46 protein-coding genes (1 of these 46 running past the window's edge) are annotated in these 57,671 nt (G+C 33.5%); 11 read left to right on the top strand and 35 right to left on the bottom strand.

The window, feature by feature from the left end; all coding sequences use genetic code 11:
• Positions 1-1,027 carry the 3' portion of a Fic family protein gene (locus ACXYMZ_RS15115; protein WP_458949239.1) on the top strand. It extends 17 nt beyond the left edge of the window, so the window shows 1,027 of its 1,044 coding nt (coding positions 18-1,044); the start codon falls outside the window, past its left edge; the stop codon is at positions 1,025-1,027.
• Between the two features lie 206 nt (positions 1,028-1,233).
• Here ACXYMZ_RS15115 and ACXYMZ_RS15110 read toward each other — a convergent pair whose 3' ends face one another.
• Together ACXYMZ_RS15110 and ACXYMZ_RS15105 are read right to left on the bottom strand one after the other, a co-directional pair.
• On the bottom strand, positions 1,234-2,391 hold the full coding sequence (locus ACXYMZ_RS15110; RefSeq protein WP_458949238.1) for a pyridoxal-phosphate-dependent aminotransferase family protein: 1,158 nt from the start codon (positions 2,389-2,391) through the stop codon (positions 1,234-1,236).
• 293 nt (positions 2,392-2,684) lie between these two features.
• A complete protein-coding gene (locus ACXYMZ_RS15105; protein WP_458949237.1) occupies positions 2,685-3,893 on the bottom strand; it encodes a saccharopine dehydrogenase family protein in 1,209 nt (402 codons plus the stop codon).
• Between the two features lie 209 nt (positions 3,894-4,102).
• Between ACXYMZ_RS15105 and ACXYMZ_RS15100 the strand changes: the two genes are divergently transcribed.
• Positions 4,103-4,621 carry a TetR/AcrR family transcriptional regulator gene (locus tag ACXYMZ_RS15100; RefSeq protein WP_458949236.1) on the top strand — a complete coding sequence of 173 codons (519 nt, stop codon included), beginning with the start codon at positions 4,103-4,105 and terminating at the stop codon, positions 4,619-4,621.
• Positions 4,622-5,201: 580 nt separating this feature from the next.
• On the opposite strand, the gene ACXYMZ_RS15095 is transcribed toward ACXYMZ_RS15100, so the two are convergent.
• On the bottom strand, positions 5,202-5,945 hold the full coding sequence (locus ACXYMZ_RS15095) for a hypothetical protein (RefSeq protein WP_458949235.1): 744 nt from the start codon (positions 5,943-5,945) through the stop codon (positions 5,202-5,204).
• Positions 5,946-6,202: 257 nt separating this feature from the next.
• On the opposite strand from ACXYMZ_RS15095, the gene ACXYMZ_RS15090 reads away from it, so the two are divergent.
• On the top strand, positions 6,203-6,757 hold the full coding sequence (locus ACXYMZ_RS15090; protein WP_458949234.1) for a CueP family metal-binding protein: 555 nt from the start codon (positions 6,203-6,205) through the stop codon (positions 6,755-6,757).
• Between the two features lie 122 nt (positions 6,758-6,879).
• On the opposite strand, the gene copZ is transcribed toward ACXYMZ_RS15090, so the two are convergent.
• From copZ to ACXYMZ_RS15070, 4 genes are all read right to left on the bottom strand, one after another.
• Complete coding sequence (gene copZ, locus ACXYMZ_RS15085) at positions 6,880-7,086, bottom strand: copper chaperone CopZ (protein ID WP_458949233.1); 207 nt, start codon at positions 7,084-7,086, stop codon at positions 6,880-6,882.
• Positions 7,087-7,124: 38 nt separating this feature from the next.
• Positions 7,125-8,129, bottom strand: a complete 1,005-nt coding sequence (gene gap, locus ACXYMZ_RS15080) for a type I glyceraldehyde-3-phosphate dehydrogenase (protein ID WP_458949232.1) — start codon at positions 8,127-8,129, stop codon at positions 7,125-7,127.
• Between the two features lie 36 nt (positions 8,130-8,165).
• Entirely contained in the window at positions 8,166-8,798 is a 633-nt protein-coding gene (locus tag ACXYMZ_RS15075; RefSeq protein WP_458949231.1) for a nitrite reductase, read from the bottom strand.
• A gap of 145 nt (positions 8,799-8,943) precedes the next feature.
• The gene (locus ACXYMZ_RS15070) at positions 8,944-11,052 is read right to left on the bottom strand and encodes a copper-translocating P-type ATPase (RefSeq protein ID WP_458949230.1); all 2,109 of its coding nucleotides are present in this window, start codon (positions 11,050-11,052) and stop codon (positions 8,944-8,946) included.
• Between the two features lie 231 nt (positions 11,053-11,283).
• On the opposite strand from ACXYMZ_RS15070, the gene ACXYMZ_RS15065 reads away from it, so the two are divergent.
• The gene (locus ACXYMZ_RS15065; protein WP_458949229.1) at positions 11,284-11,610 is read left to right on the top strand and encodes a four-helix bundle copper-binding protein; all 327 of its coding nucleotides are present in this window, start codon (positions 11,284-11,286) and stop codon (positions 11,608-11,610) included.
• A gap of 75 nt (positions 11,611-11,685) precedes the next feature.
• Here the strand turns inward: ACXYMZ_RS15065 and ACXYMZ_RS15060 are convergent, their stop codons facing one another.
• The 22 genes from ACXYMZ_RS15060 to ACXYMZ_RS14955 form a co-directional block, all read right to left on the bottom strand.
• Positions 11,686-12,357, bottom strand: coding sequence for a response regulator transcription factor (locus tag ACXYMZ_RS15060; protein ID WP_458949228.1), 672 nt, complete (start codon positions 12,355-12,357; stop codon positions 11,686-11,688).
• A complete protein-coding gene (locus ACXYMZ_RS15055) occupies positions 12,350-13,735 on the bottom strand; it encodes a sensor histidine kinase (RefSeq protein WP_458949227.1) in 1,386 nt (461 codons plus the stop codon). Before ACXYMZ_RS15055 ends, ACXYMZ_RS15060 begins: the two co-directional genes overlap by 8 nt.
• Positions 13,736-13,749: 14 nt before the next feature.
• Complete coding sequence (locus ACXYMZ_RS15050) at positions 13,750-14,478, bottom strand: cytochrome c biogenesis CcdA family protein (protein ID WP_458949226.1); 729 nt, start codon at positions 14,476-14,478, stop codon at positions 13,750-13,752.
• A 53-nt stretch (positions 14,479-14,531) separates the two neighbouring features.
• Positions 14,532-15,104 carry a thiol-disulfide oxidoreductase ResA gene (gene resA, locus ACXYMZ_RS15045; RefSeq protein WP_458949225.1) on the bottom strand — a complete coding sequence of 191 codons (573 nt, stop codon included), beginning with the start codon at positions 15,102-15,104 and terminating at the stop codon, positions 14,532-14,534.
• 42 nt (positions 15,105-15,146) lie between these two features.
• Positions 15,147-15,854: a cytochrome c biogenesis CcdA family protein gene (locus ACXYMZ_RS15040; protein WP_458949275.1), complete on the bottom strand. Its 708-nt coding sequence runs from the start codon at positions 15,852-15,854 to the stop codon at positions 15,147-15,149.
• Positions 15,855-16,685: 831 nt separating this feature from the next.
• Positions 16,686-17,408 (bottom strand): gamma-glutamyl-gamma-aminobutyrate hydrolase family protein, encoded by a 723-nt coding sequence (locus tag ACXYMZ_RS15035; RefSeq protein WP_458949224.1) that lies wholly within the window; start codon positions 17,406-17,408, stop codon positions 16,686-16,688.
• Positions 17,409-17,654: 246 nt separating this feature from the next.
• Positions 17,655-19,007 (bottom strand): APC family permease, encoded by a 1,353-nt coding sequence (locus ACXYMZ_RS15030; RefSeq protein WP_458949223.1) that lies wholly within the window; start codon positions 19,005-19,007, stop codon positions 17,655-17,657.
• A gap of 246 nt (positions 19,008-19,253) precedes the next feature.
• A complete protein-coding gene (locus tag ACXYMZ_RS15025) occupies positions 19,254-20,708 on the bottom strand; it encodes an NAD-dependent succinate-semialdehyde dehydrogenase (protein ID WP_458949222.1) in 1,455 nt (484 codons plus the stop codon).
• Between the two features lie 19 nt (positions 20,709-20,727).
• Positions 20,728-22,122, bottom strand: coding sequence for a glutamine synthetase family protein (locus ACXYMZ_RS15020; protein ID WP_458949221.1), 1,395 nt, complete (start codon positions 22,120-22,122; stop codon positions 20,728-20,730).
• Positions 22,123-22,151: 29 nt separating this feature from the next.
• On the bottom strand, positions 22,152-22,910 hold the full coding sequence (locus ACXYMZ_RS15015; protein ID WP_458949220.1) for an SDR family NAD(P)-dependent oxidoreductase: 759 nt from the start codon (positions 22,908-22,910) through the stop codon (positions 22,152-22,154).
• Complete coding sequence (locus ACXYMZ_RS15010; protein ID WP_458949219.1) at positions 22,894-23,988, bottom strand: M20 family metallopeptidase; 1,095 nt, start codon at positions 23,986-23,988, stop codon at positions 22,894-22,896. The genes ACXYMZ_RS15015 and ACXYMZ_RS15010 overlap by 17 nt, the downstream gene beginning before the upstream one ends.
• Before the next feature lie 213 nt (positions 23,989-24,201).
• Entirely contained in the window at positions 24,202-26,253 is a 2,052-nt protein-coding gene (locus ACXYMZ_RS15005) for a sigma-54 interaction domain-containing protein (RefSeq protein WP_458949218.1), read from the bottom strand.
• 662 nt (positions 26,254-26,915) lie between these two features.
• Positions 26,916-27,734 (bottom strand): hypothetical protein, encoded by an 819-nt coding sequence (locus ACXYMZ_RS15000; protein ID WP_458949217.1) that lies wholly within the window; start codon positions 27,732-27,734, stop codon positions 26,916-26,918.
• 13 nt (positions 27,735-27,747) lie between these two features.
• The gene (locus tag ACXYMZ_RS14995) at positions 27,748-28,266 is read right to left on the bottom strand and encodes a hypothetical protein (protein WP_458949216.1); all 519 of its coding nucleotides are present in this window, start codon (positions 28,264-28,266) and stop codon (positions 27,748-27,750) included.
• A 504-nt stretch (positions 28,267-28,770) separates the two neighbouring features.
• On the bottom strand, positions 28,771-29,733 hold the full coding sequence (locus ACXYMZ_RS14990; RefSeq protein ID WP_458949215.1) for a DUF4062 domain-containing protein: 963 nt from the start codon (positions 29,731-29,733) through the stop codon (positions 28,771-28,773).
• A 75-nt stretch (positions 29,734-29,808) separates the two neighbouring features.
• Positions 29,809-30,618, bottom strand: coding sequence for a DUF5677 domain-containing protein (locus ACXYMZ_RS14985; RefSeq protein WP_458949214.1), 810 nt, complete (start codon positions 30,616-30,618; stop codon positions 29,809-29,811).
• 993 nt (positions 30,619-31,611) lie between these two features.
• Positions 31,612-32,208 carry a hypothetical protein gene (locus tag ACXYMZ_RS14980; protein WP_458949213.1) on the bottom strand — a complete coding sequence of 199 codons (597 nt, stop codon included), beginning with the start codon at positions 32,206-32,208 and terminating at the stop codon, positions 31,612-31,614.
• A 181-nt stretch (positions 32,209-32,389) separates the two neighbouring features.
• Positions 32,390-32,518: a hypothetical protein gene (locus ACXYMZ_RS14975; protein WP_458949212.1), complete on the bottom strand. Its 129-nt coding sequence runs from the start codon at positions 32,516-32,518 to the stop codon at positions 32,390-32,392.
• A 93-nt stretch (positions 32,519-32,611) separates the two neighbouring features.
• Entirely contained in the window at positions 32,612-35,131 is a 2,520-nt protein-coding gene (locus ACXYMZ_RS14970; protein WP_458949211.1) for a DEAD/DEAH box helicase, read from the bottom strand.
• An 800-nt stretch (positions 35,132-35,931) separates the two neighbouring features.
• A complete protein-coding gene (locus ACXYMZ_RS14965) occupies positions 35,932-36,897 on the bottom strand; it encodes a tyrosine-type recombinase/integrase (protein ID WP_458949210.1) in 966 nt (321 codons plus the stop codon).
• A gap of 4 nt (positions 36,898-36,901) precedes the next feature.
• Positions 36,902-37,849: a tyrosine-type recombinase/integrase gene (locus ACXYMZ_RS14960; protein ID WP_458949209.1), complete on the bottom strand. Its 948-nt coding sequence runs from the start codon at positions 37,847-37,849 to the stop codon at positions 36,902-36,904.
• Positions 37,850-37,991: 142 nt separating this feature from the next.
• On the bottom strand, positions 37,992-39,326 hold the full coding sequence (locus ACXYMZ_RS14955; protein WP_458949208.1) for a tyrosine-type recombinase/integrase: 1,335 nt from the start codon (positions 39,324-39,326) through the stop codon (positions 37,992-37,994).
• Positions 39,327-39,808: 482 nt separating this feature from the next.
• Between ACXYMZ_RS14955 and ACXYMZ_RS14950 the strand changes: the two genes are divergently transcribed.
• Positions 39,809-40,663, top strand: a complete 855-nt coding sequence (locus tag ACXYMZ_RS14950) for a hypothetical protein (protein WP_458949207.1) — start codon at positions 39,809-39,811, stop codon at positions 40,661-40,663.
• An 88-nt stretch (positions 40,664-40,751) separates the two neighbouring features.
• Positions 40,752-41,108 carry a helix-turn-helix domain-containing protein gene (locus ACXYMZ_RS14945; protein WP_458949206.1) on the top strand — a complete coding sequence of 119 codons (357 nt, stop codon included), beginning with the start codon at positions 40,752-40,754 and terminating at the stop codon, positions 41,106-41,108.
• 523 nt (positions 41,109-41,631) lie between these two features.
• Here ACXYMZ_RS14945 and ACXYMZ_RS14940 read toward each other — a convergent pair.
• From ACXYMZ_RS14940 to ACXYMZ_RS14930, 3 genes are read right to left on the bottom strand one after another with little or no spacing between them, the layout of a single operon-like run.
• Positions 41,632-44,793 (bottom strand): type I restriction endonuclease subunit R, encoded by a 3,162-nt coding sequence (locus ACXYMZ_RS14940; RefSeq protein WP_458949205.1) that lies wholly within the window; start codon positions 44,791-44,793, stop codon positions 41,632-41,634.
• A gap of 29 nt (positions 44,794-44,822) precedes the next feature.
• Complete coding sequence (locus ACXYMZ_RS14935; RefSeq protein WP_458949204.1) at positions 44,823-46,043, bottom strand: restriction endonuclease subunit S; 1,221 nt, start codon at positions 46,041-46,043, stop codon at positions 44,823-44,825.
• Positions 46,033-47,625, bottom strand: coding sequence for a type I restriction-modification system subunit M (locus ACXYMZ_RS14930; RefSeq protein ID WP_458949203.1), 1,593 nt, complete (start codon positions 47,623-47,625; stop codon positions 46,033-46,035). Before ACXYMZ_RS14930 ends, ACXYMZ_RS14935 begins: the two co-directional genes overlap by 11 nt.
• Positions 47,626-47,980: 355 nt before the next feature.
• On the opposite strand from ACXYMZ_RS14930, the gene ACXYMZ_RS14925 reads away from it, so the two are divergent.
• Complete coding sequence (locus ACXYMZ_RS14925) at positions 47,981-48,766, top strand: tyrosine-type recombinase/integrase (protein WP_458949202.1); 786 nt, start codon at positions 47,981-47,983, stop codon at positions 48,764-48,766.
• A 312-nt stretch (positions 48,767-49,078) separates the two neighbouring features.
• Positions 49,079-50,287 (top strand): site-specific integrase, encoded by a 1,209-nt coding sequence (locus tag ACXYMZ_RS14920; protein WP_458949201.1) that lies wholly within the window; start codon positions 49,079-49,081, stop codon positions 50,285-50,287.
• 82 nt (positions 50,288-50,369) lie between these two features.
• Here the strand turns inward: ACXYMZ_RS14920 and groL are convergent, their stop codons facing one another.
• Positions 50,370-52,001 carry a chaperonin GroEL gene (groL, locus tag ACXYMZ_RS14915; RefSeq protein WP_458949200.1) on the bottom strand — a complete coding sequence of 544 codons (1,632 nt, stop codon included), beginning with the start codon at positions 51,999-52,001 and terminating at the stop codon, positions 50,370-50,372.
• A gap of 52 nt (positions 52,002-52,053) precedes the next feature.
• Positions 52,054-52,338: a co-chaperone GroES gene (gene groES / locus ACXYMZ_RS14910; RefSeq protein WP_458949199.1), complete on the bottom strand. Its 285-nt coding sequence runs from the start codon at positions 52,336-52,338 to the stop codon at positions 52,054-52,056.
• A 362-nt stretch (positions 52,339-52,700) separates the two neighbouring features.
• On the opposite strand from groES, the gene ACXYMZ_RS14905 reads away from it, so the two are divergent.
• Positions 52,701-53,408, top strand: coding sequence for a CPBP family intramembrane glutamic endopeptidase (locus tag ACXYMZ_RS14905; protein WP_458949198.1), 708 nt, complete (start codon positions 52,701-52,703; stop codon positions 53,406-53,408).
• Between the two features lie 57 nt (positions 53,409-53,465).
• Here ACXYMZ_RS14905 and ACXYMZ_RS14900 read toward each other — a convergent pair whose 3' ends face one another.
• Positions 53,466-54,101, bottom strand: coding sequence for a redox-sensing transcriptional repressor Rex (locus ACXYMZ_RS14900; RefSeq protein WP_458949197.1), 636 nt, complete (start codon positions 54,099-54,101; stop codon positions 53,466-53,468).
• A gap of 214 nt (positions 54,102-54,315) precedes the next feature.
• Here ACXYMZ_RS14900 and ACXYMZ_RS14895 point away from each other — a divergent pair, with 214 nt between their 5' ends.
• On the top strand, positions 54,316-56,235 hold the full coding sequence (locus tag ACXYMZ_RS14895) for an ABC-F family ATP-binding cassette domain-containing protein (RefSeq protein WP_458949196.1): 1,920 nt from the start codon (positions 54,316-54,318) through the stop codon (positions 56,233-56,235).
• 12 nt (positions 56,236-56,247) lie between these two features.
• Positions 56,248-57,567 (top strand): hemolysin family protein, encoded by a 1,320-nt coding sequence (locus tag ACXYMZ_RS14890; RefSeq protein ID WP_458949195.1) that lies wholly within the window; start codon positions 56,248-56,250, stop codon positions 57,565-57,567.
• The last annotated feature ends 104 nt before the right edge of the window (positions 57,568-57,671 follow it).

Raw genomic sequence — 57,671 nt, 5'->3', positions numbered from 1 at the left:
TGGAGCACTCAAAAACATAATGTTACCAATGGAAACCGTTCAACTGATTTCCAAAATTAATGAATATAAAGGAAAAGAAGATTTATATATGCAACAAGCACCAAAAATGTTAAACACACTCAAAGATATTGCCATTATACAATCTACGAAGGCATCTAATGCTATTGAAGGTATTATCATTAAAGATAAGCGTCTAAAAGCATTGATGGAAGAAGGATCTGCCCCATTTGATCGTTCAGAAGGAGAAATAGTAGGATACCGAGACGTGTTAAAACTTGTCCACGCTTCTCATGAGGCTATTCCAATCAATTCTAACGTCATCTTACAGCTACACCGACAGCTTTACAATTATATTTCTACTGAAGGTGGAAAGTGGAAAAATGTTGATAATGTTATTAGCGAAACACTTTCAAGCGGAGAAAAGTTCTTCCGTTTTGCACCTCTTTCATCATTCGAAACTCCAGGTGCTATGGAAAATCTTTGTAACGAATTGAATCAAAGAATGACTAAAGAAGATGTAGAACCACTTGTTTTGATTAGTGTGTTCATTTTGGACTTTTTATCGATTCATCCATTCAATGATGGAAACGGAAGAATGGCTCGAATTTTAACTTTGCTTCTCTTATATAAGTTTGACTTTGAAGTTGGACGCTATGTTAGTCTAGAAAAAGTTATTGAAAATACGAAAGAACGTTATTATGAAACATTACGCCAATCATCTCAAGGCTGGCACGAAAATGATAATGATATTTTCCCTTGGGTAAATTATATATTAAGTACTTTTGTTGCAGCATATAAAGAATTGGAATCAAGAGTTGGATTAGTCAAAACTGGTAAAGGAAATAAATCGGCACGAATTAAAGATTTTATTGACAATAAATTAGGTTTCTTCACAAAAGAAGATATACGTAGAGCTTGTCCTGATGTAAGTGAATCAACGATCAACAGAGTGCTTAATCAACTGAAAGAAGCTGGAGATATTGAACCAACTGGATTAGGAAGAAACGCAAAGTGGAAAAAGATTTGAAGTTAACAAAAGACGTATCTCACTATGTTAAATAACTTAATGAAATACGTCAGTTTTTTTATATAAAGAATGAACAAGAATATAATTTAGGTTCGTAAACCTAAATTGGTACGTCAATACTAAACTAAACAATCTTTTTAATGGATATAAACTTTTTCTGATATGAAATTTAACGTTCCTTAACGAAGATATTTGTTTCTGTTTATTTATTTTGATAACGAAGCTAAGTAAACATTCTGCGCTGCCTGTACTCCAGCTCCTGCTTCAAAATCATAAGAAAAGTCTTGTAATCCTGCTTCTATTAAAGAAACTGCTTGAAGCACATCACTTGGGAAGCAATAGCCCATATGACCAAATCGGAAGACTTTCCCTTGAAGATCGCCAAGTGCACCAGCGAAGTCAAGATGATATTTCTTCTTTAAGTGAGCTAAGAATTCTCCAAGATCCAGTCCTTTAGGAGTACGGATTGCCGTAATAGTTGGGGATGCAACAGCATCACTCGTTAACAAGTCGATAGATAGAGCTTTCATTGATGCACGAACCATATCTTTCATAACTTCATGTCTTTCAACTGCTTTTGAAATGCCGCCTTCTTCCTCAATTAAATCACACACAGCAGATAACCCCATAATGAGTGAAACTGCCGGCGTGTTAGGCGTCATACCTTTTTCTGCCCAATCACGATACGTTAATAAATTTAAATAATAAGCAGTAGGATTGTTATCCTCGATAACTTTCCAAGCCTTCTCACTTACAACAGCAAACGAAAGTCCTGGTGGAAGCATCATTGCTTTTTGTGAACCTGTTACTAAAATGTCGATTTTCCATGCATCCATTTCTACATTTGCCCCACCAACACCACTGACGCTATCCACAATAAAGATTGCATCTGAATGTTCTTGTACTGCTTCCGATAATTGTTTAATAGGATTTATGACTCCAGTTGATGTTTCATTATGTGTTGCAAATACAGCTTTAATATCTGTTAATGGTTTTATGAAGTCTGCTAACTCATCTTTTGAACAAGCTTCTCCCCATTCCTTTTCAAGTTTATGTACTTTCAAACCATACTTCTCGCAAATAGAAACAAAATAATCGCCGAACGCACCAATTGTGACTACAACTACTTCGTCTCCCGGAGAAACACTATTTACAACTGCTGCTTCCAGAGCTGCTGTCCCGCCTGACGGTAAAAGTAGAACTTCTTGCTTTGTCCCAAAGATTGGTTTCACACGCTCCATCGTTTCTCGATATAACTTGATAAACTCTTCTGAACGGTGACTGATCATATCCTGCGCCATTGCCAGCTCAACTCTTTTCGGAATTGGAGTCGGACCTGGGTGTCTTAAAATATTTGAATACATATCTTTTCTCTCCTTCAAGATTTTCTTTATACAGTAGTGATTATCAATCATGATATCATATATCATTAGCATTAGATGAATTAAAACTAAAGATTTAGATATTATTCGTGTTATTCTAGTTATGGATTTCACACTTTATCAACCAACATCAAGATATTTAACTTATTATTAGAAGCATTCGATGGTTACATTTCAGAAATCAATTTGTCTGAAAAAATAAAACTGGCAAAGATGGCAGAAGAAGCAAAAAAGACCTCCCACAAATTTTGTGAGAGACCTCTTATAATTGGATATTATGAATTTAAATCATATGTCACACGTGCAAATCTTCTTAAGAAATGTTCTGTTTTCTTAATAGAATCGAACACTTCATTTACTAGTTTGCCAGGGTTTGAAATCGCAATTTCTGGAATCATAATTCCTGTTTCTTCAATTTCTCCTTCAGCAAGCATACGAGCACCTACTGCCATTGGATAACCTGTTACAGGACCCATTGGTGTTGAGAATCCACTGATGTACATCACCGGCTTACCATCTTTGGTCCCGTGTACTTCAATAATAGAACCAGTTACAACTTCATTTGGTCCACGGTAGCTGTCGTGCAAACCACCTTTATAATCTGGGTTTAACTGAGTTTCTTTTGTTAACTCAAGTAGAACATTACGTGGGGAAACCTTTTTCCCATCTACTTCAATTTCTTCTGTGTTAAGCAACCCTTGTGCGTTAAAGTCTTTGATTAAATCCATTGCTTCAATTGGATAAATTGTTACTTTAATAGGGATGTTTTTGATGTTTGGTAGGGCTTGCGGTAATGTGTGAACTTCTGGGTGTCCTAAATCATATACTTTCACTCGTCCTAAATCACCAAAGATCTCTTCAGGATAATCGTAGTATTCTTCACGAGTTAATCCTTCTACTTCTTTTAGTTCACCATCTTCAAATACTTCGATTGTTCCGTTAAAGTTTTCATACATATGATCCCATACAGCCGGACCACCTTCAACAAGTTCGTCCATAACCATATAAAGACCTGCTGTGTGCACATCATCCATCATAGATGCCGCATGCATAACTTCAACTGGGATTAATCCAGGACTTCCTCCTAGACCAATAATAATTCGCATGCCTTGCTCTTTCGCACGCTTTTGATTTTCCTCTGTCATCACTTCATTAATTGCAGATATATCATCACAAATATCAACATAGTTCTTACATGTTGAATCGAATAAAGCTTCAATTACTGGATTTAGTAAACGATAGAATGGACCTGCTCCACTTGCGACTACATCAACTTGGTTCATTAATCCTACAAGTTGTTCTTTGTTGAAAACGTCAACTTGAGCTGCTCGATACTTTTTATTGCCAATTTCAGCTACTTTTTTCTCAGCCGCTTCAAGATTGTAATCGGCTACAATTACTTCATCAAAGTAATCATCCGCAACAATTTTCTCCAAAGCTGCGCCTGCCATATGACCTGCTCCACCAATAACTAATAATTTCATAAAGTTATTCCCTCCTAATATTTTTACCTTCTGAATTCATTATATCGCTAAATCACTGTACAGTCCAGTCGGTACACTTATCTTTAGTTTTATCCACTCTAAAACGGTGCTTTTAAGATGTGGTAGAATAAACAAAAGAGGAAACCCGATGATTTTTAGATTTGGGAAAGTTATCGTATATTTTTGAGATGAAGGAGCACGAGTTGATTATGGTGAAAGGTAAGGATACAAAAAACGTTATCCATAAAGCTGCTGTGAAAGTCATAGCTCAGCAAGGAATTAATAACTTTTCAATAAACAAGGTTGCTGAAGTAGCCAAAATAAGTAAGGGTGGATTTTTGTATCACTTCCCTTCAAAAGATGCTCTTTTAGAAAGCTTGCAACAATATATCGTAGATTTCGCAAGTGAAATCATTATTGCAGAAAAAGAAAAAAGAGATTCCTATACAGAAGCATTTATTTATGGATGTTATAAAGTTTCGAAGAGTGAGGAAGTAAAAGCATATACTTCGCTATTGAATTATGGTGCAAGCAATCGCGTTGATGAAATGTGGAGTGACTTCTATAATAGAGTATTTTCAAAATTATCAACAGAACTCTCACCTGCCTGGATAAGCCTACTTAGTATCGTAGCTGATGGGGTTTGGATAAAGGGTGCATATCATAAAAATGAAGAGATTGAGTCTGCGTTGGAATTGTTGGTAGAGTTGGCGGGGAAAGTAGAGTGATTAAATAAAACGAGTTTAAAAAAATTTGGGGGTTACGCATCTGAATATTAATAGCAGTTGTATTTCCATGTCTACTATCATCTAAATCTTAATAAGTAAGTTTTATAATTACAAAAGAACTACCTCCTGTAATAGGAGGTAGTTCTTTTCAATTTCAACTATTTATACATTAAAATCTCATAAAACAGGTGTAAAACAAGGAGAGAAATAGGCTTAATTATTTCCCTGGTTGCAAGGCAAAAGGCCTTACATCATGCCGCCCATAAGGTGAGAGGGTGTACTATCTATAACCATATATGCGAGAAGTGCGGTATATCAAATTTTAACTCAATCAAAAGTGTAACATCTTTAACTACATTGTACAGCTTTTCATGAGATTGCGTTAGCCAAATGTTAGCATTTATGCAATATGTTTTTAAGTAAGAAATAGTCTTCTAAATTAATACAACAGAACCTAAAATATGGTGTCATCCCCCCCGTTCATTAACGCTTTAATATAATGGGGGCAGGCACCAAATTGAAGGGTCATAGTAGTAAATGAAATCCCCAGGAAAGCTATTCAGATATAATTAATCATTTCTCAGCCCATGAGCATATGATAAAGATTGTTTCTCAATTTTGCTTCCCTGCCTATGATTTCGATATCATATTCCACTTCTCCGATATTATCCATAGTAATTATCATCATATCGCCAGCTATTATCTCAGTATGGCTTGAGGAAATGGATTGCTCGTTAGTCTGTAATTCTGATTTATTCGTATCCATACCGTGGTGATGATTACTGCTATTCGGTGTATGTGAATTTGGCATCAATGGTCCCACATGATTATACCCAATAGCAAAAAGAACAAATAATACAATCGTGGTGACAGGATGACTGATTATTGCCTTACTATTTATAAACTCCTGTTGCATCATGCGATATAAAATTACAACTATTCCTACGAATAATAGAAACATAACTCTAATTATTGTTTCTTGGTATTCAGCTGCAATCATTTCCCCAAGCATCGCCCCCATCATACCACCCATTATACCCGCTAATGTTCCATCTAGAACTGGCATTATACCTATAGGTAATCCCGCCAAAAATCCAGCTATTATTCCAACTAACATTGCTAGTATAGTAGAGGTAAACAAATCACCTAAAAGTAAAACACCAAATATTACACCGACTGTTAGGCCACCAATCATTCCAATCACCATAGAAATCATCATTCCAGCCATATTCGATATTTTTTTTCTATGACGAGTTGTTTCCCATATAATGAATATCATCAATAGAAAGATGAGCGCAAAAGTTATACCTAAAGCAACTGTCATTTATATTCCCCTTTCAATACTTGTCCCTCAGGCTATTTATATGAAATTTTAAAGTCATTCATTCATATAGATTTTCTTATAAAAAATTTTTTTCACACTTTAGACATAATTTCTTGATAAGTTCTGCATTATTTTTAAGTAAATTATATGTGAAAGCAGTTTTTTACTAAGAAGGTTATTCTGCTAGTGATGAATTTCTATTCAAATAAAAATATTTTATAAGCAATTATTATAAACTCAACGAGGAGAAATTAAAAATGAAGAAAAGTATAATCTTTACAATAATTGGAGTTATCATATTAGGAGTAGCTGTAGTTGTATATCTTGGAAATAGTAGTGATAACACTCCCCAAGCGAGTGAAACGGAGGATATTAAGGAATTAGTTCAAGATTATAGTGTAGGTAATATTAGCAACGAAATGGCTTCGATTACTTCACATGAACTTATTGTTACCGATAGTGAGGAGAAACAAACTACCTATAAATTACCGGAAGATGAATTCTTTGTTTCTATCGCTCCATTTATCAGTCAGACACATCCATGTGATATTCATAGCTTAACTGGGTGTCAAGGTGAAATGGTAGATGAAGAATTTGATGTATATATAGAAGATTCACAGGGGAACGTGGTAGTTGAACAAACAATGAGAACACCTGCAAACGGGTTTATTGACTTATGGGTTCCTCGTGACGAAACCTACCAGGTAACTATTTCACATGAAGGTAAAGTCGCAGAATCGGAATTCTCAACCTTTGAAAATGATAATACTTGTATTACAACCATGCAATTAACAGAAAAAAATGATGCTTAGATTCTTAGGTAAATAGATAAATTAAATTAAAATAATGTAGAGCAGCCAGTAGTCAGTCTTGGTTGCTTTTTCTATTTTAAAAAGCTGGTTTTCAACCTAGAAAACCAGCTTACATTATATTATTATGCTACATCATAACCTTGATCTTCAACAGCTTCTTTCACATTTTCTAATGTAACCTTTCCTTCATCGTAGGTGACTTTCACATGACCACTTTTCAGATCAACTTCTACCGTAGAAACTCCATCTAAACCTTCAAGTGCGCCTTCTACGGACATTTTACAATGCCCACATGTCATGCCCCTAACATCTAAAGTTTTGGTTTGCATATTCTCACCTCCCTTCAAGTAATCTCTTTATTAAAAAATCATTTATTAATTTTAGCTACATATTCAGTCAAACGAACAAGATTAGATGAAAATCCGTATTCGCTGTCGTACCAAGAAACAGTCTTAACAAGCTGATTATCTCCATTTTCAACAATATCAGTTAATGTTGCATCGTAAATAGCACCAGCTGAATTTCCAACAACGTCTGAGGACACGATTAGTTTTTCAGAGTATTCTAATGAGGGGTTTGAAGCTTTTTTCATCGCTTCATTTACTTCTTCAATTGTTACTTTTCTTTCTAAATTTGTATAAAACTCGACGATTGCCCCACCTAAAAGTGGCACTCTCACTGTTGTTCCATCAACAATCCCGTTTAATTCGGGAATGACTCTTCCTACAGCTCTTGCTGCTCCAGTAGATGTAGGAATTGCATTCATCGCTCCTGAACGTCCACGTCTCATATCCTTATTAGGGCTATCATGTAATTTTTGTGATGGTGTATAGGCTTTAATTGTGGTCATATAACCAGTTATAATTCCAAAGTTATCATTTAAAACTTTCGCAATTGGAGCTAAGTCATTGGTTGTACAAGAAGCCGAAGAGATTATCTTATCCTCTTTTGTAATAATGGCCTCGTTAACTCCGTAAACAATCATTTTCGTTTCCTCATCTGCTGGAGCAGTAATAATTACTCTTTTAGCGCCAGCATCTAGATGTGCTCGAGCCTTATCAGCGGTTGTATAAAGACCGGTTGCTTCTATGACAATATCAATTTTTAATTCATCCCATGGAAGATTCTTGGCATCAGTTTCTTGGAAAAGCTTTATTTCCTTGCCATCAACAACCAAGATATCTTCAAGAACTTCAATGTTATGTTTTAATCGACCATAAGTTGTGTCAAATTCTAATAAATAAGCTAAGTTCTCAATATTAACTAAATCATTAATTGCAACCAGTTCTAGTTCTGAATTCGTGTCTAATAATCTTCTCAACGTTGTTCTTCCTACACGTCCAAATCCATTAATAGCTATTTTTGTAGTCATTTATTTTTCTCCTTTAAAGTTAAAGATTAGTATCTTCTAGAAAATATGAAGCTTATCTTTTATGTTATCTAATCCAAAACGGTCTAGGAAACGATGAAACTTTTCCCTCTTTTTCCCGTATTCACGATAAATATCTAGGATTTTATCTACAAGTATATACAACTCTTCTGGCTGTAAACTATCCTGAACTAGCTCACCACCTTTGATATCACGCCCTTTTGAATATCCCCCGATATACAACTCGTAAAAATCTCCATCTTTCATTACACCGATATCATTTATTAACGGCTCTCCACAACCAATTGGACAACCCGTGTATGCAGGTCTTAGGGTAAATGGAACCTCCTGTCCAGCGATACGGCGATTTAACTCCTTGGCTACTGGCATTCCCTCTTCTTTTTCACCTTTACAGAAATTACATGTTCGTAAACTTTTCACAAACTTACCAACTTTATAATAATGTAAACCTACGTCGTCAAACTTTCTTTTTGCATTTTCTAAATCTTCCTTTGGAACTTGAACAATCAATTGTTGTAGCGTGGTGAGTTCGATTTCAGTGTCTTCATCTAAATACTCGCCTAATATAGCTAATTGTTTGGGTTTGAGTTTCGCTCCAAATCCTATTCCACCATTAACTGCTAATGCTACATAGTTTTTATCGTTTATCATTTATCTCTTATCCCCTTTTTATCGAATTTCTGTTTTTCTCTAAGTCTAAACATAACCTTATAAGGTATGTTAATTATTATTTGGAACTAGGATATTCTGAAAATAAAAGACTAAGCTACAATCTAGCCTAGTCCCATATTTCTAGTTAATCTATTTTCAACATTTGCGCATTGATTGCACATATAATCGTGCTTAATGACATAACAACCGCAGCTATTGCTGGAGTGATCACTACACCTACACTATTAAGAACACCAGCAGCAAGTGGTATGGCGATTATATTATAACCAGCAGCCCAGAATAGGTTTTGCACCATTTTTCGACTACTTGCTTTTGACAATTTAATGATATTTAAGATATCTACTGGGTTACTGTTCACTAATACGACATCAGCCGTTTCAAGTGCAACATCTGTCCCTGCTCCAATAGCAATCCCTAAATCTGATTCAGCCAAGGCTGGGGCATCATTAATGCCATCACCAATCATGGCCACTTTATTGCCATTACTTTTTAAATTCTTTACATTATTTGATTTTTCATGTGGTAATACTTCTGCAATAACATTTGTCATTCCAAGTTTTTCACCAACATAATTTGCTACTTTACTATTATCACCAGTCATCATGATTGTTTCTATTCCACGGTCATTTAATTCCTTTATTACTTTATATGAAGATTCCCTAATAATATCAGCTAAAGCGATCATTCCTTGCAACTCATTTTCTTTTAGTACGAAAACAACAGTTTTACCCTGTCCTGCAAGTGTTTCATAAGTGCTCTCATCAAATGGGATGTTATTTGCTCTCATTGCACCTGGACTTATAACAGATATCTCTGCACCATTAACTTTAGCTACCAGACCCTTTCCGGTCAGATTTTGATAATCCTTTACATCATATAATTCTAAATTACGTTCTTTACCTTCTTTTACAATCCCTTTAGCAATTGGATGATCCGACTGTGTTTCTACAGAATAAGCTAACGTCAACAATTCCTCTTCATTAATTCCATCACTTGGATGAACGTCCGTTACACCGAAATTACCTTCCGTTAGTGTACCAGTTTTATCAAAAACAATTTGATCTACTTTCCAACCACTTTCAAATTGCGTTCGGTTACGGATTAGCAATCCTTTCCTAGCAGCAATCGAAGAAGACCTTGCTGTTACTAAGGGACCTGCTAAGCCAAGTGCATGTGGACAAGCGATAATCAAGACTGTAACCATTCTTGCTAATGCGAATTCGTAATCACCTGTCGTTGCCCAGTAGGCAAAGGTAATTATTCCTACAATTACTGCAACATAGAATAACCATTTTGCAGCAGTATCTGCATACCCTTGAGCTTTTGATTTAGTCTTTTCCGCATCACTAACTAATTGGATTACTTGAGAAAGATAAGTTTCATCACCCGTTTTATTAACTTTAATTTTTAATACACCTTCACCATTAATAGCACCAGCAATGGCATTCATGCCTGGTCCTTTTTCCACTGGAACGGATTCCCCAGTTAACATCGATTCATCAACAGTCGATTCTCCTTCAAAAATCTCTCCGTCAAGTGGAATTTTTTCACCCGATTTCACTAAAATGCGGTCACCTGGTACCAAGTATTCAATAGAAACTTCAACAGTATTTCCTGAGTCATCTAGTTTATGAGCTTCCTTTGGCATCAGTTTAATTAGTTCTTCCAATGCTTTTGAAGCGCCCATAATCGATCTCATTTCAATCCAATGGCCAAGTAACATAATAGCAATTAAAGTTGCTAATTCAAAGAAAAAGTCGCTTCCTTCGATAAAGAAGACAGTCAATGAACTATAGACGTAAGCAGCAACAATAGCTAAAGAAATAAGCATCATCATAGCTGGAGTTTTGGATTTTAATTCTTCCCATGCTCCTACTAAAAACGGTTTTCCTCCATAGAAAAAGATGATTGTAGAAAGCAAGAATAACAGCAATGTATCACCAGTGAAATTAACTTCATATCCAAGTAACATCTGGGTCATTTCTGATAAATAGGAAATTGGTAATGCTAGCCCTAAAGAGACCCAAAACCTTTTCTTAAAGTCTTCTATCATGTGTTCATGGTGATTACCATGGCCACCATGCCCTTCATGGTCGTGATCATGGTCCTTATGATTATGATTTCCGTGATCTTCATGCATGCTATCATGACTATGATTGTGTTCATTTTGAAGATGGGAATGGCTTTGCTCGTTATGTCCATCATGCTCATTAGTGTGTTTGTTCTTTTTCATCGTTTTCACTCCTCTTATAACTTTTTTCTTCGTTTGATTGGAATTATTTAGTCTCATCTATTTGTTACTTCAACTATAACACAATATACCCCCTACAGGTATTTATAATGCTGAATACTTTGTTAAGAAACGGTGCAGTTTATGTGCAGTTAGTGTTTTTTAGTTTAATCAAATAAATAATGGGAATTTTATATGGTGTACAGTATATTAATAAAATAGGAGGGTAGGAAAATGTCACATCAGCAACATCAAGAACTAATCCAAGCGCTACATGAATGTATGGAAGCTTGTAATCATTGTTATGATGCATGTCTCAAAGAAGATGATGTAAAGATGGTGGCCGAATGTATCCGGTTGGACAGAGAGTGTGCGGATATTTGTTCTTATTTAGAACAGGCATTATCTAGAAACAGCCCTTTCGTCTCTCAATTAGCGTCGGTTTGTGCGGAAATTTGTGAGGCATGTGGAAGTGAATGTGAGAAGCATAGTCATGAACATTGCCAAAAATGTGCGGAAGCATGTTTCAAGTGTGCGGAGGCATGTAGAAAAGTTGCCTAAAATTATTAATCACAAAAAAGTTGCCTAAGTGAGTTATACTACTCTCAAGGCAACTTTTTATTCATGCATGAAGAGTTATCCTTGAACCCATTTATAGCCAATGCCCCAAACAGTTATCATGTACTCATCAATTGGAAAACCAGCCTTACGGATTTTTTCTCTTACATTTCTTACATGAGAATCAATCGTTCTTCCTTCCGTTTCAGACTCATAGCCCCAAATTAAGTCAATTAATTGGTCTCTAGCAAAAACACGATTCGGCTTCCTCATTAAATGTCCGATTATAGCAAATTCTTTTGGTGTCAATCTTATAGGTACTTTATTATAAGAAAGTTCAAACTGGTCACCGTCCCATAATAAACCATCTATATTAATCTGGTTTGAAGGTGTAATTCTGCGTAACAACGCCTCCATTCTAGCTAATAGTTCATCCTCATTAATAGGTTTCGTAATATAATCATCTGCCCCAAGCTTTAACCCCTTCACTATATCTTCTTTTTGTTCCCGAGCTGTAACCATTATAATTGGAATTTCTGTAAATCGTCTTATTTCCGTGCATAGTTCCCATCCGTCCATTTCTGGCATCATAATATCTAGCAGAATAATATCAAATGCATCCTTTTTTATATAAGCTAAAGCCTCTTTTGCCCCCAACGCTTTCGTACACACATAATTATGAGGCTTTAGATAAAGCGCCAGTAAGTCTAACATTCTTTTTTCATCGTCTACTAACAAAACTTTATTCAATGTCTTCACCCCTTGGCAATGTTATAACTACTGTAGTCCCTTTCCCTAATTGACTTTTAACTTTAATACTCCCCCCGTGGAACTCTACTATTTCCTTTGCGATTGATAATCCTAATCCAGTTCCACCACTAAGTCTGGACCTAGACTTTTCCACACGGTAAAGACGTTCAAATATATAAGGGAGGTCTTCCTCGGGGATACCATCTCCTTCGTCAGAAATTACGGTAATTATTTCTCTTTGATGTTCGAATACTTCTAATAGAATCCTTTTTCCATTAGAAGTATGCTTTTTTGCGTTGTCCAATACATTCAATAGTACTTGTTGGATTCTATCCGGATCAACATTTGCAAGTACATGGTCTGGATAAGATACTAAGAAGGTAATGTTTTTTTCTTCAATAGCAGGTCGCATACGTTCTGTAATCGAATAAATTAAATTCCCAAACTCGACTTCCTGCCTATTTATAATGAATTTATTCTCGTCCATTTTTGCCAGATTAAATAAATTTTTGACCAATACTGTCAATTGTTCCGTTTCTTCCCGAATGATCTCTAGATATTCACTTTTCTCTTTATCCGTTATATCATCTCTGCTAATAATATCCGTATATCCTTTTATATAGGTTAAAGGTGTTCGCAGTTCATGAGAGATACTTGCTAAGAAATCATTTCTTTCTTTTTTCATATGCTCTAAGTCGTTCGATAAGGATGTAATGGCCGTAGCAAGCTCACCAAGTTCGTCATTTCTTATTTGTAATTTCACCCTATTCCTGCCCTTACTTAGCTGTTCTGTTGCTTCCGTCATTTCAATTAATGGTTTTGTTATTAATCTGGAAAGGATAAAAACTGTAAAAATTGTTAATATAATCGTTATAAATCCAATGATTAAAAATTGATCGCTTAGATGATCTACAATTCTTTTTATATTATCTGTCTTAGCAAACATAAATACGTGTCCCTCATGTTCCTCGTTTAGTGTAATAGGACTATCCGTTGCGATATATTTTTTCTCCATCCAGCGTTCTTCTATGATTTCTCCCCACATGGGTATTTGATCCGTATCCGTGTGTTCGATAATCGCGAGCATTTCTTCGTCAATTGGATCAGAATGCACGACTACAGAACCTGATGCATCAGTTATAACCACTGAGAAATCTGTTTCAGACTCCATTATAGCAACGTGCTCTAATGTGGTTTCATTGAAATATTCCTCCAACACATCTCTATGCGTGTTTCCTCTTGCCAAAAGGTTATCCATCACTTCTTCAATCCGTTCATTTGCCAAGTTTGTATATAGAATGAAATAAAGGAAGATTTCAATAATCAAAATAAAAATAAAAAATAGCATTCCAATTTTTAAGGATAATTTATTAAACATTATTGTCTCCTATCTTACCAAAAGGTCAACGTATCTAGAATACCGATAAGAAGAAGTAAAGCACCTGCAAATTTCTGAACGATTGCACCTATTCTCCTGCTCTTCTTTAAGATTACTCCACTCGCTCCAAAATACCAAATGAGAAAGATTATGATTAGTAAGGGTAGTGATGTACCTATACCAAAAACAGATGGGAGAATAAAGCCATTCGGTGTCTCCAATACGACTGGCATTAGTGTAACGATGAATAAGATAAACATGGTTGGACAAAAAGCAACTGTAAAACTAACCCCCATCAAAAAACTACCTGTATAGCTATCTTTTAATTTATTGACAGGAAGTTCAAATAACTTCCATGTTTTTCCCAAACGAAATACTCCCATCATAAATAAACCAATAAGGATAAGCATGGGACCAATAATTTTTCTGAGGATGGGAAACATCTGTGTTAATGTACTATGTACCTCTCTACCTAATAGCCATATGACGATTCCGATTATTGAAAACACAACGAGTTTACCTAAAATAAATATAAACACGTGCAACCATGGTACCTTATCAACAATTGACCTATTTCCATAAATTGTTATAGCACTTATGTTACTAGTCAGTTGACAGGGCGCAACAGCTCCAATTAATCCTAAGAAAAAAGCAAACAATATGGGAAGATGTTGAAAACCATAAGCTAATTCCTGAAGTTGTAAACTCAGGGTACTACTGATTTGATTAAATAAATCAAACATAATTTACTACTCACCACCATTTAATTCATTAACTAAACTCAAGTTTCTTGTTATTAATCTGGTAAAATACGCTGGAAATATCCTTCAAGTCTTTCTAGTGATAATTCTCCACTCACATATTCAACAATCTCACCCTCTGGACTAATAAAAAATGTACTAGGAAGGGGGCCAACTTTATACAAATCTCTTATCTCTCCATATTTATCATGAGGTATTGGAAATGTCAGATCGTATTTTTCTATAAAGCGATCTACGACTAATTCAGTGCTATCTAGACTTATCGCAACTATTTCAATACCTTTCTCCTTGTACTTGGGATACAACTCTTGCATATATGGCATCTCTCTTTCGCATGGTTTACACCAAGTAGCCCAGAAGTTAAGCATAATTCCCTTCCCTCTTAATTCTTTTAGTTGTATTGTTTCTGCTTCATTATGTTTATTAATTTGTGTTAATTGAAAATCTGGTGCCTGGTCTCCAACTCTATAAAGCGTATTATCTGCCATTAGGTTGGAAACAAGAGCAAAGATTATTGCGCCTAACATGATAAGTAAAATAGCAGACCTATAGATAAATCGGCTTCTTTTTTTATTTCTCTTTTTCTTTTTCACCTGTTCTAAACTCACATTTATCACTCCTGAATTTCTAGTAAAAATTAAATTTTATAGCTAAAAACCCGTAAATCCACCAAACAAAGGAATTAATAATTCAATAATTGATGTCATCCAATCAAAATATAAAATGATACCCATGATAATCATTAAAATGCCACCAATCATCATAAAACGATTAGCATATCTTTTGATGAACGTCATCTTGTCAATAAATAGTGTCATAACCAAAAATGGGATAGAAAATCCTAAGATATAAAATGACATATAAAACAGCCCCATTCCTGGATTTGCTACACCCATTGCAATTACACCTGCAAGAATTGGTCCAGTACATGGAGTCCAGCCAGCAGCAAATCCTAATCCAATCAAAACAGATCCTAGGTACCCCGCTGGTCTTTTTTGAAAGTGAATCTTTCTATCTTTAAGTAAAAAGTTAAATCGTAAAACGCCCGTCATAACCAATCCAAAAAACACCAATATGATAGCGCCAAGCTGCCTTAACAAATCCTGATACATGAGAAAGAATTTTCCTATAAAACTTGTGGATAATCCAATTGCTAAAAAGATAATAGAAAATCCCAATAAAAAAAGGATTGTATGTATTAAAGCCTTTTTTCTCAATATTCCTCGCTCCGTCTTCAATTCATCTACAGTCATTCCTGTGATATAAGAAAGAAAAGCTGGATATAAAGGAAGCGAGCAAGGGGATAGGAATGATAATAAACCAGCACCAAATGCCAGTAATAAAGTTACTTCTCCCAATAATTTCACCTACTATTTTATTTTGTATATTCTGCCGTATTATAAAAAAAATTTGTGTAGAAAGTGTCGAGAATAGGTGGGGGAGTGTAAAAGTCAAAGAAATGTCATATTTATTTTGAAATAATATTTTTGGAGTATAAAAAATTCTCTAACAGAGAAACCAAATAAAGAGCTAAAGGAAAATAAGTTAGATTAAAAGAATTTATAGATAAATTAGGGCATACAAAAGATGGAAAACGACGATAAATATTTATCTTCATGTTACAAAAGAATTAAAAAAGAGGCTCCTCAAAAGTTTACTCAACTTTTGAGAAGCCTCTAATAATGCATCAAATGTTAGCCATTTGTTAGCCAAATGACTCTTAGTTTACACTAAATCCTTATATATCAAGGGTCTAGATGGCTATCACATCATGCCGCCCATAAGGTGAAAGTGTGTAATATCTTTAACCTTGTATGCTAATAGTGCGTTATATCAAGGTTAAATTAAATCAACGGTGTAACATAATTAATTAGATATTACCTTTTTTCATGAGATTGCGTTAGCCAAATGTTAGCATCTTAGCTTGATGTTTTACATACCTCCTTTTTATATAGAAAAGGGAGTCGGTCCATGCGTTAATACTTTATCACAGTTAGGGACTGGCCTAATGTTAAGTCTGTCACACCTTCATTTGCATTTCTAATGGCTGTGATTGCAGAAAATTTTATAAGAAATTCTTTCATACCTCCATTTATTTGTCAACCGTTATTACTTTTACTTAGCCATTTTTTCTCATTAAGTTGAATAAAAAAGTATTGTAGCATCTATTTTGAATATCACAAATATTACTAGGATTTCTTAGATGCTTCTACTAAACTTTTAAATAATCTATTCATTAATTGATTTGTACTCGCCATAAACTCTGGATGAAATTGAACACCTAAAGCAAAGGAATTTTCTTGATATTCTACGCATTCAATAATTCCATCTGATGATTTTGCAGTGACCTTTAATCCATCTCCTAACTGCTTAATGGATTGATGGTGAAAACTATTAACTCTTACTCTTTCCTTTTTGAATATTTCATACAAGTGACTTCCCTTTGCAACATTAATCCAATGTGTATCTTTATATAACTCGCTTCCTTTTTGGAAATGTTGGTAGGATTCCTTAAATGATGAAGGAATATCTTGATATAACGTTCCATTTAAAGTAACGTTTAAAACCTGAATTCCACGACAAACCGCTAATAATGGTAAGTCACTTTCTAATGCATATTTTACCAGTGTCATTTCAGTGACATCTCGTATAGGAGTAGTTACCCCTAAATTTTGATGTGGTTCTTCATTATAATATTCTGGACTAACATCCTCCCCCCCTGTTACAATTAGACCATCACACAACTTTAAAATTTCTACGGCTGATTCGATATGATTGTATGAAATAATTATTGGTATACCACCATTATTTACTACGCTATTTATAAAATCCTGATGAACATAATTTCCTTTTATGTAGTCCCCATTCTTCACAAACCCTGCAGTAATTCCTATTAAAGGTTTCAACGTCATTCCTCCTATTTTGCTAATATAAACTCTCGACATTCTTTGTGGAAAAGCAATTAACTAAAACATATTTTTTCATCTGTTTATTATTTATTTCCATTTTATTTAAACTGCAATACATATTAGTCTGGTAAAAAAAGAATTCTTGACAATGTAAAAATCTACACACAGTCAAGAATTCCCCTATCACCATCATCCCAACATAAAATGTGAAATTAATATATTTTAAAAAGTATCTGTATTTATTAAAGTTTACACACTAATTTTATGATCTTCAGATTCGCTTTTCTTTTTATTAAAGTTCTTCCTATTTACAAATATTATGATTATACCTACTGTAAGCCAAGAGAATCCTAATGTTAAAGTAAATGGAGACATACTTGAAATGACAAGAATAATCAAGCCCATAGCAAACAAAGGAAATATTAAATGCTTAATATAATCTTTTGATTTTTTTTGTACAATATAATACCAGATGACTGTTAAGTTGACGAAAAGGAATCCAGTTAATGCACCGAAAGCAACTACATCTGAAATCATATCTATACGTTTCAAGAATATTAAACCAACAAGTAAAGAAATCACACCTGCTACAATAACCCCATAATGTGGTGTTTTAAATTTCGGATGTACCTTCGATAACAAGGCTGGCATTTTTTTATCTCGTGCCATTGAATATAGTAAGCGAGATACAGCAAGTTGATAAGCCAAAGAACTAGCTATTCCTAAGGAGATAACCATAGTAAGAACAACTAAAGTTGAAAACCATTGACCACCAATTAATTCGGCTATTTGATAAAATGCTACTTCTGGATTGAGATTTTCAATGCCCTTAGCTAAATCTGCACCAATCCAAGATTGAAGTATAAAGAGTAGCCCAACTATGACTATAGTCAATACTGCTGCGCGTCCTACAGCTTTTATTCCACCTTTAGATTCTTCTGCTAAAGTTGTCATTCCATCAAACCCTACGAAAGAAAGCATCGCAAGTGCAGTAGCTTTTAATATAAAACTAAAATCAAACTCCGCAGGAATATATACAGGATCAATTGTGAAACCCGTTCCATTTACACCTTTAATTAATGCTATAATTCCCAATACAGAGAAGAGAAAAATAACGATTAACTGAAGAAACAATATATATTTGTTAACTATAGTAGTGAGTTCAATACCAAAAATATTTAGAACTGTATTAATTAGTATGAATAAAACAAGATAAATCCATATCGGTAAATCTAGTATCGTGCTTAAGGCTGCTATACTTAAAAGATAAAGAGTGGCTGGAATAAAAAAATAGTCTAACAACATTCCCCACCCTGCAAGAAAGCCAAGGGGTTCGTTGATACCTTTTGATGTATATGAATAGACTGACCCTGATATCGGAAATTCTTTAGCCATTTGAGCATAGCTAAGCGCAGTGAAAATTAAACCAATTGCCCCTACCGCATAAGTAAAAACAACCATCCCTGAAGCATCTACATATATAAAACCGAAAAGAGCGAATGGTGCAGTTGGTACAATGATAATTAACCCATAAACTAGTAAGTCCCAAAAACTTAAAGTACGTTTTAATTCCTGTTTATATCCAAATTTTTCTACCGACATATTTCCACCTCATTTTAAATTGATAATAAAATAGATTCAGATAATTTATTGTGAACTTTAATATCTATCTGTGAGTTATTTCTATGAAAACTTACAAAGTTTATCCATTGTATTAAAGGAAATGTTAACTAAATTTGCAAACACCGTGATCGGTGTTTGCAAATTTAGAATTAGTTTTTTCAATACTTTTATTACGTAGAGCCTTACATTTCTTTATTTGTTTCATTCAGGTATAAAATGAACTTATTAATAATTGATTACAACATATTTTAGTTCATAGTATTCCTCTTGTCCTTGTCTTCCACCTTCTCTTCCTATTCCACTTTCCTTTACACCACCAAATGGCGCTTGAGGATAAGCTATAGAAGTACCATTTATCACAACATTCCCAGCTTCTAAACCGTCTACTTCAATTAAATGATTTATTCTTGAAAAATCATTTGTATAAACATATGCTGCTAAACCATATGGAGTATCGTTTGCCTTTTGGATAACGTTACTTTCTGTTTTAAAAGTTAATATTGGAGCAACAGGACCGAACACTTCATCATTCGCTATTTCCATTTCTTTATTTACATTGTCTAAGATAGTAGGTGCATAGAAATTACCATTCTCAAACTTTTGTTCATCTAATCGTTTTCCACCAAGAAGAACTTTAGCACCGTTTTTTTCTGCATCCTTTACCAATGAGTCAACTTTTTCGAGCGCTGTTTCATCAATTAAAGGACCAATGTCACTATCAGATTCTAAGCCAATATTGACTTTTATTTTTTTTGTCTTTTCTACTAACTTCGTAACAAGTTCCTCGTGGATATCTTCATGTACATATATTAAATTAATTCCATTACAAACTTGACCACAGTTTTCGAATTTATTTGAAATAATTCCATCAACTGCTTTGTCAAGGTCAGCATCTGGGAATATAATAACTGGCGTATTACCACCAAGTTCTAGTGACAACCTTTTTACATTATCAGATGCTTGATCCATTAGCTTTTTCCCAACTTGTGTAGAACCAGTAAATGAAACTTTCCTTACTCTTGAATCGCCCATCAATGTTGAACCAATCTCTGAAGAATTACCGGTGATTAGATTAGCCACCCCATTTGGTAGACCAGTTTCCATCAATAATTCAAATAAGGCAATGGCAATTAATGGAGTCTGTCCTGCTGGCTTCAAAATAACCGTACATCCCGCTGTAAGCGCAGAAGCCAACTTTCGCATCACTATTGAAGCCGGAAAATTCATGGGTGTAATTAAACCGACAACACCAATTGCTTCTTTGAGTATGAGTAATCTTTGATTAGTATTCGAAGCTGGAATAATTTCTCCTTGGATCCTTCTGGATTCTTCCATATGCCAATTAAGTAATACAATGGATCCGCTAATTTCACCCATTGCTTCTTTAAGTGGCTTCCCTTGCTCCTTTGATAATAATAAAGCTAATTCTTCTTTATTTTCTTGTATCTTGTCCTTCCATTTAGAAAGGTATTGGTTTCTGCTTTCTGGAGGTTGTTTTGCCCACGTGGGGAAAGCATGAGCTGCCGCATCAATAGCTAGCTTCGTTTCTTTTTCTCCTCCGTGAGAGAACTCACCAATCTTTTCACCAGTAGCAGGATTTAATACATCGTTTTTCTGAATGAGTTCCATTTTCTTTCCATCTATCCATAGTGAATTCAAATCTTCTGTTATTAGACCCATTTTAATACCTCCCTAAAGGTTAAATAAATTCAAAGTATTTCTTTCTTTCAAAATCAGTAACTTCAGTGAAGTATTGATTAAGTTCTAATTTAGCAGCTGCTAAATAATGTTCAAAAACTTTATCACCTAGGATTTCTTTAACTACTTCACTCTTTTCAAATTTCTCAATAGCTTCGAATAGATTAGAAGGTAATTTAGGTACATCAAGTTTAGTTATATCACCTGATACAGGATTAGGTGGTTCAATTTCATTTTCAATTCCATAAAGGCCGGAAGCTATGATAGCTGCAAATACTAAATAATAATTACAGTCTGCACCCGGAACTCTGTTTTCAATACGCGTCGCTTTTCCACGTCCTACTGTTCTAAAAGAAGTAACTCGATTATCTATGCCCCAAGTAACTGTATTAGGAGCCCCTGCTTCGTTGTCAGCTAATCGTTTGTATGAATTTATATATGGCGCATAAATAAGCATGAATTCGGGAGCTAATTTTAATAATCCTCCTAAAAAGTTCCGCCCAGTTTTAGACAATTGCTTATTTCCATCTGGACTTTCGAATAGATTTTTGGTTCCCTCCAAATTCCAAAGACTCACGTGAGCGTGACCTCCGCTACCTGAAGCATCCGTTGCTGGCTTTGCCATAAACGTGCTCATTAATTGATTTAGAACTGACATTTCTTTAATTCCGTTTCGATAAACAGCTGTTCGATCAGCCATTTCTAAAACTTCAGAATGTCTTACATTTAATTCTAACTGCCCTAGTCCCCACTCACCTTTAATGCTATCTACTGGAACATTTGCCAATTCTAGATTATGAGTCAATTGTTTTAAGAACCAATCATCAACATTAAGACGATAAATTGAATAATCAATTGGATATGGGAATAAAGGAGTTAAATTCTCAAAGTTCTTTTCTCTTATCGATTCAGGTGTTTCTTTATATACATGAAATTCTAATTCAGATGCAGCTTGAACTGAATATCCTAATTCTTTTGCTTTCTCAACTTGTTTTTTCAAAATTGTACGTGGTGCTACATCTACCAAACTCTTGTCTTCATTATAAGCATCACATATTACGAGTGCTGTTTTCTCAACCCAAGGATAATATCGTAATGTAGATAGAATAGGTTTAGCCTGAATATCATGGAATCCTGTATTAGCATTACAATATTCAAACTCACCAATTGTTAAGCTGATATCCCAAGCAAAGTTCAATGCACAAGTATTTACTCCATTTTTTAGATCATCAACAAAAAATTGTGCCGGAACCTTTTTACCATATAATCTACCCTGCATATCTATTCCAGCAAGAATCACTGAGTCTATTTCACCTTTATTAAAAACTTCTAAAAACCCGTCCCATCCAGAGAAAAAGTTTTCCTTGTCTCCTCTAAAGTCTTGTTTTGTTTCCATCTAAATATCCCCCTTATATTAAGTTATTATTAAATGGTCCATCCACCATCAACAAAAATTGTAGTTCCAGTAATATAACTGGATTCATCTTGTGCAAAAAATAAGGCAACGTTAGCAATATCACTCGGTTGAGCTACTCTTTTTAAAGGAATACGATCTAAAATCCATTTAGTTAATTCCTTATTAGTTAATGCTCTCTCAGTAAACGGAGTCTCTACAATACCTGGTGCGATCGCATTTACAGTGATTCCATATTTGGCTAAATCCAGAGCTGTTGCTCTAGTTAGCATATTTAATCCTCCTTTAGATGAATTGTAATGAGGTTGAGAGTTACCGTCACTAGCAACCACATAATGTGCTTCTACAGATGTTAAGTTTATTATTCTTCCTTTAATTTCTTTATCTTTCATCACCCTTGCAACAGCTTGCGTACAAAGGAAGGGACCTTTTTGATTAACATTATGTACTTTATCCCATTCGTCTTCTTCTAAATCGAAAAAATTTGTAAATCCTACAATACCAGCATTGTTAACTAAGATATCTATCCTTCCAAATTCTTCAACTGTTTTTCTAACCATAGCTTCTACTTCTTTTTTATTCGTTATATCTGTTTTAACAAACAAAGTTTTACTTCCTTCTGGTCCCATTTCAAAGGTTTCCTTAGCTCCTTCTTCACTAATATCAGCAATAACTACGGAGGCACCTTCTTTTAAGTATTCTAAAACGATTCCTCGTCCGTTCCCTGATCCTCCACCAGTAACAATAGCGACTTTATTTACTAATTTCATTTTTATCCTCCACTCTCATATCTAAAATATAGTTCTTGAGTATATCTTTATATTGTTTTAACGAATTTATATCAACATATTCATTTGGCGCATGGTGATTTGCGCCAATAGGGCCAAACTCAACTGCTGGTATATTATGCTCTGAGTAGAACCTTGCATCTGAAGACCCGGCTTGCCCAAAGAACACTGCGTGATGATCAATTGTTGATTCAACACTCTCATATAATTGTTTAACAAATCTATTATTTTTGTCTGTATTTACGGGATGTCCATGCCTAATAATTTTCAATTTTGCTGTTGGGTCAATCATTTTAATCTTATTCATGAAATCATCAGGGTTTTGACCAGGTAGATATCGAATGTCAATTCCTATGACACAGGAACTGGGGACTTGATTCAAAACTGCGCCCCCTGTTATTGTTGCAAGATTGAAAGAAGGACTTTCAAAAAACTCTGTTTCTTTACTTGGCAGTTTTGCTTCGATTAATTCTTTATATCTGTTGATAGCCATTAATATTGCATTTTCCCCTAACCATGGACGACTTCCATGTGCTGATAGCCCTGAAACTTCAAGTTCCAAATGGAGAATTCCTTTTGCTTGAATTGCTATCTTTAAATCAGTGGGTTCTCCGCAAATTACCATGTCTCCTATGTATCCATTTTCAACGAGATATTTTGTCCCAATATGTCCCCCTACCTCTTCATCAGGCACTATGACAAGCATGACTTTGCAATTTAAACTTACCTTGGCTAATTCTGTCATTAACTTCAACATAATAGCGACAGAACCAAGCATGTCATAACTCCCTCTCCCATATATTCTGTTATTTTCAATTCTTGGAATAAAGTCTTCTGGATTTCCTGGAACAACATCAATATGTCCATTTAAAATAATAGTTGGCCCTTTTTCGCCAACAGTTGCCACAAGCATCTTTGATCCCTTATTCTCCAAATTGGTCACATTAATTCCATGTGCTTCTAACCAATTTGAACAATAATCCATTGATTTATTAATGTTTTCAGGACTTGTATTTTCATTTCTAATTAATTGTTTTAATACATCAAGTACCTCTTCCATCAACACACCTCCCTCACCCATATATAGCAAATATCATGCCAACTAGGTATCATTCTAGAGAAAAGCTATATCTATCACATTTAAATATTTTAAATAGACTGAAATATAGAGACTAATCAAAAAAAAGAACACGTAAAAATACGGGATAATTAGGTTGAGGTGGATAACTCAACCCATTTAACCCGATTTATCCCGTTAAGCGTGTTTTATTATCTAATTAAGATTGTGTTGATGTATAGCATTAATTCCTTTCGATGTTACTTTACTTCCTGCACGCCCTATTTTTACATCTATCATGTCAGAAGCCTTTAAATAATCAATGGCTTTTCTTACATTACTTTCTGAAATAACTATTCCTTCTCGTCTAGCCATTTTCACTAGACTTCTTCTTCCTGCACTAATTCCAGTGTTATTTGCCTTTAATAATAATCGAAGGATTAAGAAATTATTGTCAATATCAAGGCTTTCAATAGGAGTAAGTGAATGGTCTTGCTGTTCTTCAGTAAAACTATCCTTTTGATTGTTACCTTCTTTTAGGAATAATGGGTTTTCCGGTAGCGTTTCCCAATTATTCATTAGTGAGTAATATTCTATCGTATTTTCTAGTTCTCTTATATTCCCTAACCACTCATGTTCAGTTAGTACGTTTAGTAGATCTTCAGATAAATGTTGTTTGCTGCCTCTTTCTTTTAAAATAGAATTTATTAATAGTGGTATGTCATCCTTCCTATCCCGGAGTGGAGGTATATTAATTTGTAGTACATTTAAGCGATAATATAAATCTTCGCGAAATTTATTTTCTTTAACTTGTTGTAAAAGATTTTTGTTTGTTGCTGCTATTATTTTTACATCGACAGGAATGATTTTTGTACCTCCAATTTTTAAAACTTCTTTTTCTTGAATCACTCTAAGAAGTCTTGCTTGTAGTGTGGGAGATATATCACCAATTTCATCTAGAAAAATAGTACCCTTATGAGCCTGTTCAAATAATCCTGGCTTCCCTCCCCTTCTAGCCCCAGTGAATGCTCCTTCTTCATATCCAAACAGTTCACTTTCGAGTAAACTTTCAGGCAACGAACTACAATTAATTGCTATAAATGGAAACTGAGAACGTGGAGACTCATCATGAATTGCATGAGCGAATAATTCTTTTCCTGTTCCGCTCTCGCCAATTATTAATATACTTAGGTCACTTTTGGCCATCTTTTTAGCGTTAGAAATAACCTCTTTCATCCGTTTATTTTTCGTAATGATATTGTCAAAGGTGTATTTTGCTATGTGTCCCTTGGATTTAAGCTGCGAACGTAATTTGTTTTCTAAATCCTCAACTTGCTTAGCGACTTTAAATGTAAGTACACCACCATACGACCTGGTTTTGTATCCTATATTTTTGCTATTTATAATCAAGCTTTGATTATTCACATTAATAAGACGGTCGCTTTTTTCTTCGATTAATAGTTTTTCATTAATTGATACTTTATTACAGAATTCACTAATTTCTTTACCTATGATATTTGAAGACTTAATGTTAAATATCTCTTCCGCCTTACTATTAAAAATATTAATTATATTATTTTGATCATAGGTAACTACACCATCCTCAACTAAACTCAAAGTTTCTTGTAAAAAGTTACCTGTATCAATTAATTCTTGTAAGATACCTTGGAGCCCATGGTTCCTTGTCATGACAATTTCTGAATAGTCATCAAGAATCTTCTCGGTCTCACTATTTAACAAATCAAAATGAATTAAAATTTCTACCATTGTATTAATATCTACAACCCGCTTACCAACATCTATTGTTGTTTTAACATGGTCGGGGACATATTCCATTTCTCCAAGTGTTATCGCATATTCAATTGGTGGTATATCAGAAACACCAGGATAAACTGGAATTAGATTTGCATTTCTTAAACCAAGTTCATAAAGTAAAGCAATACTTTCAATTGTAGAATCCCTATCGTCATTTACTACCAATATTTTATCATCTAGTGGGAGCTCTTTTATTTTTTCGTAGCCACTTTTTAATAACGTACGATTAATCACTATTACATTATTCTGATCTGAGATATTAACACTCTTTTGTCTTGAAAATAATGAATATGTACTTATTAGCATTAAATCATAGTTTAATGAAACGTTTTCCAGATCTTTATCAGTAAAAGGAATGAACTCAAAAATACTACCAAGCACTGAATTTAATTGCTCACAAATTGCTTGACTATTTTTCTTCATCCCAGCGATTACGGCAATCTTTATATCCACTCGAGTTCACCACCCCAAAAATTATAATATTTCTATAAAACTATATACTGTACTTCACCTAATTATAAAATAGATTTTTAAAATAGTGTTTTTTCCACAAGCATTGCATTAATTAATTCCCCTAATTTTTCACTAACTTACCATCGTGCATAAAAAAAGTTTTCTATAATGGATTTAGCTAGTTGGTAAACCGTCCAAATCTAAAACAAGAACAATTAGATTATATAAAGAGACATTTAATGTACTCATTTCCTCTTCAGAAAGATAAATATGTTAATATATGTTGTTTTAGATATTATGTACACAAAATTTATTTAAATTTAAATGTAGTCGAGTTCTAATACGATTAGGATTCGGCTATTCTCATTTGCTAAATCAATCAAATAACTATTTGGGCGAAGTAAAACCCTTCCCAATAGTTATATTCTTCTGGTTCTATAGTAAAATAAATGGTCTTTAATGATTTTATCAATTCTACGATAGTTTCTAGTACTGTCTTAGGGCTTTGAGTCTTGTCATATTTAACTTTATCATTAATAAAAGTCTATGAGTCAGCAGCTATTACCTTTTAATTAAAGAAACCTGAATAATTTATAGTTCTACCATATGAATAAATTTTTTCTATAAAGAATTCCTATTGAGTAAATCGATTATTACGCTTCTCATACCCTAGACACAGAATTTGCTACCATTTTTTCATTTCCAACTGGTGTAGTATAGTAGCGTTGCTCAATCCCCCAAAGTAAATGTTTTAGTTCTTCTTCATTTGATACTCTAAATTTTGATTCTTCTTCATCAAAGGTGAGCTTTTCACTACAATAATCTTTTATGTATGAATAGATTGTACTCTTCTCTCTTGCTGAAAATCCCTTTATTGTTTCCATTGCTAGAGCAATTCTTTTTCTGTTTGCAGTTTTTACTTTAAATGCATCATAGTCTTCCTCAAGTTTAATGAAGTCACTTTTTAAAAATTCTTCTGTTTCTAGTTGTGTTGCTTCTTTATAAAGTTCTATAATGCCCTTAAAAATTGAAGTAAGCGATGAAATATTCTTAAAATAAAGGGTATCTTCTGACTTTATATAAATAGCATCGGGAACTTCTTTTATAACTATAATAGGCGACTGTTCCTCGATTATCGGCTCGCCAATTTTAAACCACTTTCTATTAACGATTAATGATGGTGTGATTTTTTGAAAATAATATATTCCTGTTTGGTATGCGCATAAGAAAAGCAATTTTTTTATATCTATAGTACCTATTTGATCATAATCAGTAGAGATAAATTCCCGTTTGAGAAACTCTAAATAGTAATCCTCTTTTGAGAAATTTGGTATGTGAAACCATTCATCATCTTCTAATTTGTAATCAGAATTAAATACTTTTGGGTTATCCAAGTCCTCTGGTAAATCGAAAATCTTGCCAGATAGAACCTTATAAATTTTTCCTTCTCTCCCACTGGTACTAGCGACTAAATGATTCATATGTTTCATCTCCCTATGTTAAGTCAATAAAAGTAAAATTATTAATTCTCCTCAGTTTTGGCAAATTAATATCATCAGGATTTTTAAGTGATTTTCTAGTTATTAAAAAGATTTTAGTTCTATTAACCGTTGTCAAATAATAAAAATGATAACCAAACAACAAGAATAATGGATTAAAGTATAGGGTCTGTGAAAAAAAAGTGAATAAAAACAATACTAGGAAAATAAAAATCAATGTTTCATAGTAAGGTACACTTAAGGCAACAAAGAAATATCCGAGATAACTTGGTAAGAAAGCATTATTTGCTTGTTCCACTTCAATTATTTTAGATATTTTAAAAGTTTGTTCTTGCCCATTTTCACTTTTTATACTTTTTTCAGTTTTTTCTAGACTATCTTTAGCTAAAAATTTAGCTAAGATCAGACTTATAAGAGTAAAAATTATAGGCAAGCAAAAATACAGAGCATACGAAACTACATCTGGTACAAAAGATAGTTTATTAGACCATTGTATTGTTACTTGTTCTTTCACAAAAAATATTACAATTATTAGTGATGTAGAGTTGAAGGTAAGTAATAATCTATACAAAATGTTTATATTAACAACCTCCTTTCAATAAAACTTCACTCATGTTGTAAATAAAATTTTTCAATTTCATCTATAATTAAATCTGCTGGTTCTTCACCACGTTCCTTTATGTATAACATAAGGTGAGAGAGTGTAATATCTATAACATAGTGTACTAATAATGCGGTATATCAAGCTTTCGAAGAATCTGAGGTGTATTTTCTTTAACGGTATATTACCGTTTTCCACGGAATTGCGTTAGCCAAATGTTAGCATTTTGTTAGTTTGATGTTTATCATCTTGTTTTTAATTTGAGACCATTAGTTTATATAAATAGAGATTCTGTACACTAAGCGAATTTCAACCTAAAATAGTCGAATTCTAACATGGTAAGGATTCGACTATTTACATTAGCTTCTTCTGCTAAAGCACCCTAATCAAAAAACACTACATAATGTATTGTTTTTATTACTGACTATTCATTTTTTTCATTTCGTACATGGCAATAAATCTATTTCCGTTATTTGAAAATTGAACCCTCTGATATTTAACCCCTGCAATTTTAACTTTTTCAGCCAAACCTAACGCAATTAATTTAGGGGCAACTCTATAAAAAATGAATATAGTATTTTTATGTACCATGTTACTGTTCTCTATACCGATAGATAAAGAGTTTTTATATTTATTTACGACACTTAATAGTGGATATGATTTACCAGCAAGTAATTCGTCGTCATAATCATCCGGAAAATTGATTTCTTGTTGAGAAAGATATTTGTGTATTTCGGCATATGAGTAATCGCCAATTTCACTTTCTGTTTTTAGCTTTCCTTCTAACTTTTCTTTTTCATGCTTAATTTTATTATTTTCCTTTAATAACTCACGGTTTTCTTCTAGTAATTCTTCATAGCTACCTAACTTTTCTCCTGATACCCAACCCGTTAAAGTAGCATCTCTCTCAAACTCTTTTAAAGATTCAAGTACATATAACTTTATATCTTTAATATCAGCAAAAAATTTTGAATGCTTACTTAACACTATTTCTCTGAATTCTTTTAGTTTTTGTGGATTCTTTGTTTCCATCACTCTACTACCATTTGCCTTAAGCTTTTCCTCTAATGCATCTTCCGCTATAACAATTGCAAATCTTGGTATCCCTTTTTCACCTGCATAATCATATTCCCAATGTGTATAACTCTTTCCAGTATCTTTATCAATTGAGCCATACCTGCCACCTAGTATAACCATATAAGCATCCGATTCATTTATCCATCTTTTAATTGTCTCTTTTTGGGATTCATCACCAGCTTTGAATAACTCCATACCAGCTGGAATATGTCCAGCATTCAAAATTGATGAAACTGCGGCTTGTCTTTCTTCTTGTAAGTCTGTAAAGGTAGATGAAACAAATACTTGTAATTTTCTTTCCATACAATCACCTCTGCTAGAATAGTTACTAATATTCTAACATGAATGAAGCTTTTTCAGAACCACTGTTGTTTCAGGTTATTTTCTATATTGTATATTAAAATTAATTTCTATTAATGCTAACTTGTTCTTAATTTCTTTATTTTTTTCTAATTTATAATGCTTGATTATAGATACTATATTTTCAATTACATAATTTGTTAGTTTGTTATCTAATAACTCTATGTTCAGATTACTTCTAAACAACAAAATATTGTCTTTCATACTTAAGTTGCCCATCGAACTTAAGCCATGAGTATGCAAGGATTCCATCCCATAGAAGAAATAGTACTCTATTTCCTCTTTTCCTACATACCTCATTAAGTCTCGCATGCCTTGTATGTCACCATTCAAGTTGTACCAATTTCTACGCTTCTTGCTATTCACCCCTGAATTAAATTGTCTTTTATAAATTTCCTCATAATACTCTATATATTCATCGAAACTATTTATACCTGGAACTTCCTTCTTCATTTCAGATGATGAATTGGTATATTCTAAAATTTCTTCTTTATCCTTTGAGTTTTTCATATTATCAAGGGATTCTTTTAGTTTTTTAGCAGATTGCATTTTAAAAGAGTAAAAGTAAGCATTACTTCTTCTTTCTGTTTCTTCTTTTAAGATGTATTGTAAAGACACACTCTTTTCCAAAAAAGTTCTTGATATAATTTCTATTGAATCATGTCTATTATTCTTCAATAAAAAATTAATATCATTACAGTTAGAAATTATACTATGCATTAAAGCTAGTATTACAGCATCTTCAACGTCAAGTTCCTTTTCTTTAAAACATTCTCTGCCAACTATTTTCATAATTTCAAATGAGGTATCTATTATAATTTGTTTCAAACTACTCACCCCTGCAAAAATTATAATTATTATTCTAACATAAGGCTATTGTAATGTAGATACAATTGGGCAACCAAAATAAAGACACTACATAATAGTAATGTCTGATTACGGTAATTTACATTTATTCTTCTACCATATAAATTGAATTTAAAAGGGATTTCCTTACCTATTACAATGAAAAGCATAAAACTCATCCATTAGAATATGAAGTATATGAAAGAAATCCTTTCTTAGGATTATTCTACAAAAGAGAATTTTTTAGTTTTCAAAAAGAATATAGAAGCCAATTACAGATTTATTGGATAAAGATTTATTTATAAATATAATTGACATTAAAAAATATGTCGGTGTTAATTCTATTGGAGATTTGAGAGAGTTTACTTATTTCAATTCAGACACTGATTTTGTTTTAGAGGGAAACACATCTATTCTAAAAGATGAAGTTAGAAGTTAGAGATGATTTGGATAAATAATTTCATAATGAAAGACATTTTTTGAATTATATAGGATTTTTTTCATAGTTAGACAATGTATTAATAATAATGGATTCATAAAACTGAAAATTTTTTCACCCGCTCGAATGTATGATAAAAGTTGCTGTTTTAACATTTAAAGGGTGCATTTTATCTACTAGTTTACCAATCATTAGTATACTTTTTTCTTCTTTTTGCATACCCCATGATCCTTCTATTGAATCACCTATGCCTTTATCTAATTGCTTTATCTCTAATTCTACGAAATTACCACTTTAGCTAAAATAAAAGTTTCCGTCTAGAGTTGAATCAATGTATTGCTCATCTACAAATTTCGAAAAAACATCTATAGTACTTATTATATTATCCTCATTTTCAAATCTATTTATTTATGACGTTGGGGTCAGTCTTCCACTACGTTAATACTTTACCATAGTGAGGAACTAACCCTTAACACCATATATGAAAAAGGCTTTCTTTTTTAGTAAACAATTAGTTAAATCAGTTACAATTTCATCTATATTAATCTTCCTAAAACAGCTCCTACTGGTAATCGTTTTGTGATTTCACTTGTCCATTTCTTAATTTGTGTAAACCTCACTTTTTTAGTCAATTCCTTTTCTAAAAGTTCATTTGTTATTTCACTACTACTTGTCTGTAGATCTTTTAATACATCAAGCGCAATATATAAACTCTCTTCTATTGATTTCCATGCGTCTACCTCTCCACTTTCTTTTATCTTTAATTTTTTATAAAAAGAGATTTCTTTACCGTCCTCAATAATATTTGTACCAAAAAGAATAAGCATTGGTAGTTCTCTACTATCCTTTATTTTAAAAAGAGAAAATAACTCCTCATTTTGTTTCGGCTCCTTCCAAATAGGCACCATGAAACTCATCTCATTGCCTTTTCTTTCAGGAATTCCTAACTCCCCACTGACCAACTTTGTATAGTATACATCTATCTTTTCTCCAGATAATGAATCTAGTGCATTAATAAAATCCGCATCTTTCAATAATTTAACAATAACCGGGTCCTTTTCAGTAAACAATAAAATTGCTGACAACTTTCTATTCTTTTTAAACGTTGCTTTCTCGAGTAATTCTTTTTCCATAATTACTAACCTCCATAGATATACTTTATATTCAAGTGATTATCTAAAAGCATACTTCTTTGTTATTGTTCTGAAATAGCCTTCCTAACATAAAAATCTTCATCCTGCCTTTTTATTACTTATATCATACGGAAATTGGGGAGTATTTAAAAATAAAAGAATAAGCTAAAAAATCAGTATCTTAAACCATATTATTAATTGCTCTTTTCTCCAGTATGGAAGAAATAAAATTCTTTATTGCTGTTAGATTCGTGCATTTCATTATAATTTCATCTGTTGGTCTGTTGTCTACACCTTTTCTCTTGAGCAATTCAGTCTGTGACTGATTGGAAGTCTTTATACTTCTCACTCATTTCAGTAAATAGAGCACCTAATTTAAGTTATTATTTATTAAATCTTTTTATCACCTATAAATTCTTGGTTCCTCTACATAATTGGTGGTTAACTTTTCAACAGATAATTGATGAGTATTAAGATGTTTTTGTATTTGCTCTTCAGAAAGACTTGTAAAATCTGATGTATTAAATTCTGAGTAAAAGTCTTTTACACTTTTCACTAAATTTTTAAGACTACGATTTCTCATTATTTTTACCACTTTTGTAAAACCTGCAGCTCTACTTACAGTTTTTGTGGTAATGATTAAAACTCGAGTTACTTTTACATCTCCATAATTTTTTTCGAACCATGCGGAAGCATTATTCATTTGACCAGTTTCATCTTTATTAATTTCATTCCTTGAGGCATCTACTTGATTCTTGCATTCTACTAATAAATATTCATTGTTACCAAGTAACCATAAGTTATCTGGTCCTTCTTTCCATTCTTTATCAGGTCTTTCTGTGAGAAAACCTAGAAATTCCCCCAATTCATTTAGCGCATTTTCAAATGCATCTGCTTTCACACCAAATCTGAGTGAGTCCAGAGTGCTATTTAAATCAATTTGTAATTCCTCATAATTTGTGTAACTTTCAATTTTCTTTTTAATGCTTTCAACTCTTTTCCAACTTACCTTGGTTATCTTGGTAAACTCCATTCCTTCTTTTGGTTTCAAAAGAAATCTATTGTTTTTATGAGCGATCACTTGCAATCTATTAGACTCTGTTTGAGAAAAAGGATACAAGTACTTGGACATTTCTTGTAAGTACCAACCCTTTTCTTCGGTATCAGTAATATATTTATCTATTAAATCTTGTACTATTGTAGCTGACTTTTTATAGTTCCCTAACATATATTCCTCAAGTGCTTTTTTTTCCATTGAGAAAATATCAAGAATTTTGCTTTGTGGTTCCTCTAAATCAATATCGTTCATTTTTTGAATATAGAATTGTTTCCAACCCTCATCACGCTTAATTAATTGGTTTAATAATCCTAAAAATGAATGAATAGGTTCTACACCATTTTTAATATCATCCTTTGCAAATTCTGCTATTTCCAAACCTATCTCAATTTGTTTCCTAGTTTGTGTAGAGAAATATCTTCTTGTCTTCTTTGAACGTATAAGTTTAATTAATTCACTTCCTATTAGTACGATTGCTGAGTAATCCTTTTCTCCCCTTACACTTCTACCTAAACCTTGTTCAATTTTTTGTGCTTTATTAATTATTGTTACATCACTTTTATTTCTGCAATTTTCTATATATTTTTCCTGTAACGAATCAAAGTTCGGGGCAGAATCAAGTATTAATACTCTACAAGAATTATCAGGTAAATCAATGCCGTCATACCTATTCGCAATTACTAAAGTATTACTAAAGTCTTTGTTTTTGAGTTTTTTAACTTCGGCAATTATATTGCTTGTTTCTGCAACTGATGAGCCATAAGATTCCCAGTCTTTTGTTGTGCTAAAACTAGGTGTAAGAGCAACGATTCCAAAATTTCTATTATCTTTGGGTTTAGCCATTATATTTACTACTTCGCTTCTACTAATAGTAGAATCAATAAGACTTGGAATCAAGATCATCTTCTCTCCAGACCATTCTTCTTTATCAATAGAAAGGGGCTTTTGTATAGTCTCAGGGCTCAGGCCCAGACCTTTTATTAAAAATGAATCGTCATTTACAGTTGCGGACATAAATATACGTTGTTCAGCATTTTCATATGTCCCAAACATATTTAGTGGTACTGAGTATGGAATTATTTCAAGTTTATTCCCTGATATATAACAATCACAATCCCTTATAATATCTTTTAATATTTGCCACCCAAACTTTACTTCATTTAATGCAGTGTATTTAGCTAATATCTGTGCTACATCACTATGCTTATCTTGCCAATCCCAGTAAGGAACAGCAAGAAATGCATCATATTCTTGTCTCAATATATCTGCGTAAGTCCCAACTCCTTGCTTTTCAATCTCTGGCCCGAAAAGTTCAAGTATCTCTTGGTATGGAGCGGTGCCTTGTTTTAAATTAATTTTACAGGCATTTTTAATCGCTTCAATACAAGCATGCGCATCATCCATTAAAATAGTAGAAACTTCTGTGTATTGCCTTCCAACACCAAATTTAGAAAGTCCATTAAATAATGTTTGAACGTTTGTTATTAGTATTGCCTTTTCATCGATAAAGTCGTCCGGTATATCTCCATCATATACAGTGTAAGGAATACCGAATTCCTCTGCCTGTTTACAAGTTTGATCAACTAAATAATTATTTGGGCACAAATACATAGCAGGTCCAGTATTATTGTTTAATCGAGATTGCAGCATTAGAAGTCCAGTTAATGTTTTTCCTTGTCCTGTATGTAGCTTTAATATTACATCTTTTTCATTGGATCGCTTATTATACCAGTCTTTTAAAATCATCTTTTGTACTGGACGTAACGGTCCTTTATCAGATGCACGATCCAAAGAATCGTAAATTTCTATAGGGTTAACCTTTTTTGTTATTTTTTTAGAATTTAACCTTTTCCCGAAATTAACCATATTTCTTCCCCTTCCAACTAAAGTAATATTATTATATTTATAAGAAGATTTATCTGTGTTGTACCTTGTCTGAGTTAAACAATAACTGTTAGCATCTTACTTTAACATTTTCTAGACCTTATATTTAGTTAACATTAATTCTACTTCTTATTGAGTTTTTGTTAAATTCACTCTCAATAGCTTCTGAAGCGTCCCTCCTTATATTAATTTATATATAACATGTAAATTAAAAGATCTAATAATGAAGTACTTTAATGTCGAATGAAGCATAAGATCGGATATTGTTTCTTATATATTCACCTACTTTCTCAATAAACCATTTCCTCAAATGTCTCAGCTGTCTATCTCGTTTCCTGTTGAATCTTCTTAGGTGGTTCTAATATACCTAGTTGCTTGGTTGAGGTGCTTTAAAATAAAAATTCATCTGTTTTTTTTAGGCTACCGTGAACCGTAACTTTCATTGTGACCAATAGACGTTTGCTAATCACTTCCAATACTTTGTCTATTACAACACCTTACTATTCAATGGGTAATAAAAGCATTAATGTTTAAGCCTAAAATATTTTTGTACATGAATACTACACATCCTTCAATGTCATAATTCGACACCAAAAGAAAAACCCCTTCTTTATACCTATAATTATTAAGTACTTATTCAATTGGAGTATTGCAAATTTGGGTAAAATAATATGAAATTGCTTCTAGTTTTTGCTTAAACAGCACTTTAATTTGCTCACAATGTATTGGTAACAGCTTAGTATAAATGAATATGGTTGCAATATCTTTATGAAGAAATATTCTTATTTTCTACGAATATATTTATATACATCTTTATTTACTTTTAATTCAACGCCACGATTACGGATATTATTGGGTTCAATATACGTTTTTGTAGAATCAATTTTTTTATGTCCTAGTAATTGTTGTATTACCAAGATATCTGTACCACTTTCAGCCATAATAGTTGCAAAGGAATGCCTTAGTTTATGAAGGGTAAATAAAGGTAAATTTGCCTTCTGAAGAAACACTTTAAATTCCATTTGTAGGTCACTTAATTTTAAAGACTTTTGATTTTTATTAAAAAGATAATCATCTTCACCTATTTTGTACTTATCAACAAATCTTTTTATAACGGGACCGATTCCTTCTCTTAGCACGATATATTTACTAGTTTTATTTTTTGTCTTCTTAACATAGATAGTTCCATTTGAGTAATCAATATTTTTAACCTTTGTATAAATGATTTCCGAAGAGCGACTTCCAGTAGACATCAACAATATAAAAAACAATAAATCTCTGTCTAGGTTAGAACTGTACTTTAAAAGACTATGAAGAAACTTTAACAGATCGTGTCTGGTTGGAACATATTTATCTTTACTAGAAGGTTTTTGTTTATGTTCATCTAATTTAAATTTCATCTCTTCAGCAAGATTTGGAAAGTCGTATCTTCGATGGAGGTAGAGGAACAAGTTTTGCAGTGATCTTTTAGAATCAGCTAACCACCCATAACTTTTATCAAGACGTGAATGAAAATATTGATCAACTAACTTTACATCTAACCTAGAGAAAAATAACGTTTTTCTATTTTTATCAACTGTTTCATAAATTTTCTCTAGATGCACCTGTTCAACAGAAGTACCACAACAATCAGCAAGATAATGTAAAAAATCATCTAATCTTCGTTTATAAATGCCTTTCGTTTGTTCGCTACGGTTAGAATACTTAAGAAAACTATTAATTTCTTCCCTAAAAAATTTCACTTTCATCGCCTCAAATCAAATCATCTAATAAATTTTCAAAAGGAAACGGATAATTTTTCATTACTTGTTCTTTTAAGTCTAATGGTAATAGCTTAGTATAAACAGATGTCGATTGAGGATCTTCATGACCAAGCATTTGCATTAAATATGGCTCCCTAATACCTACTTTAAGACATCTCACTGCAAATGTATGGCGAAAGGAGTGAACTGTGTAATCTCTATTCAATCCAATACTATCAAATACACCACGAAACAAATTTTGCACACTTCTGTTTGAAATTTGTTTTTTCCTCACTAGTCCTTCATCCTGTGCAAATAGATACCCCTTGATATCCGCACTCCATTCTTCTACACCACTCATTTTTAAATAATGTATTATACATTTTTTCACTTCTGGAAACATAGGGACATATCGTTCCTTTTCTCCTTTCTCTTTAAGCAGAATCAAGTTTTCCTTAACATTAAAATCGCATACTTTTATATTCGTCAATCCACTCACACGGCAACCTGTTCCCAATAAAAAAATCGCTATCGCTCGCTTTCGATACCCATATGTTTTTTGAAGCGTCCTTGCTAATACTTCTTCTATTTGTTCATCATTTAAATAACGCGACTTCGGGAATGTTTTTTGTAAAGTAAATTTGTAGCGTAAATCTCTTTTCGTGTATCCATTTTCAAAAGAATACCCCAGCACACTTCTAAAGATAGCACTGTATTTATTAATAGTATTTGTAGCTAAGGAATCCGCCTTTCTTGGTTTAGCACCCTCTAATAGATTATATAACAAGCCTTCCCCTACCTCGTCAATAGTTAAATCAGGATGCTTTTCCAAAACAAACTGCTTCACCCTACCCAAGATATTTAAGTAAGTACTTACGGTCGTTTCACTCCTTCGGTTATACTCTTTTAACGTTAATAAATTCTCACAGTACTCTTCTAGTACTTTTACGAAAAGCATCCTCTGACTTTTCGATGATAAATGTTCATCCTTATTTTTTACCAGCTTTAACAACTCTTCAACAGTAACACCTAACTCATTACAAATTTGTTCATAATCAATATTTGTTTGAATTTTAATAGATATGAGAAATCACTCCTTCTTATATTGGACTCTTATCAAATGTGTGATTTAACAACCTTTTCGTTGAGCGGTAAACATAATAGTTTGTGGAACGCCATTCTTTATGCCCGACAATTTTCGATACACGTTGAAAGTCATACTCTTCTAATGCATTTGTAATATACGTATGGCGAAAGGCTCTAGCTGGATATTTGGATATTCCAAAAGCCTCTATATTACTATCATAGAAAATTAAATTTATTAAGCTCGATGAAATGTGAAAACCACGATAATCTAAAAAAAGACTCTCTGTTTGTGGAGAATAAGTATCTCGAATTTCTAAATAATCGTTAATCACATCTGCAACCTCATGACTAATCTCGAGTGCCCTTCTATCTGATTTTCCACATTCGAATGGAAGTGTTCTTTCTCTTTTGTTATAGTCACTCAATAAAAGATTACATACTTCAATCGGCCGACATCCTGTATCCACAATAAGTAAAAATATAGCTAAATCTCTTAGTACATGATTTGAATAATCATAAATCATGTTCATCATTCGAATAATGGATTCCTTTGGAACAAATTGATTCGCACGATTTCCTCTCGCTCTCATATGAATAGGAATGGAATAGGTACGACCGACAACATCCTTGCTGCACAAGAATTCGATAAATAATTGTACTGCTCTCAAATAATTCGTTGCTGTACTTCCTTCGATTTCTTCGTTTGAAATTCTTTTGGATAAGAATTTTTCATATCCTTCTATTGATTCAAATAAAAGATTTTCCTTTTCCTTTTTATAGAAGATATTGATATCAATTTTTTTCACTATTAGGTAGTCGAAAAATTGTTTTATACTATTTTTGTATTTGTTAATCTGCATGTAACTCCTTTGATCTAAGAAATAAAGAAAATCAGATATTATCGTAGGGAGCACAACTTCTTTCATCTGTCTTTTTTTCTTCGGAATACTATCGGACTGCTTCTTCTTTTTAGGTTTATTGAATTCTTCTAACTCTTTCAGATTATTAATGAAAGCTTTCCATTTCCAAAGGAGAGTGTTGATGTTACTAAATTTTTGGCGTTCGAGAAAAGTCAAAAATTTTGTAATTGTATCTACTTTTTTCTTTAGAGTTTTATTAGAAACATGCCTATATTGGTGGACACGCACAAGATAATTAAGATAAGTTTGACATTCAACAAATGTTAATTGACGCCACTCTACACCATGGTACAAGTACCATTCAATTAGTATCTTTTTACTGTAATTTTGGTTGTTACTTGTTAGTGGCTGAACAAACACATCAATCCAATCGAAACTACTCCTCTCACTAAATGGTTGATTTAATGGTAATACTTTTTCAGATTTCATCCCTGCTCACCTCTACATTTGTTAGGATTCACCATCGTTTTCTTGTGATATAATTAAACATAAATATACATTGTAGTTTTTCTGCAATGGGTGGATATGTAAAGCAAAAGAAAAAACGTTTTAAGGCAACAAAAAAATGCCTAGCAATATTATTGCCAGACATTTCCATTTATATTCGTAGAATCCCTCTTCTATGTAGTTTTAATTTAGCACACTAACGTGTTGCAGTGGAATTCCTTTCATTTTTAGGTTATGAAATTTCCCTAGAAGGGAGTGTTGCATAAAAGTGACAAACTTAATTAGTATTGCCAATATTTCTCTAAGCATACATCAAATTCAGTTTTCTGTCTACTTTTTTTACAATACTTTTCATTATATTATTTCTATCATAACTCTAAAAATGAAAAGAAGTATGTTGGACTTCTATAAGTCTAACGAAGAGATAATAAGCGGTTAATACTATGCTTTCCTTGGTGATATAATTGAAAAAACCAAGGTCTGATTATGAAATTATTCGAGGAGTAATTAACAAAGAAATCACTGAGGAAGAATTTTTTAAAAATATATCGGATAGTGGGAATAGAATAATCATTGATCAACCAATGATTAATTCTTTGAAAAGAGAACCACATTTACTAAGAGAATTTCTACTTTCCTTATCCGTCCAAGGTCGTTTTCGTATCATTCTAATGAAAGAGATGCTTGGAATGACCCAAACTGGATTTTCAGAAAAATACGGAGTTTCAAAGGATATACTTCGGATTCTAAAAGGACAACATGATAAGGTTAAATCGGACGCTTCAGATACGCTGCGGGAGGTCCTTCCTAAAACAAGACCACCGTTTGAACTTTATGCCAGCCTTGCAATCATGACAAGGATTCCAGTTGAATGGCTGCTAGAGGAACAGCCTGATGTAATAAATAAGTGGGATGTAAGTAGCTTCAAATCTATCCCTAATGTTTTATTATCTCAAAGTTCTTTCATTAAATATCTGGAAGAAGCTAGAATAAATGCCGTGATGAACTATAATAGATATTCACATACAAGGCCGAACTTCACCTATCTTTACGATATCAGACCAATCATATTGACCATAGGGTCTAATCAAATATTTTCACGAGCATCTATTCGAGAGCAAGGCGATATCCTTATTGAATTGTTCGGAGTTAACAATCAGCTTAATGATTTTGTATTAATGAAAAATGTTTTGGAACCTATTTACTCTATTGATGTTGGATATTGTAAAACTGTAATTAACAATCATGTAAATTTGATGATTGTTATGAGAAATCAATCCAATGACATCCTATATCCCATTGAGTTTATAAAAATTTAAAGTTCTTAAATAGTGTTGGACTTATACAAGTCCAACACTATTTTTTGTTGTTTAAAGGTTCATCCTGCACCTAAAAGGAGGTTTTATTTTGGATTCTAATAATACAAAAAATGAAGAACAAAAACGAAAAAGGGGTATCAATATAATAGAAAAATGGTTAAAAGAGTTAGAAGATAATATATGTAATGGAGACGAGAACGAAAAGGAACCAACGGATCGAATGAGTAAGAATCACCAATCTTGGGAGTCATTACCTGATACATTAACAGCCTTAGAAATATCTCAATTTCTTAAAATTTCCAGGAGAAGAGTTTATGAATTATTTCAGCTCCACGTTAATGCAGGTGGCATACCTTACTATGAGATAGGTGCATCGAAAAGAGTTGATAAAAGAGACTTCGAAAATTGGATAGAACGTAAAAAGGAAGAGAAAAAATTAAGGTGATACTCTATATTAATTATTTTCTTGTAATTGTTCCTATGATAACCAGGGTAAGAGATACAAGATAGATAGTTGAAAATGGTGTAGGTTTTGATCATTTATCTTGTTATTTTATCTCATTCTCTTGTAGGAACTTTTCTTTAAAGCAACATCATAGAATCATCTTACAAAAAAGCACGATGAGTATGTATTACTCTTTCATCGTGCTTTTCATTAATAAATTGATATTTTACCTAGATTGCAATGAAATGTCATCATACACTATTCTCTAATAAACTTTTTTCTAATTCGGTAATAGTACAAAATTTAACTGACCATCGTTTTCAATTCTCTCTAAAAACCTTTTGAGGTAGCTATACACTTCTATTGTAATTGAAATCCTTCATTCCATGTAAACTAACATCTCTAAACTGTCATGTATTGAATTATTAAAGAAATGTTTTGATAGCAGAAAATCTATACTTATAAATCCGATTGAACATTCATATCCTATTTGTTTCGCATCAAGTATTAATGGCAAAGAACTTCATCTCAATTCATCCCGTAAAGGCACAAGTAACCCATCTAGCAATTTCCTCCATTGTCGCTTCATCTCTGGCCCATACTTCAATGGCTTTGCATCTGGATTTATAGTTTTATACTTTTCAAAATCCCGACTGTTAATGATATCACTAATATTCGGTATAGGATCCATTCCGATTATATACTGAACCTTGGATAAATGAAGTGCTTCTTTGTCAACAAACCACGTGTTTGCAAAATCTTTAACTGCTCTGTTTTGCGCATCTGTGAAAAACGTACGTTTAACAATAAAAATATCTTCCTCTACATCGACTTCTTCATTATCAATCGCATTTAGAATAGCTCGGTATACCTCTTTAACAATCTCTTTCTTCTCCAACTTTTGCAATGCATTTTCAATATCATCACGAATGTTCTTATTGTTAGCTGAGTATGTTTCTAAGAGTTTATCGATATAGCTTGAATCTACATCATATATTTTAACAGCGTTTTCTCCATAAAATTCTATATCGGAGAAATCAACATCTGGTTGATCGCCGTCCTCTTCTTCATCTATCAAGGAGCCTTTTACAGTGGTATAAACACCTACAGACTCTTCAATAATCATTACTTGTTCTTTTAAAGCATTGGAGTATTCCACGTCATCGTTATATTCGTTATACGTAACAAGTGCTTCATAAGCGTTATTTAACTCTTGAAATGCTCTTACAAATTCCACTCGAGTTTCAATAGGTGTGTGTTCGTCAATCGATTTAATATTTGGTGCAACATTTTGAAGCTTTTTATGAGCTCTTTTGAAACGTCTCTTCGATTCCTCATAAGTTGGATAAATTAGTGTTGATGCTTCATCTTCATTAGAATACACTTTTGTAGCTTCCGTTACATTGTATTCCATCGTATGTGGCTTTCTGAATGTCACAATTAATCCTTTGTCTTTTCCTGGATATGTTCGATTCGTTCGCGAAAATGCTTGAATTAGATTTGCATAACTCAAATTACGATCTACAAATAACGTTTGCACAGTTGGCGCATCAAAACCAGTTAGTAAGCGATCAACTACTATTACCAAGTCAACTTGCTTTCCAAACTCTTTGAACTCTGCTCTTTTACGTGCTAAACGATTATTAATATCCCCATTGTATCTTTCTATACTCTCTTGCGACCATGCTGTATCGTAATATTCATTATACTCTTTGATAATTTCTTTCATTTCATTTTGGTTTGCTGCTGCGTCTTCTTCGTTTTCTTGTAAAGAATACGTAATCGCAATTCGAGGGAAATCTGGATCTTCCATGGTTCTTCCTTTTCGAATTGGTTGATCGGCAAACATATTTGTTATCCATTCTGGATCTGCTGTCATCTCTTTTATCGCATGATAATACCGTTTTGCCATATTAATCGAACTCGTTGTGAAGATAGCCGATTTCTGTGGTCGACCGTTCTCAAAATCAAATTTCATATACGCATTATCAGGTCTAAAAATCTTCCGAAGCACCTGTTGGATATGTTCGTCACTTTCATATACGGTAGAATCAATATATTTTTCTTGCTCAATTCCGTCCATTTGATCAATCATGTGATTTATTTCATCATCTGTTTGATGAGCATATTTGGTATCTTTTCGTAGTTGGTCAAAAATTAAATTTTGTATAGATGTTCGTTCGATGGTATTTTCATGTTCTACTTGAAAACCTAACACAGCACCATCTTCTAACGCATTTTTAATCGTATAGGTATGTAAGACATCTCCATATTGATCCCGAGTTGTTCGTGCTAACTTTCCTTGTGCTTGCTTCTTGTTTACTTCAAATATAGGTGTACCTGTAAATCCGAACCAAGTAGAATTAGGGAAAAATCCTTTCATATCTTCCATACCTTCTGCACTTAATGCACGGTGACATTCATCAACAATAAAGACGATATGTTGGCCTATGAGCTTTTTAAAACGCTGTGTACCTTTCTGCTCTTCTACCTTTTGTGCATGTCTAAGTGCAGATTCTAGCTTTTGACGTGTCGTAATAATAACTGCATTTGAATTCGCATCTGATAGCAATGTATCACTTAATTCTTTAGCACTTCCTGTTCCGACAATCAAACTGTTCGAACGTGCATTACCAGACGAAATACCTGTGTTAAATTCTGATGCAAACTTTGTGAACTCTGAAGTCGTTTGGTTATCTAAGTCTTTACGGTCAATAAGCATAATCGTTCGGTCTACCCCAGGTTTTTTAGCGAGTAACTTCGTAGAGACAAAGCTTGTCAATGTTTTGCCTGAACCAGTCGCGTGCCAAATATAGCCTGACTCGTGTTTACTTACAGATGTATATAACGCTTGAATCGCATGAATTTGATACGGTTTTAGAACCATTAAAACTTTATTATCCTGATCCTCACTCACAATTGTATAGTCAGCGATTAATCTGTGTGCATCTGGAATATTTAAAGCTTGTTTTACAAATTCATAGAGATTATCTACCTTTTGATTGTTCGTCGTTCTCCAACTAAAGAGAAATTTCTTGTGCATATCTCTTGGCATTGCATTGGCAAAGTAGCGTGTCGTTTGTTCATTAGAGACCACGAAGAGTTGTAACGTAGAAAAGATATTCCCACGAAACATTCCTTCTTCTGTATATTTCTTAATTTGGTTAAACGCTTGAAACACACCATCTTTTGCACTCGCTTGTTTTAACTCGATTTGCACAATTGGTAAACCGTTAATTAATAGGCTGACATCAAAACGACGATCCCGATCTTCAATTGATGCTTTTTGTTTTGCTATTTGATGGACGACCTCATATCTTGATATCCCACCACCGATATCATGATTGGAGTATAATAATAATGACATTGGTCCTAGATCCACATTTTCTCTTTCAATGGTAATACGTGCAATCCCATTTTCCCCTTTGAGCCATTTAGCAGCTTCAAAGGGAGTTTTTGTTTTAAGTAAGAGTTCTGTTTTAATCGTACCGAATTCTTTATCTGTGATTGGATGTTCGCCAATCTCTGATAAGTTATTTTGCGTAATGATTTGACGTAGGTTTTGCCAGAGATCCGCTTCTGACTTTAACTCAGGTCGATAATTCCATTGATTATATCCTTCGCCCAATACTTCAATGAGTCGACGTTCCACTTCGGCTTCGTTGTTGAGGGTTAGCTTTGCCATGGTTATCCTCCTTTCTTGTTTTTTTATTTTTAGACGAACATTTTTTGTAGGAAGGCTTTTTTGGTTTGTTTTATGGATTCTAGTTCTTGTTCGTGTAGAGCTATTGTCTTGTCCAGTTGTTTGAAAAAGTTGCCGATTTTCTGTTGTTCTTCCATGGTAGGTAACTTTATGTTCAATTCTAATAATGTACTTTCATGAATTCGTTTACTTCCTGTACCACTAGAATATTTTTCAGCTCTTTTATAGAAACTTTCCCTACTCATATAATAAAGTAAATACAAAGGGAATAATTTATTTTTATCAATATTCAGAGTAGGAACGTCTCCTGATGATAAATAACCATCATATCTATCTGGAATAATATCAAAAGCTCCATTAAAAAAGTTTTGCTTTCCATAAATAAACTGTCCAGCTTTTCTTTTATAATAATTTGTTGAACCTAGTTTCAGTGTATCGGTATTTTCATTTTTTTGTACTCCATTGAGATGGAGTTTTACTGTTAATAATTTATTTTTTGAAATATTTTGTTCCATTTCCTTATTAGGGATAGATAATAACTCCGATAAAGCGGTCTTTTCCCAATTTGGAAAATCTTCTCTGCCCTCTTTCCTAAAACGGATTTCCTGTGAAAATATTTTCTCTGAAAACGCCTGTTTTGTTTGTTTAAGGGCGTCTAGTTCTTGCTGATGAATAGCGATAGTTTTGTCAAGTTGTATGAAGAAGTCCCCAAGCTCTTTTTGTTCTTCCAAAGATGGGAAATAAAAACGCATTTTTGCTATTTGTTGGAAGTTTAAACCTTCTCTTCCTCCGCCTGCTTGGTTTAATTCAATTTGATTTTGACCTTTTTCAGATGTAATATTTAATTGTATAAAGTAAGGATCAAATTCACTCATAGGACGAATTATTGAAACATGTTGATTTACATTGGCTTCATGACTAAATTTGTACACCGCACTTCTACCAATTGAGGCACCAGTAATATTTAATAATACATCGCCATTTTGAACACGACTATTTGCCATGCTTTCATCAATTTCGGGTGTAATATAAACAACATCGTTAAAATTCACTTTATCATTAAATATATTTTGTGAACGTAATAAAGGTATTCCTTCAGTTCCATAAATCTTAGCTCCACCTCTGGGGGTTTTTCCGCTTCCAATTTTAGTTGAAATTTCTCCTAGCATACGAAGTTTCCACTTTTCAATAAAACCAAGTGACCGAATCTCTGGTGTATACTTATTCCCCACGCTTAAACACCTCTAATGCACCTTTAATCCATTCTTCATTTTCCTTATCATATTGTAACGAAGAAATGGTATCATATAAACTTTTTTCTAATTCAGCTTTTTGTTTACGTATCTCTTGAATCGATGTACCAACTTCTGCCATATCAACTAGCTCTTCCTCTTCAAAGGTATCTACATAACGAGGGATATTTAAATTAAAGTCATTTTCTTTAAGTTCTTCAAATGTTGCTAGATGTGCAAATTTCTCTACGTCTTTTCGATTTTTATAAGTGTCTACAATCTTTGCAACATTTTCCTTCGTTAGCTTATTTTGATTTTTTCCTTTTTCAAATTCTTTACTAGCATCAATAAAGAACACATCACGATTGTCGCGATTTTTCTTTAAAATAATGACGGTTGTTGGAATCGATGTTCCAAAGAACAGATTTGCTGGCATGCCAATAACCGTATCAATACTACCGTCTTCTAGTAACTTTTTACGAATGACACCTTCTGCAGCTCCTCGGAATAAAACACCATGGGGTAATACAATTGCCATTTTTCCTGTATCTTTTAAATGATAGAAACCATGTAAAAGAAAAGCAAAGTCCGCTTTTGATTTAGGGGCTAATCTTCCGTAGCGATTGAAACGTGAATCATCTAAAAATGAATTATCAGATGACCATTTGGCTGAATATGGTGGATTCATCAAGACAGAGTCAAATAGATAGGGTTCATCTGTAGGCCAATCTTTATTTAATGTATCACCATTACGTACGCGCATATCTTCTTTTCTTACACCGTGTAAGATTAAGTTCATCTTTGCTAGGTTATATGTAGTAGTATTCAGTTCCTGCCCGTGATATTTAACGTTTTCTGGATAGTTAAGGTAGTTTCGTACATTAAGCATCAATGAACCTGATCCCATTGTTGGGTCATAGACACTGAATAACTTTTTATCCTCTTGATCAAGTGCAACGATTTGTGCCATCATATCAGATACTTTACTCGGGGTGTAAAATTCCCCTGCTTTCTTTCCAGCTTCAGAAGCAAATTCTCCAATTAGAAATTCATAAGCATCACCGATGACATCTCCATCATGACCCATAACGTCAATCTCACTTAACTTCTTCAACACATCGGATATTGTGATATTGCGTTGCTGATCGTCTGACCCGAGTTTTTTAGAAGTCAAATCCACATCATCAAATAACCCACTAAATTGCTCATAACTCGTAGATAAATCAACAAATGCTTTATTTAAATCATTCAGTTGAAATGTGTTTTGTTTTGCTTCATCAGCCAAAACATTAAATAAGTAATCTGGCTCAATATGATGTCCTAATGTATCCACTAATGTTTCTATTAAATCATTTTTTACATCTACATCGGCAAGCAGTTCCCGATATAATTCAGTCTGTTTTTCCTGTGTATTATATTCTTCTACTGATTCATCAGCTAGCTCAACTACTTTTACAAGTAATTTATCTGATAGATATTTATAGAAAATTAATCCTAATAGATAATCTTTGTATTCGGATGCATCCATTTTACTGCGCAGACTATCTGCAGCGCTAAATAATTTTGTATTTAATCCTGACATATTGTGTTCCTCACTTTACAATTATTGGTCTAATTTATAATGATTACATAATTACAATTGTATCATAGCATGTAGAATCTTGTTGGTGGGATTAGACATATTATAAATTCTATATAATCAAGCAATTTTAATTGTTATTGATTTTTTTACGTTGACAATATTAGAAGGGGAATCCACATGAAAGCTAAAAATCACCACCATATTCAATCTATGTGGAAATTTAATAAAGAATCTATTAAAAATAAGAATATATAGTGAAAAGGTTATAGGAAAGTCAATAAATGGTCATTATAATGATAGACTATTTATTTGCTTTTAGATTTAAAGAATAATAACGAATGAGGTTGGAGATAACATGAGAGGTTCTATAATTAAAACAGGAAAGACATATGCCTACGTAATAGATATGGGTGTTGATTTGAAAACTGGAAAAAGGAAGCTGAAAAAAGTAGATGGATTTCTAAAAAAAATTGATGCTGAAGCTGAACTAAAAACATTGTTGTTAGAGATTCATAAGGACTTGGAACAATCTGATGTATGGGAAAGAATACCTTCGAATTTTGTTTCTCTTATAGACTCTCCTATAGTAAATCAAAAAGAAACAAATACTTGGGAGATAGATGAAGTGGACCGTTTTATAATAGCTTGTAGAACTGAAGAGCAATATATAGCTTTTTTCATTGCTATTTTCACTGGATTACGCGCTCGAGAAATCTTGAGTTTAAAATGGGGTGATATCAACTTTGAAGAAAAATATATTCAAGTGAATTATTCTAAACCTTCCAAGTACATTAGTAGGAGAATACCTATTTCGAAATTCCTAGTAGAAGAGTTAATTTCTCATAAAGAGAATCAAGAAGATTTAAAATTACAAATGGAAAACTTTCAGAACAATTATTTAGTAATTAGTGCAGAAAATGGCAAGTCTCTAAACCCTGTTAGCCTTAATGATGCATTAGAAAGGATTATCAAAGTAGCTGGAGTTAATGATATAAATTTCCAAGATATCAGACGTATCCATGTATTTAATCTATTTTCAGAAGGGATAGATATCCAAACCATTGCTAACCGTCTAGGCCATTCAAATTCCAATAATACCTTAGTAATGTATGAACACTTTTTATCTCAACAATCTGAATAACTACCAAATAACCCCTACCTATCATAATAGTAGGGGTTATTTAAAAGTAAATTTTAAAGACCAGTTTGATTTTTTCATATTATAGTTCGTATGGATATTAAACCACTTAAAAAATAATGTATATTATCACTCAAGATCATACCCTCGTAGGTATTTATAAATATATATTCATAAAGTAATAATTTCCATTTAGAAAATACGATTAAATTTGAATTTCCTTCTGCAGATGATAAAAGTGATTAGTATTTCATTATCAATATTTGGTAATAATCTCTATTAAGATATTTCGTATGAGATGAAAGGATGAACAATATGAAAGGTTCATTTTATAGAAGAAGATGTACTTGCAAAAAAAAGAGATGTACTTGTGGTTCACAATGGGCTTTCACAATAGAAGTCGGAATAGATCCAAGAACTGGGAAGAGAAGACAAAAACAAAGAAGTGGATTTAAAACAAGAGAAGAAGCACAATTAGTCGCTAACGAATTACTTTATGAATTAAACCAAGGAACACACATAGAAGAAAAAAGTACATTATTTAAGGAATTTGCAATAGAGTGGCTTTCTATCTATAGTCATAGTCGTGATGTTAAACCTGGTACTGTTCGAGTTAGGCAACATGAGATAAATAAATTAATGCCTTATTTTGCATATCTAAATTTGAAGGACATTACTTTAAAAAAGTATCAAGATACACTGAATGACTTAAAACAAAAATATGCTGGCAACACGTTAGATGGAATTCATCGAACTGGTAGAATGATATTTAGGAAAGCTGTTGAGATGGAAATCATAAAAAAGGATCCTACAGAATTTGCAGTTATCAAAAAACAAAAGAAAACAATTGAAGAATTAGAAAAGCCTGAGGTTCCGAGCTATTTGGAGAAAGATGAATTAGCATTACTGCTAAATACTGCTGCTAATAAAGGTCTAGAGATGGACTTCTTGATATTTTTAACACTATCTTACACTGGAATGCGAGTTGGTGAATTGGTATCCCTTAAATGGAATGATATTAACTTCCAAGAAAATACCATAAGAATTATAAAAACATATTATAACCCAACGAATAACACTCTAAAATACCAATTGGTTCCACCGAAAACAACTGGTTCAGTAAGAACAATTGTCGTTGAAGATATTGTTATTGAAGCACTAAAGAAACATAAAGGAACTCAAGAAAAAGTGAAGAAAGCATTGGGAAATGACTATTATGATAAGGAGTTTATTTTTTCAAAAACAAGCAACCATCCTGGCTATCCTATTTTTACTAAAACGATAGAAAATAGAATGAAACGCTTGTTAAAATTAGTGGGATTAAATCAAAAATTAACTCCTCATTCCTTACGACATACACATACTTCCTTACTTGCGGAAGCAAAGGTTGGTTTAGAAGAAATAATGGATAGATTAGGGCATACCGAAGATAGAACAACCAGAAATATTTATCTTCATGTTACAAAAGAATTAAAAAAAGAGGCTTCTCAAAAGTTTGGTCAACTAATGAGAAGCCTACAATAATGTACCAAATGTTAGCCAAATGTTAGCCAAATGGCTTTTCTCTTACTTAAAGCCCTTATATATCAAGGTTTTGGAGGGCAACTTACATCATGCCGCCCATTCCACCCATACCGCCCATATCAGGCATTGCAGGTGCTCCGCCTTCTTCAGGCTTATCAGCTACAACTGCTTCAGTAGTTAAGAACATAGCTGCTACTGATGCCGCGTTTTGTAGTGCGGAACGAGTTACTTTTGTTGGGTCAACGATACCAGCGTCGATCATGTTTACCCATTCGTTTGTTGCTGCGTTGAATCCGATGCCAACTTCTTCGCCTTTCAATCTTTCAACAATGATTGATCCTTCAAGACCAGCGTTTGTTGCGATTTGACGAACTGGCTCTTCAATTGCGCGAAGAACAATATTTACACCTGTTGCTTCGTCGCCTTCTAGTTCTAATTCGCTTACCTTTTTATATACTTCAATTAGAGCTGTTCCACCACCAGAAACGATTCCTTCTTCTACTGCCGCACGTGTAGAGTTTAGTGCGTCTTCGATACGAAGTTTACGTTCTTTAAGTTCAGTTTCAGTAGCTGCTCCAACTTTGATTACTGCTACACCACCAGCTAATTTAGCTAGGCGCTCTTGTAATTTTTCTTTATCAAAATCTGAAGTTGTTTCTTCAGCTTGTGCACGGATTTGTGCAACACGGCTAGAGATTGTTTCAGGATTTCCAGCACCTTCAACGATTGTTGTATGTTCTTTCGTTACAACAACTTTAGCTGCGCGACCTAATTGAGCAACTGTTGCGCTCTTAAGATCTAATCCCAAGTCTTCTGTGATTACTTCTCCACCAGTTAGAACACCGATGTCTTCAAGCATTGCTTTACGACGGTCACCGAATCCTGGTGCTTTAACTGCAACAGCGTTGAATGTACCACGAAGTTTGTTTACAACTAGTGTTGCAAGTGCTTCACCTTCAACATCTTCTGCAATGATAAGTAATGGCTTACCTTGTTGAACAACTTCCTCAAGTACTGGAAGTACTTCTTGAATATTACCGATTTTCTTATCTGTAATTAAGATGTATGGATTTTCTAAAACAGCTTCCATTTTATCTTGGTCTGTAACCATATATGGTGATGCATAACCACGGTCAAATTGCATACCTTCAACAACTTCTAGCTCCGTGTTGAATCCTTTTGATTCTTCAATCGTGATTACACCATCTTTACCAACACGTTCCATTGCTTCAGCGATCAATTCGCCTACTTCTGAATCGTTAGCTGAAATTGATGCAACTTGTGCGATTGATTCTTTGTTTTCAACTGATTTAGAAACAGATTTAAGCTCAGTAACTGCTTCTGCAACAGCTTTTTCAATTCCACGACGAATTCCAACTGGGTTTGCACCAGATGTAACGTTTTTAAGTCCTTCGCGAATCATTGCTTGTGCAAGAACTGTAGCTGTAGTTGTACCGTCACCAGCAACATCATTTGTTTTTGATGCTACTTCAGATACTAACTGTGCACCCATATTTTCAAAACGGTCTTCTAATTCGATTTCTTTCGCAATTGTTACACCGTCATTTGTAATTAATGGTGAACCAAATGATTTTTCTAATACAACGTTACGACCTTTTGGCCCTAAAGTTACTTTTACTGCATCTGCTAATGTATCCACACCACGAGCTAATGCGCGACGTGCGTCTTCACTAAACTTAAGATCTTTAGCCATAAAAAAATCCTCCTCTAATTCTTTAAACTATTTAAATCTGTATTTGTTAAATTTAAGCGATTACTGCTAAAATATCATTTTCTCTAATAATTAGATATTCTTTACCTTCATACTTCACTTCAGTACCTGCAAATTTCGAATAAATGATGCGGTCGCCTTCAGCAACTTCTAATGCAACCTTTTCACCGCTGTCAGTAACACGGCCTGAACCAACTGCTACAACACGGCCTTCTTGTGGTTTTTCTTGTGCTGATTCTGGAAGTACAATTCCACTTGCTGTTGTTTCCTCTTGCTCGACAAGCTCGATAACAACGCGATCTCCTAATGGTTTAATCATCTAGAATTCCTCCTTGATCCTAAATCAATTATTGTGATTGTTAGCACTCAAGTACTCCGAGTGCTAACACTATTCATATCATAAATAATTAAGATAAAAAATGCAAGTAATGTCATCCATTTTTTTATAAAAATATTTTAATGAAATTCTTTCGCATTTTAACGCCACTTTGGTTAAACCTTAGTAGTATGTGTGATAAAATACTTAAGATACAAGAACAAAAGCGCAAGCGAATCAGCAAATCTTCTTTATCGACTGGAGAAGTGCGAAGTTTGATAGTCGCTTTAGCGCTGGAGCTGGACGCGGCTTTCCCACATTGTTATTTAAGATTATTCATTTACTATAAAAAGGAGTCGTTTTCTTTGCCTAAAAGATATTGGTATGTCATTTTAACCTATTTAATTATGCAATTCTCTGGTCTTCCCGTAGCAGTTTTCGTAGAAAGCTTTTATCCAGAAAGTTATACACAATATATTATTTACTGGTCAATATTCAGCTTTTTCGCTGCTTTAGTAGTTGTATTACTATTAATGAAACCAGACATGCAAATGCGTGCACACCCAGACGCAGCTTCTACTAGTGGAATTATTGGGTGGTCGATACTTGGAGTCTTTCTCGCGTTTATTGCACAAGCAATTGCAGCTGTTATTGAAACAAAAATTCTTGGAATTAACCCAGGCTCTGAAAATACCATGCAAATCATGGACATCGCTCGGTCAAATGCATTATTTATCTTGGTGCCAGCAATCATTGCCCCGATTTTAGAAGAAATCATTTTTAGAAAGATTATTTTTGGTAGTTTATATAAACGCATGAACTTCTTTCTAGCTGCATTATTATCTGCGCTCATCTTCGGGATTATTCATATGGATCCGACGCATCTATTAATGTATGCATCGATGGGGTTTGTCTTCGCATTTTTATATGTCAAAACGAAAAGGATACTCGTACCAATTCTAGTACACGCTGGAATGAATACAATGGTAGTAGTTGCCCAACTTTCTTATACTCCAGAAGAAATACAAAAAATGCTCGACGATTTGCAAACAATTTTCTTCCATATACTATAAAAAAATGGATTCAGAAAAGCTCCTATGCTTCTGAATCCATTTTTTATTTAAATTTAATTATTTATTTTCCATCGGGTAATGTTTTAAGAAATAAACTAACGCTTGTAATTCTACCGTTAAGTCAATGTGATGCACACGTACATCTTTTGGAACAGTTATCCTCACAGGTGTAAAGTTAAGAATTCCTTTGATGCCACTTTCTACGAGTTTTTCTGTTATTGCATCTGCTTCTGACACAGGTACTGTTAAAATTGCAACTTCAATATCATCCAATTTCTCAGAAAGTTGATCAATTCCATATACAGGAATACCAGCAATATCTTGCCCAACTTTGGTCTCATCACTGTCAAAAGCCATTTTTATTTGGATGTTATTATTCTTTGTGAAATTATAATTTAAAAATGCCGTCCCTAGATTACCGACTCCTATTAAGGCAACATTTGTTAATTCGTGTTGATCAAGTGTACTACGGAAAAATCCTAATAGATATTCCACATTATAGCCGTAACCTTTTTTCCCTAGTGCACCAAAATAAGAAAAGTCGCGACGAATTGTCGCTGAATCTACTTTAATTGCTTCGGACAGCTCTTTTGAAGATACCCGTTTTTTGCCTTGTTGATTTAAATTATTTAAATACCGATAGTAGAGTGGTAAACGTTTTGCAGTAGCCTGTGGTATTTTATTCTGCTTCATTTATTAAATCCCCATTTCATCAGTAACTTTTTATCTCCTTCTATTCTACCAGAAAATTACCTAAATGTCGTGATAAGTTTCACAATGTTTAGCACTTTTTTCCTCTATTATTCTTTTCTATTCATTCTTAAGTTATTAGATTCACTTATAGGTGTGAACCTATCGTTTTCGTATATAATGAAGTGAGGTACAATAGAGTTAATGAGGTGAACTTATGATACTAATGCAATTAAATGCACTGTCAAAGTCTTTTGGTGCTGAAAATATACTATCAAATATTAAAATGGAAGTTAAAGATTTCGACCGGATTGCCATCGTTGGCAGAAATGGAGCTGGGAAATCAACATTACTGAAAATAATGGCTGGTGAGCTTACACATGATGAAGGAGATTTAATAAAACCGAAAGATCTCACACTCGGCTATCTTTCTCAGCATATGACGATTGAATCTGGTAAAACAATTTGGAATGAGCTATTAACTGTCTTCGATTCATTAAGAAAACAAGAAGAAGATTTACGTACTATAGAGAAGCAACTGGAAAACACTTCTGACTATTCGAGTACTGCATATCAACAGCTATTAACGGATTATGACAATCTTCAGCAAGCATATCAAACTGGTGGCGGCTATACATACGAGTCAGAAATTAAGTCTGTTCTCACAGGACTAAACTTTTCTTCTTATGATTATGATACAGAAATTAGCACGCTAAGTGGTGGGCAAAAAACTAGGCTTGCTTTAGGAAAACTATTATTACAAAAGCCACAGTTACTAATTCTCGATGAACCGACAAACCACTTGGATATTGCCACACTTAGTTGGTTAGAAAACTATATTAATAGCTATACTGGCGCCGTTGTTATCGTTTCACATGACAGGTATTTTTTAGATAAAACAGTGTCCATCGTCTATGAGATTTCTAGACATAAGACAAAGAAATATGTCGGTTCCTATAGTAAATTTCTTGAACAAAAAGCTGCTGACTATGAACAAGAGATGAAAGAATTCGAGAAACAACAAACAGAGATAAGAAATATGGAAGACTTTATCCAAAAAAATATTGCACGTGCTTCCACAACAAAACGTGCGCAGAGTCGAAGAAAGCAATTGGAAAAGCTAGATAGAATGGATCGTCCACTAGGTAGTGAAGCTGCTGCTTCCTTCTCCTTTGATGTAGCTAAACGTAGTGGAAATGATGTACTAAAAATTAATAATCTTGCATTCCGTTACAATGAAAATGAAGAACCAATCTTCAAAAATGCTAACCTGCAATTAAGTCGCGGGGAGCGAGTGGTTCTTATTGGTGCAAACGGAATTGGAAAAACAAGTTTACTTAAAGTGATTATTGGAAAACTACAAGCAAGTGAAGGCAATTTTCAACTAGGAACAAACGTTGAAATTGGCTACTATGACCAAGAACAAGCTGAATTATCAACAAACAAAACAGTCTTACAAGAACTATGGGACGAGTACCCAAATGTTTTCGAAAAAGATATCCGTACCGTTCTAGGTAATTTTCTATTTAGTGGGGATGATGTATTAAAGCCAGTTAATTCCCTAAGTGGTGGCGAAAAGGCAAGACTAGCATTGGCTAAATTAATGATGCAAAAAGCAAACTTGCTTATTCTCGATGAACCGACGAACCACCTAGACATTGATAGTAAAGAAGTTCTGGAAGCAGCATTAATGGACTTTCCAGGCACGATTCTTTTCGTATCCCATGACCGCTACTTTATTAATCGGATTACTGATAACGTAGCAGAAATGACTAAAAATGGCATCGAATTGTATCTTGGTGATTATGACTATTATACGGAAAAGCTCCAAGAAAAAGCTGAGATCGCTCGATTAGAAGAAACAGAAGTTGTCAATGAAAAGATGGATGAGCGAAAACGTAATTTTAGAGAAGATAAACAAATTCAAAGCGAAAAAAGAAAAATAGCAAGACGAATTGAGGAATTGGAGCTTCAAATTGAAGAAAAGGAAGTAGAAGTTTCCGCATTAGAAGAAGAAATGACTCTGCCTGAAGTCTTTCAAGATCATGAGAAATCTTTAGAGTTAATGGAAAAAACACAACTTCTTAAGCAAGAAATTGAACAATTGCTTGAAGAGTGGACAGAGTTACAAGAATAAGGAGGAATTTTATTGGGTCTTGCAATAATAACACTTATCATCCTTATCTTTATTAATGCATTTTTTGCTGCTTCAGAAATTGCTTTAATTGGCCTAAATGACAATAAAGTAAAACAATTGGCTGATAAGGGTGAGAAAAAGTATATTTTATTAAATAACCTAATATCAGAACCAAGTAGATTCCTAAGTACAATACAGATTGGAATTACATTAGCTGGTTTCCTAGCGAGTGCGTTTGCTGCAGACTTCTTCGCAGAGCCACTTTCTGCTTGGCTAATTTCTCTCGGTCTTCCTGTTCCCCAAGCAACCTTGCATACGATTAGTGTTGTTTTAATAACGATTATTTTGGCTTACTTTACATTGATACTAGGGGAACTTGTACCAAAGAAACTTGCCCTACAAAAATCTGAAAAAGTAGCCTTAGCAATTGTCCGTCCGCTAACATTTTTATTTAAGATATTTTCACCGGTCGTTAAGTTTCTTACCATTTCAACTAATACTGTCGTTCGGTTACTTGGAAATGATCCACATGCTAAAAATCAAGAGATCACCGAGGAAGAGATTCGAATGATGGTAGATGTTGGTGGCGAGCGTGGTGCGATAAATAAATCTGAGAAAGCCATGATTAATCGCATCTTTGAATTTAACGATAAACTTGTCTCTAATATTCTCACGCATCGGACCAATATGTCTGTCATTTCTGTTGATGCTACAATATCTGAAACAATGGAGGTCATTAATCAGCACCCTTACAGTCGATTTCCGATTTATGAAGGGGATGTAGATAATATTATTGGTGTTTTACATGTGAAAGATCTTCTTCGTTCGATTGAAACATTTAAAGCTAATGAATTTAAAATCAGAGACCTGATGCGCAAACCTCATTTTGTGATTGAAACGAAGAAAATCGATGACTTATTCACAAGTATGAAAAAGAAAAATATCCACATCGCAATTGTCCTTGATGAATACGGTGGTACGGAAGGAATTGTAACGATTGAGGATATTATCGAAGAAATTGTTGGTGAAATTTCAAGTGAAGATGTAATTTTGAATATTGATGAAGAAGGAATTGAGCATATTGGTAAGAATAAGTATGCTGTAGAGGGTATTATTAGTTTGTATCAGTTAGAAGAGGAGTTCCAAATTGGTTTACCTGTTAGAGAATTTGATACGCTAAACGGCTTCCTCATTCACCAACTTGGTCATATTCCAGCTCACGGTGAAAATCCGACAATCACTTTTAATAAAGTAGATTTTTCAATCAGTAAAATGGACGATAAACGTATTGCTCTCGTAATAATAACTACGCCAAATCGAGTAGGAGACTAGTCATTAATTGACTAGTCGACCTCTCACACCACCAAGCATACGGTTCACGTACTTGGCGGTTCAATCTTTTAAGTATCGAAGCTCATAGAGTAGGGACATATCTT

This window comes from Oceanobacillus sp. CAU 1775, assembly GCF_054482815.1.
This window is presented reverse-complemented; position numbering and strand designations above follow the sequence as displayed.

What these genes read in the sequence shown, in the direction of transcription:
- ACXYMZ_RS15110 (WP_458949238.1), bottom strand. Translation starts at nt 2,391, where the DNA reads ATGTATTCAAATATTTTAAGACACCCAGGTCCGACTCCAATTCCGAAA.
- ACXYMZ_RS15105 (WP_458949237.1), bottom strand. Translation starts at nt 3,893, where the DNA reads ATGAAATTATTAGTTATTGGTGGAGCAGGTCATATGGCAGGCGCAGCT.
- ACXYMZ_RS15100 (WP_458949236.1), top strand. Translation starts at nt 4,103, where the DNA reads ATGGTGAAAGGTAAGGATACAAAAAACGTTATCCATAAAGCTGCTGTG.
- ACXYMZ_RS15095 (WP_458949235.1), bottom strand. Translation starts at nt 5,945, where the DNA reads ATGACAGTTGCTTTAGGTATAACTTTTGCGCTCATCTTTCTATTGATG.
- ACXYMZ_RS15090 (WP_458949234.1), top strand. Translation starts at nt 6,203, where the DNA reads ATGAAGAAAAGTATAATCTTTACAATAATTGGAGTTATCATATTAGGA.
- copZ (WP_458949233.1), bottom strand. Translation starts at nt 7,086, where the DNA reads ATGCAAACCAAAACTTTAGATGTTAGGGGCATGACATGTGGGCATTGT.
- gap (WP_458949232.1), bottom strand. Translation starts at nt 8,129, where the DNA reads ATGACTACAAAAATAGCTATTAATGGATTTGGACGTGTAGGAAGAACA.
- ACXYMZ_RS15075 (WP_458949231.1), bottom strand. Translation starts at nt 8,798, where the DNA reads ATGATAAACGATAAAAACTATGTAGCATTAGCAGTTAATGGTGGAATA.
- ACXYMZ_RS15070 (WP_458949230.1), bottom strand. Translation starts at nt 11,052, where the DNA reads ATGAAAAAGAACAAACACACTAATGAGCATGATGGACATAACGAGCAA.
- ACXYMZ_RS15065 (WP_458949229.1), top strand. Translation starts at nt 11,284, where the DNA reads ATGTCACATCAGCAACATCAAGAACTAATCCAAGCGCTACATGAATGT.
- ACXYMZ_RS15055 (WP_458949227.1), bottom strand. Translation starts at nt 13,735, where the DNA reads ATGTTTAATAAATTATCCTTAAAAATTGGAATGCTATTTTTTATTTTT.
- ACXYMZ_RS15050 (WP_458949226.1), bottom strand. Translation starts at nt 14,478, where the DNA reads ATGTTTGATTTATTTAATCAAATCAGTAGTACCCTGAGTTTACAACTT.
- ACXYMZ_RS15035 (WP_458949224.1), bottom strand. Translation starts at nt 17,408, where the DNA reads ATGACGTTGAAACCTTTAATAGGAATTACTGCAGGGTTTGTGAAGAAT.
- ACXYMZ_RS15030 (WP_458949223.1), bottom strand. Translation starts at nt 19,007, where the DNA reads ATGTCGGTAGAAAAATTTGGATATAAACAGGAATTAAAACGTACTTTA.
- ACXYMZ_RS15025 (WP_458949222.1), bottom strand. Translation starts at nt 20,708, where the DNA reads ATGGGTCTAATAACAGAAGATTTGAATTCACTATGGATAGATGGAAAG.
- ACXYMZ_RS15020 (WP_458949221.1), bottom strand. Translation starts at nt 22,122, where the DNA reads ATGGAAACAAAACAAGACTTTAGAGGAGACAAGGAAAACTTTTTCTCT.
- ACXYMZ_RS15015 (WP_458949220.1), bottom strand. Translation starts at nt 22,910, where the DNA reads ATGAAATTAGTAAATAAAGTCGCTATTGTTACTGGTGGAGGATCAGGG.
- ACXYMZ_RS15010 (WP_458949219.1), bottom strand. Translation starts at nt 23,988, where the DNA reads ATGGAAGAGGTACTTGATGTATTAAAACAATTAATTAGAAATGAAAAT.
- ACXYMZ_RS15000 (WP_458949217.1), bottom strand. Translation starts at nt 27,734, where the DNA reads ATGAATCATTTAGTCGCTAGTACCAGTGGGAGAGAAGGAAAAATTTAT.
- ACXYMZ_RS14990 (WP_458949215.1), bottom strand. Translation starts at nt 29,733, where the DNA reads ATGGAAAGAAAATTACAAGTATTTGTTTCATCTACCTTTACAGACTTA.
- ACXYMZ_RS14980 (WP_458949213.1), bottom strand. Translation starts at nt 32,208, where the DNA reads ATGGAAAAAGAATTACTCGAGAAAGCAACGTTTAAAAAGAATAGAAAG.
- ACXYMZ_RS14970 (WP_458949211.1), bottom strand. Translation starts at nt 35,131, where the DNA reads ATGGTTAATTTCGGGAAAAGGTTAAATTCTAAAAAAATAACAAAAAAG.
- ACXYMZ_RS14965 (WP_458949210.1), bottom strand. Translation starts at nt 36,897, where the DNA reads ATGAAAGTGAAATTTTTTAGGGAAGAAATTAATAGTTTTCTTAAGTAT.
- ACXYMZ_RS14960 (WP_458949209.1), bottom strand. Translation starts at nt 37,849, where the DNA reads ATGCTTTTCGTAAAAGTACTAGAAGAGTACTGTGAGAATTTATTAACG.
- ACXYMZ_RS14955 (WP_458949208.1), bottom strand. Translation starts at nt 39,326, where the DNA reads ATGAAATCTGAAAAAGTATTACCATTAAATCAACCATTTAGTGAGAGG.
- ACXYMZ_RS14940 (WP_458949205.1), bottom strand. Translation starts at nt 44,793, where the DNA reads ATGGCAAAGCTAACCCTCAACAACGAAGCCGAAGTGGAACGTCGACTC.
- ACXYMZ_RS14930 (WP_458949203.1), bottom strand. Translation starts at nt 47,625, where the DNA reads ATGTCAGGATTAAATACAAAATTATTTAGCGCTGCAGATAGTCTGCGC.
- ACXYMZ_RS14925 (WP_458949202.1), top strand. Translation starts at nt 47,981, where the DNA reads ATGAGAGGTTCTATAATTAAAACAGGAAAGACATATGCCTACGTAATA.
- ACXYMZ_RS14920 (WP_458949201.1), top strand. Translation starts at nt 49,079, where the DNA reads ATGAAAGGTTCATTTTATAGAAGAAGATGTACTTGCAAAAAAAAGAGA.
- groL (WP_458949200.1), bottom strand. Translation starts at nt 52,001, where the DNA reads ATGGCTAAAGATCTTAAGTTTAGTGAAGACGCACGTCGCGCATTAGCT.
- groES (WP_458949199.1), bottom strand. Translation starts at nt 52,338, where the DNA reads ATGATTAAACCATTAGGAGATCGCGTTGTTATCGAGCTTGTCGAGCAA.
- ACXYMZ_RS14900 (WP_458949197.1), bottom strand. Translation starts at nt 54,101, where the DNA reads ATGAAGCAGAATAAAATACCACAGGCTACTGCAAAACGTTTACCACTC.
- ACXYMZ_RS14895 (WP_458949196.1), top strand. Translation starts at nt 54,316, where the DNA reads ATGATACTAATGCAATTAAATGCACTGTCAAAGTCTTTTGGTGCTGAA.